This is a genomic window from Pseudarthrobacter sp. C1, assembly GCF_034720455.1.
Lineage (GTDB): Bacteria > Actinomycetota > Actinomycetes > Actinomycetales > Micrococcaceae > Arthrobacter.
The window spans coordinates 228,638-286,308 of the sequence record NZ_JAYESK010000003.1; the positions used below are offsets into that span (position 1 = coordinate 228,638).

The window sequence follows — 57,671 nt, forward strand, 5'->3', positions numbered from 1 at the left end:
TCCGGGTGAGCACGGACCGCTCCGGCTACGTTCCTCCCAGCCTCCCTGACGGCGTCGTCTACGCCACCAGCACGGAGGAGGTGGTGGCCACCATGAAACTGGCGGCGGCCCACAACGTGCCGGTTGTTCCCCGCGGGGCCGGGACGGGCCTGGCCGCAGGAGCGTCAGCCCGGGCAGGTGAAGTGGTCCTTGACATGGCCCGCATGAACCGGATCCTCCACATCGACCCGGTGGAGCAGCTGGCGGTGGTAGAACCCGGCGTCATCAACGCGGAGGTGAACGCCGCCGCCGGGGAGCACGGACTCTTCTACGCCCCGGATCCGGCCAGCACGGCCATCTGTTCAATCGGCGGCAACATCGCCACCAACGCCGGCGGCATGTGGTGCGCAAAATACGGCGTCACCCGGGAATCCGTCCTGGCGCTGCGTGTTGTACTGCCCGATGGCCGGGTGCTGCGCACGGGAAGGAACACCATCAAGGGCGTGACCGGGTACGACCTGAACGCCCTGATGATCGGTTCCGAAGGAACACTGGGCGTGGTGGTGGAGGCCACCCTGCGCCTGCGGCCGCGGCCGGTCCAGACCGCCACCGTTGCCGCCTATTTCCCGGATGTGGATGCCGCCGCCCTGGCTGCCTCTGCCATCATCGCCGCGCGCCTGCAGCCCTCGGTGCTGGAACTCATGGACGGCCCCACCCTGGAAGCTGTTGATGCGGCGCACGGCACCAGCCACCGGTCCAAGGGCGGCGCTTTCCTCCTGGCGCAGACCGACGGCTACGGCGCCTTCCTCGAACAGGATGTCCTCCTCCAGGCCATCCAGCCGTTCGCCAGCTACATCGAGAAGGCGGAGGACGCGGCAGCTGCGGAGGCGCTCGTGGCCACCCGGCGGGAAGCGATCCCGTCGCTTGAGAAGCTCGGCCGGGTCTCCATCTGCGACATCGGCGTGCCGCGGAACAGGCTGGCGGCAGTCTTCGCCGGCCTGGAAGACATTTCCCGGAAGACCGGCGTCCGGATCTTCAACGTGGCGCACGCAGCAGACGGCAACCTCCACCCGATGATCGTCGTTGAACCGGACGAATCCATCACCGATGGACCCGCCAAAAAAGCCCTCGGTGACATGTTCTACCTGGCACAGCGCCTGGGCGGCACGCTCACGGGCGAGCACGGCGTCGGCCTGCTCAAGCGCGACTGGCTCGAGGACGAGCTGGGCGGAACCTCGCTCGAACTCCAGCGCGCCATCCGCAATGTCTTCGACCCCCAGGGAATCCTCAACCCCGGCAAGGCGATCTAGCAGTCCGGCGGCCGGGGAGGAAAGGGGTGGCGGCGCCGGTTCCGTTACCCCTTTCCGCCGTCCGCGCGGCGGCGGGAACGCAGTGATGTTGGTGCCGTAGGGCAGGATGGGAGCATGGCGGAATCAGCAGCGGAATCTTCAACGAAGCGGACCTACGATGTCCTGTTGGACGACGTCGAAGCGGGCCTCCGCTCCGGGCGCTTCAAGGCAGGGGACCAGCTTCCCGGAGAACGCATCCTGGCGGAAACCTACGGCATCTCGCGTGCCTCCGTCCGCGAGGCCATGCGCCTCCTTGACGCCATGGGGATCCTCCGCAGCTCGAACAAGTCCGGCCCCAAATCCGGCGCCGTCATTGTCTCAGAGCCATCGGCGGGACTGTCCTCCACCCTCCGCCTGCACGTCGCCAGCAGCCGGCTTCCGGTGGCAGACATCGTCGAGGCCCGCATCCTCCTGGAAACCTGGGCGGCCCGGACCGCGGCCGAAAAGGACAACCCTGAGGGTATCGAACGGGCCAGGGAACTGCTCCTGGCGATGGATGCCCCGGACATCGATCCGGAAACATTCCACGCCCTGGACGCGCAGTTCCACCTGGCCCTCAGTGCCCTGGCAGGCAACGCGGTGATTGAAACCATCATGGATTCCCTCAGCGGCTCCATCCGCGGCTATATCAAGGACGCCCTTGCGGCCCTGGGCCAGTGGCCGGTGGTCCTCGCTGAGCTGAGGGCGCACCACCACGCAATCTTCAATGCCGTGGAAGCGCGGAACGCGGACCTTGCCGCGGACCTGCTCCGCCGCCACGTTGGCTGGCTCCACGAGCAGACGGCCAGGGCCCGCTCCTGAGCATGCCCGGCGCCTAGCCGGCAGCAGCGTCCGACGGCGGCAGGTCGGCTTCCGGCCCCGGCGTGCCTCCCATGGCGGCCACGAGACGTTCGCGGGCGCGGCCAAGGTGGACGTCCAGCAGCTGCGCGGCTTCGTCCCCGCGGCCGGCCTCGATCAGTTCCAGGAGCTTCTGGTGCTCGGCCTGGATCAGGGCGGTATCCAGGAGGTGCAGTGACTGCACGCGGGACATGCACAGCCGGACTTCGCCCACCAGCGACAGGTACATCCGGCTGATGCGTTGGTTGCCCACCGCGTCAATCAGGCTTGTGTGGAACCGCATGTCCGGTTCCACAACGTCAAGCGGGGCGCCGGTCTTCAACGCCGCAATATCGTTGTTCGCCTGCACCGCACCCGCCGGCACCGTCCGGCCGGACGCCAGCCGCCGGAGCACTTCGCTTTCCAGATATGCCCTGGCTAGGTAGATGTCGCGGACGGATTCCGGCCCGAGGTCCACCACCCGCGCCGTCTTGTGGGCGCCGCGGTCCAGCAGCCCCTCGGCGACGAGCTTCTCGATCGAGGCCTTGGCGGTGGGGCGGGCCACCTCGTAGGAAGACGCCACGTCCGTCTCGGTGAGCGCCACGCCCGAGCCGAGTTCGCCGGAGAAGACGCGGCTCCGCAAATCCGCGGCGATCGCATCCACGATCGAGACTGCTGCAACACGTCCGGCCACTGGCGTTCCTCCCAAAACTGTCCCCGGTTCCCTATTTTGCCAGACAAGTCAGCATCTTAACTTGACCGTCATGTGTACTTGTTAGACAATTTGAAGGCGCCACGGAGTTGTGACGCCTAACACAATCTGGAGACACATGTTTCAGCAGATCCTCGACCCCATCGCCGGGTCCCTACTGATTTCAGCCCTCTGTGCGGCTCTTCCGCTCATCCTGCTCTTCGTCCTTCTGGGCGTCTTCAAGGTCAAGGCCCCCATAGCGGCCTTGGCCAGCCTGGCGCTTTCCCTCGTGCTGGCCGTCGTCGGCTGGCGGATGCCCGCCGGCCAGGCCCTGGCAGCCACCGCTGCCGGAATGTTCTACGGCCTGTTCCCCATCCTGTGGATCCTGGTCAACGCGCTGTGGATCTACCGGCTCACCGTGGCCACGCCGTGGTTTGAAGTGCTGGGCCGGACCATCCGGTCCATTTCCAACGACCTGCGGATCCTCTCGATCCTGATCGCCTTCTGCTTCGGCGCGCTGCTTGAGTCCCTCGCGGGCTTCGGCGCCCCCGTGGCCATCTCGGCGGCAATGCTGATGGCCGCCGGCATGAAGCCGCTGAAGTCGGCCGTGGTCTCGCTGCTGGCCAACACCGCACCGGTGGCGTTCGGTGCCATGGCCGCGCCGATCATCGCCCTGAACGGCGTCACCGGCCTGCCGCTGCACGACCTGTCCTCGATGGCCGGCCGCCAGACGCCCTTCATCGCCCTGATCGTGCCCCTGCTGCTCGTCTTCATCGTGGACGGCAAGCGCGGCCTGAAGCAGACCTGGCCCGTTGCCCTGGTGGCCGGCGCCGCCTTCGGTGCCGCGCAGTTCGTCACCTCCAACTACCTCGCCGTCGAACTGACGGACGTGGTGGCCGCCGTCGTCACCGTGGCCGCCGTCCTGCTGATGCTGAAGGTCTGGCAGCCGGCAGAAAACGTTGGCATCGGAGGTTCCGTGGAGGCTGCTCCGGAAGCAGCGCATGCTGGGGCCGGCGCCCGCGCGGGTGCACGCTCCGCCGGGTCAGCAAGCGGACCAGCTGCCCCGGCCGCAGGAACCGCCGCCGCAGCCGGCGTCGGCATTCCCACTGACAACTCCCGGCCCGGGCCGCGCCAGATCTGGATGGCGATCGCCCCCTACCTGATCATCATCGCGGTCTTCTCGGTGGCCCAGATTCCCGCGGTCAAGGCATGGCTCGGCCAGGTTGGCAGCGTGACGTTTGCCTGGCCCGGCCTGGACATCACCGATTCCGCCGGCAAGCCTGTGGCGGCCACAAAGTTCAAGCTGGACCACCTCAAGGCCACCGGCACCCTGCTCCTGCTCTCCGGCATCATCACCATGGCGCTCTACAAGATCACCGCATCGCAGGGCCTGCGCATCTACCGGGACACCCTGGTGCAGCTCCGCTGGACCATCGTCACCGTGACGGCCGTCCTGGGACTGTCCTTCGTCATGAACCTGTCCGGCCAGACCACCACGCTGGGCTTCGCCCTCGCCTCGGCCGGCGGCTTCTTCGCCCTGCTCTCGCCGCTGATCGGCTGGATCGGTGTTGCCCTGACCGGCTCGGACACGTCCTCCAACTCGCTGTTCGGGCAGATGCAGGCCACCGCCGCCCAGCAGACCGGACTGTCGCCGGTGCTGATGGCAGCTTCCAACTCCTCCGCCGGCGTGATGGGCAAGATGCTGTCGCTGCAGAACCTGGCTGTCGCCTCGGCGGCGGTGGGCCTTGACGGCGCCGAGGGGACCCTCTTCCGCAAGCTCGTCGGCTGGAGCCTGGGCCTCCTGGCCCTCATCACCGTGCTGATCTTCCTGCAGTCCACCCCCGTCCTGGGCTGGATGGTTCCCTGATGGTGTCCCTGGACCTCGCCGGCCTCCGCGCGGCAGTCAACGATCCCGCCCAGGTCAAGACCCGGGCCATCGACCTCCATGCCAATGCCCATGATGCCTCGCACTTCCTGCTCATCCCGCAGGCCGTGGTGACGGCCGGCAGCGCGGCGGACGTGGGTGGGCTCCTGCGCGCGAGCGCTGAGCAGGGCGTCCCGCTGACCTTCCGCTCGGGCGGCACCAGCCTCAGCGGCCAGGCGGTCACCGACGGCGTGCTGGTGGACGTGCGGCGCAACTTCAGGGACGTTGAAGTGCTCGACGGCGGCGCGCGGGTCCGCGTGCAGCCGGGCGTCACCGTGCGGGCGCTGAACGCACGGCTGGCACCGTACGGGCGCAAGTTCGGCCCGGATCCGGCCAGCGAGGCGGCCTGCACGGTGGGCGGGGTGGTGGCCAACAACTCGTCCGGGATGAACTGCGGCACCGTGGACAACGCCTACCGGACGCTGGAGTCCCTGACGGTGGTGCTGCCCTCGGGTACGGTCATCGACACCGGGGCGCCGGACGCGGACCAGAAGCTGCGGACGCTGGAGCCGGAACTGTACGAAGGCCTGGGGCAGCTGGCCGCCCGGGTGCGCGGCAACAGCGAGTCCGTGCGCCGGATCCGGCAGCAGTTTTCCATGAAGAACACCATGGGCTACGGCCTGAACTCGCTGCTGGACCACAGCACCCCGGTGGACATCATGGCCCACCTGATCGTGGGTAGCGAAGGCACGCTGGGCTTCGTGGCGGAGGCGGTGTTCCGCACTATCCCGCGGCTGCAGCACGCTGCCACGGGGCTGCTGGTCTTCCCGGACCTGCAGGCCGCGAACGCGGCGCTGCCGGAACTGGTGGGGACCGGCGCGGCCACGGTGGAACTCATGGACGCCCTGTCCCTGAAGGTGGGCCAGGCACTGAAGGGGACTCCCGCCGTCGTACGCGACCTGGTGGTGCGGGACCACGCCGCGCTGCTGGTTGAATACTCGGCCGAAGGGCCGGACGAACTGGCCGCCCTGCGGCTGGGCGGCGAGGGCATCCTGGCGGGGCTGAACCTCTCGGCCGAGGCCCGGTTCACCGGTGACGCCGCGGCGCGGGCCGGGCTCTGGCACCTCCGCAAGGGCCTGTACGCCTCGGTGGCCGGCGCCCGCCCGCAGGGGACCACGGCCCTCCTGGAGGACATTGTGGTGCCCGTGCCGGCGCTGGGCCGGACGTGCCGGGAACTGATCGGGCTGTTCGACAAGTACAGCTACAGCAACAGCGTGATCTTCGGCCACGCGAAGGACGGCAACGTCCACTTCATGCTCACGGACGGGTTCGCCACGGCCGAGGAGCTGGACAGGTACAGCTCGTTCACGGAGGACATGGTGGACCTGGTCCTGGGCGAGGGCGGCTCCCTCAAGGCCGAGCACGGCACCGGCCGGGTGATGGCGCCCTACGTGCGGCGGCAGTACGGGGACGAACTGTACGGCGTGATGCGCAGGATCAAGCAGCTGTTCGATCCTGCCGGGATGCTGAACCCGGGCGTCCTCATGGACGACGATCCGCAGGCGCACCTGCGCCACATCAAGACGGCGCCGCCGGTGGCGGAAGAGGTGGACCGCTGCGTCTCCTGCGGCTACTGCGAGCCGGTGTGCCCCAGCAAGGACCTGACGCTGACGCCGCGGCAGCGGATCGTCACCCTGCGCGCCATCGAATCCGCGCGCCTGGCCGGGGACACGGCGCTGGTGAAGCAGCTGGAAAAGGACTACGACTACGAGTCCGTGCAGACCTGCGCGGTGGACGGCATGTGCCAGACCGCCTGTCCCGTGGACATCAACACCGGCCTGCTGGTCAAGCGGATCAGGCGTTCGGATGCCGGGCCCGTGGCGAACGGCGCCTGGAACGCCGCCGCGAAGCACTGGGAAGGCGTCACCCGCGGCGCCTCGCTGGCCCTGACCGTGGTGGACAAGCTGCCCGCTGCGGCCTTGGCCGCGCCCAACAAGGCCGCCCGGGCGGTCCTTGGGACGGACACGGTGCCGCTGCACTCGCCGGAGCTGCCGGGCGGCGGTTCCGTGCGGAAGCGTCCGACGCCGGACGGGGCGCCGGACGCCGTCTACTTCCCCGCGTGCGTGGGGACGATGTTCGGGCCGGCGGGCCAGGCCGGCCCAGGCCAGGCAGGTTCTGCCGGCGCGTCTGCGGGCCGCGGCGTCCAGTACAGCTTCGAGCAGCTGTGCGGGCGCGCGGGCATCACCCTGCTGGTGCCGGCGGGCATTGACGGGCTCTGCTGCGGCACCCCTTGGTCCTCCAAGGGCATGGTGGCCGGCCAGGCGACCATGCAGGAGAAAACCATCGCCGCGCTCCGGGAGGCCACCCGGGACGGCGAACTTGCCATCGTCTGCGATGCGTCCTCCTGCACCGAGGGCTTGCGCCAGGCCGTGGAGTCGGACGTTCCGCTGGCGGGCCAGCGGCCGCTGCGGATCGTGGACGCCGTGGACTTCGCCGCCGAGCACATCCTGCCCAAGCTGCCGGAGCACGCAAAGCTCGAGTCGCTGGCCCTGCACCCCACCTGCTCCTCCACGCGCATGGGGATCAACGGCTCCCTGGATGCGGTGGCGGCTGCGGTGGCGGAGAAGGTGGATGTTCCGGTGAACTGGGGCTGCTGCGCGTTCGCGGGGGACCGGGGCATGCTCCACCCCGAGCTCACGGCGTCCGCCACCCGGAAGCAGGGGGAGGAAGTCGCGGAAATGGGGGCGGCGGCCCATGCCTCCTGCAACCGGACCTGCGAACTGGGCATGACCCGGGCAACCGGCGAACAGTACCGGCATGTGCTGGAGCTGCTGGAAGAGGTCACCCGGTAACCCCCATCCACCCCCGCCCGGGACGCTCTCTCACTTGACGTGTGTTTTTGGCCGACCCTCTCTCACTTGACGTGTGTTTTCGGCCAACGCTCTATCAGTCGCCGTGCTGGAGGTGAAAGAGCGTTCGGGAAAAAGCCGCAGTAAGTGATCGAGCGTTTGGCGGCCTGCCGTACCTTCCTGCCCAGTTGCATTCGGGGAGACACCCTCCAAAAGCGGGACACGCCGTCGTTCGCGGCGCGTTGCACGGGGGCGGGGAGGGCGCCCGGGCAGGAACGCACGACGACGGCGCGCGGCTGCCGCGTCAGCCGGGCGGAGCGGTGACGTTTCACGCAGGGCTGCCGACTTGGTATTCTCTGAGAGGTCATGCAGCGGCCTCTCAGTGTTTCCCGGGGGTCCCGACTGTGACCGCGCCGCCGTCCGCATGGCCACGACTGCCCTCCACCCCCCGCCAATAGGCACCTCGCCATCGTGCGCAGGTACGCCGGCGCCATGGGATCCACTGTGCAGAAAACATCGTTTTCGCGCCCCTGCAGGGACCCGCGGACCGGCGGGGATATGGCCTCGGAATCCTATTGGGGGTTGGGCCATATCCTTCGCCCCGCCGTACGGGTTTGGCATTTGATTTGAATAAACCCCGGACCTATGCTTTTTCCAGGCGCCCCGATGTATCCCCCAATAACATCGGGGCGCTTCCATGTCCGCAGGAATACCGGCGTCAGCTGGCTCATTCGCCAAGCTGCAGAGTGGACTGTAACTCCCGCAACGCGTCCCAGGACCTGAGGGCTGCACTCGGGGGCTTGCTACGAAGTATGGATGAAGCCGCGTGGGCGCGTTCCTGCCCAGTTGCTGTCGGGCGAGGGCGGTCCAGAGGTGCGGCACGCCGTCGTCCTCGGCGCGCCGCACCCGTGCCAGGGTAGGTAACCGGGCAGGAACGCACGACGGCGGGTGCGCGCCGGTGCGGGGAAGTACCGGATTGGCCGGATTGATAGAGCAGGTCAGGCGCCGGTCCAGCGACGCAGCGTGCTGTTGATGAGGCCGATGAGCACTGCAGTCCACCAGCAGGTCTGGGAAACGGTCAGTGCGATCAGGAGCCGAAGACGCAGCCTCTTTGTCAGCTCGCTGAAGCGTGTGCTCGGCGGGAGCTCGAGCAGCCGGTGCATGGCCGGTGCGATGCTGAGGCCGTTCAGCATCAGCACTAGGACGGCCACGAGTTTGACCACTGTGACCGTGTTGGTCAGGTCAGGGCTGATCAGGGCGCCTGAAACCAGCAGCAGGGCGAGGCCGCCCCAAATGAGCGGCTTTGCGGCGGCCTCAAGCTTCCCCGACTCGTGCATTTCCATCTTGCCAAGCAGCCACAGCAGTCCCAGCCAGTCGACCACCAGGATGGTGCCGAACGACAGCACCAGGGCGAGGATGTGAACGGCAAGCCCGATCCGGTGGAGTTCCGGCCCGCAGTCCACGTAATGCCCCACCAGCACCGAAGCCAGCCATCCGGCCGTGCACAGCGCTCCGAGGAGGACCAGCCGCTGCCTGTGGCGGCGTGACAACGGTGCCGGCGGGCGCGCCGATCCTGTTTCCGGCGCGCCCGCCTCCGGCGTGCCCGGCCGGAGCGCCACGCCTGTCATCGCGGAACCCGGCTTCGCCGCCCGCCAAAGCGCCGCGAACGGGTGGAAAGTGACATGTGGAACCTAGCTCAGCTCGACGTCTTTGAACTCCACGGTGGTGCCCTCCACCAGGGGCGGCGTGTCGGACTCTTCGCCGTGGCGGTTGAACGCGGGGACGCCGAGGGTGGCGCGCACTGTATAGGTCCCCGCTTCCGGCACGGTGAAGTTGTTGGCGTAGTGATAGAAGGTGGAGTAGTAGAAATTCAGTTCCATCGACTGGACCACCTTGTCCTGGGCGTTTACCACCTCCAGCGTGATCGGCACGTTGGGGACGATCCTGCCGGTCGAGGCCTCGACAGGGATGATCTCGATGTGGTGGGTCTCGCCGGCTTCCGGCGCACGGAAATGCGTACCGTGCTCGTCAAACCACGGCTCGGCCGCCTCGGTGATCAGGTTGACGGTCCATTCCCCGGACTCGACGGTCTTGCCCTTTTCGGCAAGCTCATCGGCCAGTACCTGGTACTGCTCCTGAACGCCGGCGGGAACCGTGAACGCATCTTCCTTTGCGGCTTGGGTGTTGGCGGCGGCTTGGGTGCCGCAACCGGTCAGGGCGAGGAGGGCAAGGGGGGTGACCACTGCGGCCAGGGCATGACGAAGCAACGTAAGTCCTTTGGTTGGGGAGTGCGGACGCTAATAAGCCCCGCATGGGGAGGGTAGGCAAGGGCAGCGGGCCTTGCCGCGTGCGCCAAGGTTAGCCTTACCTAATTAGGAAGATTACCCGTCCCGGTGAATTATGCAAACTTTCCATGCGCTAATTCGGCTAAGTGTTACGGCGGGGTGCAGGAGCGTTGGGCGAAAGGCCGCATCAAGTGAGAGAGCGTTGCTTCCGCAGATAGCGGGCCTTGCCTCTACTCGCCCGGCAAGGCCCGCTACTCCAGCACCTTCAGCTATCCGTCACTAACCTGGGCGGACATGGGTGCCGTCAGTTGGCCACCGTGAAGGGAATCACCGTCACGCCGGAGTTGGTTGAACCCAGCGTGTTGTCGCGGCACGATGTGCGCAGGTGCAGCTTGTGCACGCCGTTGGCCAGGGTCCGGGTGTCAATGGACAGGGGAGCGGCCCCAAAAGGTTCGGGCCCGTAGGGGCCGGCGGCGTCCCGCAGCACGGTTCCGGGGCGTGCCGGCGACGCATGGAAGTCCGGGTCGATCGCAATGAATGAGCGGGTGGCCGGGAGCGAGCCGTCAGGATGGGTGGTGAGCCCCACTACTGGCGTCCAGATGCCTGAAACCGGGCCGTCGGGAAGGGGAGCGCTGCGGACCGAAGCCTCGCAGTACTCGGCGTGCGTGTACCAGCCCTTGCCGCGCAGGAAGGCGTACCTCGAGACGTTCGACGGGGACTTTCCGTTTTGGATGCCCACCTGCCAGTTGAAGCTGGCGACCATTTGCTTGCTGTCCGGCTCCGGGACAAACGCGCGGAAGCGGACTTCCTGCAGGCCGGAATGGTTGAACGAAGAGATCGGCTGCGAGAACGTCAGCCACCGCTCACAGGTGCCGGAGCACACAAAATCGCCTTTGCCGTTGCTTGCAGGCCCCGGGCAGCTGAAGTTTGCTGCAGTGGCCCGCAGGTAGCATTTTTGGACGGTTGTTTCATTGTCTGAGGTTTTGAACACCATGGAGACGTAGTTCGCCTTGCCGGGGTTGTCGTGGAGAACCACCCTCACTTTGATGGTGAGGTTGCCCGAACTGATCGTTTCGCGCTCAGGTATGCACGCCCCCAGGTGCAGGTGGCCGGAGTTGGTGGTGGTGTTGTTTGCTTGATCCGCTTCCGGCACCCACCATGCCTGGGTGTCCACGAACTGCCGCGTTTCGGCGTAGCTCGTCCCGTCGGCTGCAGGTGCGCCTATGCAGGGCCCCGGTGCGGCCTGGGCCGTACCGGGAACCAGCGCTGGCATGCCAAGGCAGGCCAGCGCAACAGCACTCATCAATACCAGGAACCGTCTCATGATCATCCGTTCTTAGAAGTCGGCATCCGACGTCCGTGCAAACACCGGTTTCATGGAGGCCCGGCGTCGAGCGATGCAGGAAAACTGTGTGCGGGCTGGGAGCAGTCGGCGGCGCCCAAACGCCGACGTGAGGAGACCTTAGGCTGTCATTAGGCCCGGTAGGGCGTGGCCAGTATATGTGCGCGGTGTAGGCCGGGCGGGACATTTCGTAGACATTACAGACCGTGGCCGCGCACCTTTTGCGGGAGGTGATGGGGTGCTGGCGTCGGGAGCCGACGCTGTTCGCTACTACCCGCGAGTAGGTTACCTTTGACAGCAACTGTTGGTGGGTAATGGGAGGGTACGTGGACGGTCATGCAGCGGCTGTTCGCCCGGCTTTTTCGGCTCGAAGGATTTTCGAGCTGGCCAGGTGCGCAATTCTTGTTCTGGAACGCAAAAGCGGTGTTATTGTCTCGGCCAATCCTTTCGCGGGGGCGTTGTTCGGGCGTAGTTCCGGAAGCCTTGAGGGAATACCCATAACGTCGTTGCTTCCGGAGTGGCACACCCGGATAACGGCTGATGTGTGCCCGGCGGCTGGTCCCGCCGGGGACGCCGGAGTATTCCATACGCGGGGACAGTGGGTAGGGGGCCACAGCTTTTCTGTGGAAGTCGGTTTTGCCGGGGCGGGGCAGGAACCCTTTGTTGTTTTGACCATCCGCGAACTGCGGGAGAACGAGGGCGGAACGGCCGACCTGCAGAACCTGGTTTCCCTTCTAAATGCGACGTTGGAGTCCACCGCTGACGGGTTGCTGGTGGTTGGGCTGGATGGCCGCATTACCGGCATCAACGCCAATTTCGCTTCCATGTGGAGGATCCCGCGTACCATTCTGGCTACCCATGACGACCAAGCAGTCATCGGCATGGTCGTTGACCAACTGCAGGAGCCGGAGGCGTTCCTGGCAAAGGTGCGTGAGCTGTACGACCGCCCGCAGGCCGAAAGTCTGGACATCCTGGAGTTCAAAGACGGCAGGGTGTTCGAGCGGTTTTCGCGTCCGCAGATGATCGCGGACCGGATCGTTGGGCGCGTCTGGAGTTTCCGGGACATCACCGCCCGGCGCCAGGCCGAAATCAAAGCCGACCGGGCCTTGGAAGATCTTGCCATCAGGGCCGATGAACTGAGGAAGCTCGCGTTCACGGATGCTTTGACGGGACTCGGCAACCGGGCACTCTTCAACGACGAACTGAGGAAGGCCACTGCGGCCGGCACCCCGGAATTATCGCTGCTGCTGCTGGACCTGGACGACTTCAAGGAAATCAATGATGTTCACGGTCACCAGTGCGGGGACGGGATGCTCATCGAGCTGGCGCGGCGCATCCGCGGCGTGGTTCGCAGGGAGGACATTGTTGCCAGGATTGGCGGTGATGAGTTTGTGGTGCTCCTCCCTGGCGGGAGTGACGCGGAAGCGGTCGCGGGAAGGCTTGTTGATTTGGCCCAGCGTCCCATCGACGTGGGCGGGGTCCAACTTGCCGTCAGCCTGAGCGTCGGAATTGCGGGATGGGGTTCAGATTGTTCCGGTCAGGATGGTGGAGAGGACCTTCTGAGGCGGGCGGACATCGCCATGTATGCTGCAAAGTCTGCAGGCAAGAACCGGTTCGTCCGCTTCGACCCCGGGATGATGAGCAAACTCGTCGAACGTGCGGCACTGCAGGACAATCTCCGGAAGGCAATTGCCGGCGACGCGATCGTGCCCTTCTACCAAATTGTGGTCGCGCGGACCGGGGAGGTCTGCCAAGTGGAGGCGCTGGCCCGCTGGCAGCATGAGGGGGGCATACGGCTGCCGTCTGACTTCATACCCCATGCAGAAGCGACCGGCCTGATCCGGGACCTGGGGACCATGATGCTGACCAAGGTTTCCGCGGACATGGCCGCCTGGCTTGGCGCTGACGCCGAGCGCAGCATCGCCGTCAACGTCTCCGGGCTGGAGCTCCGCGATGTGGACTACGCGGAATCGGTGTTGGAAATTCTGCGGACCGGCGGGATCAATCCCGGGCAAATCGTCCTTGAGGTCACGGAGAGCGTCTTCCTGGAAGAGGAGTGCGGGGCCATTGCCCAATTGGCGGAACTGCGCCGGCATGGCGTGAGGATTGCCGTTGACGATTTCGGCACCGGTTACTCATCTTTCGGACGCCTGCAGGAATTGCCCGTGGACGGGGTCAAACTCGATAAATCGTTTACGCACCGCATTGCCGGGGCGGACTACCACTCACCAATCATCATCTCGATGGTGGACATGGCCCACAACCTCGGCATGACGGTAACCGCCGAAGGAATTGAAACCCGGGAGCAGGCTGATTACCTGAACAGCATCGGCTGCGACCACCAGCAGGGGTATCTCTACGGCCGGCCCCAGCCGGCCGGCAACCTCCACGCAGCCACCCCGGACGCGTTGGAACCCTAATCACTGATCCACGCGAAGCTGCCGGCGCACCGCATGCCCGGCGCTTGACGGGGTCCGGCGCTCCCGCATATCCTGAACGAACGGTCGGTAAATAATTCCGGCCGCCCCGAAGGTCTTTGCATAGGAGCAACCATGGCAGCGCAGAACTTGCAGTCAGTGCCGGCTGAGCGAACGGCTGGAACCAGCGAAACGGCAGACGCGGCGGGCCAGGCCAACTTCGACCGCGTCATCGCCGAGGACTCGCGCATCGAGCCCCGGGACTGGATGCCTGCGGCCTACCGCAAGACCCTGCTGCGCCAGATCTCCCAGCACGCCCACTCCGAGATCATCGGCATGCAGCCGGAAGCCAACTGGATTTCCCGCGCCCCCAGCCTGAAGCGCAAGGCCATCCTCATGGCCAAGGTCCAGGACGAGGCCGGCCACGGGCTGTACCTCTACTCCGCCGCCGAGACCCTGGGCCAGAACCGGGACGAGATGACGGACGCCCTGATCGCCGGCAAGGCCCGCTACTCGAGCATCTTCAACTACCCGGCGCTGACCTGGGCGGACATGGGCGCCATCGGCTGGCTGGTGGACGGCGCCGCCATCTGCAACCAGGTCCCGCTGTGCCGCGCCTCCTACGGCCCCTACGGCCGCGCCATGGTGCGCATCTGCAAGGAAGAGTCGTTCCACCAGCGCCAGGGCTTCGAGATCCTGCTGGAACTCTCCAACGGCACTCCCGCGCAGAAGCAGATGGCCCAGGACGCCGTGAACCGCTGGTACGCCCCGGCCCTGATGATGTTCGGCCCGCCGGATGACGATTCGCCCAACTCCAAGCAGTCCATGGCCTGGAACATCAAGCGCTTCAGCAACGACGAACTCCGCAGCCGCTTCGTGGGCATGATGGTGGAGCAGGTCAGGGTCCTGGGCCTCACCCTCCCGGATGACCAGATCCGCTACAACGAGGACACGAAGAAGTGGGAGCACGGCCCTCTGGACTGGCACGAGTTCCACGAAGTGCTCGCCGGCCGCGGCCCCTGCAACTCCCAGCGGCTTGAGCGCCGCAGGCAGGCGCACGACGACGGCGCGTGGGTCCGCGAGGCAGCGGCCACCTACGCAGCCAAGCAGCTTAACAAGCAGAAGGAATACGCAGCATGAGCCCCCACGGCAACCCCGAAGCCCCCGCCAGCTCGGCAACGGAAATCAACCGCGACGCCCCGAAGGCATCCCCCGCTCCGCAGGAGCACCACGACCGCTCCGCCTGGGGCCTCTGGGAGGTCTTCGTCCGGTCCAGCCGCGGCCTGAGCCACGTCCACGCCGGCTCCCTGCACGCCCCGGATGCCGCCATGGCCCTGCGCAATGCCCGGGACCTCTACACCCGCCGCAACGAGGGCGTGTCCATCTGGGTTGTCCCCGCGGACGCCATCGCCGCCAGCGATCCGGACGCCAAGGGCTCGTTCTTCGAGTCCCCCCAGGGCAAGGACTACCGCCACGCCACGTACTACACCAAGAGCGAAGGGGTGAAGCACCTGTGAGCGGCCACGGCGACATCTCCACCGGCGTGGCCGGCGACAGCAACGCCTCCGCCACCCGCATCACCCCCGGCAACGCCCTCCGCCCGGAGGACATCGCGCTCGAGGTCCGCACGGGCCTGGCCAAGCCGTCCGAGGACACCGCCGAGTATGCGCTGCGCCTGGGCGACGACGCCCTGATCCTGGCCCAGCGCCTGGGCCACTGGATTTCCCGCGCGCCCGAGCTGGAGGAGGACATCGCCCTGGGCAACATCGCCCTGGACCAGCTGGGCCACGCCCGCTCCTTCCTCAGCTACGCCGGCGGGGCCCTCACAAAAGAGGACGGAACGCCCAAGTCCGAGGATGACCTGGCCTACTTCCGCCGCGAGCACGAGTTCCGCAGCGTCCAGCTGTTCGAGCAGCCAAACGGCGACTTCGCGGCCACCATCGCCCGCCAGTTCGTGGTGAGCTACTACCAGTTCCTGCTCTACGGCAAGCTGACCGGATCAAAGGACGCCACCCTGGCCGCCATCGCCGCGAAGGCCGTGAAGGAAGTGGACTACCACCGCGACCACGCCGCCCAGTGGATCCTGCGCCTGGCCGGCGGCACCGGGGAATCCCGCACCCGGATGATCCATGGCCTGCGCATCATGTGGCCCTACGTGGAGGAACTCTTCCGCGACGACGACCTGACGGGCCGCCTCACGGAGGCGGGCATCGCCGTCGCGCCTTCCTCGCTCAAGGAGGACTTTGACCGGCTCACCGGCGAAGTCCTCACCGAGGCCGGGCTGGAGGTCCCGGACGTTCCCGCCGCACCCGGCGGCGGCCGGCAGGGCAGGCATTCCGAGTACCTCGGCTACATCCTGGCCGAGATGCAGGTGCTGGCCCGCGAACACCCCGGAGCAAGCTGGTGACCGTCATGGACATGTACATTTCCGACTTTGAGTCGAGGACCCGGACGCCGCGGCAGAAGGCCTGGGACATCGCGGCCACCGTGGTGGACCCGGAAATCCCGGTGCTCAGCATCGAGGACCTGGGAATCCTGCGGAATGTCGAGGTGGCGCACGATGGACACGTAAAGGTCACCATCACGCCCACCTATTCGGGCTGCCCGGCCATGGACGCCATCCGCGACGACCTGAAGACCGCGTTCGCCAAGGAAGGCTACGCGGACGTCGAGGTGGACCTGGTGCTCGCCCCGGCCTGGACCACGGACTGGATGACGGAGGCCGGCAAGCAGAAGCTGCGGGAATACGGCATCGCCCCGCCCACGGGCATGAGCCACGCGGCACGGCACGCCGGGCCCATCCGCCTGAAGATGGCCGTCAAGTGCCCGCAGTGCGCCAGCCTGAACACCAAAGAGCTCACCCGCTTCGGCTCCACCTCCTGCAAGGCGCTGTACGTCTGCCAGGACTGCAAGGAACCGTTCGACTACTTCAAAGTGCTGTAAGGAAGCCCCATGCCTGTTGTCCGCCAGACCGCCGCCGAAGAGGCGCAGGCCACCGGCCGCCGTCGTCCGTCCTTCCACACGCTCGCCGTGAAGGAGGTGCGCCGGCTCACCGAGGACGCCATCGAGGTCTCCTTCCACGTGCCTGCGGAGCTCGCCGGCCAGTTCGATTACCTGCCCGGCCAGTACGTGGCGCTGCGCACCACGCTGCCGGACGAGACCGGCGAACCCAAGGAAATCCGCCGCAGCTACTCCATCTGCGCCGAGCCGCGCAGCTTCGAGGACGGCACCAGCGAGATCCGGGTGGCCATCAAGAAGGACCTGGGCGGGCTGTTCTCCACCTGGGCCAACGCCGAGCTGAAGGCCGGGGACACCCTGGACGTCATGAGCCCCATGGGCGCGTTCGTGTCCCGGCACGGCCGCGACGGCCAGGCCGTGGAGCAGAACCGGATGAACTCCATGAACAACCCGGAGGAGCTGGCCGGGGACGTCGCCTCCCAGGGGGAAGCGAACTTCGTGGCCATCGCCGCCGGTTCCGGCATCACCCCGGTGATCGCGATCGCCCGCACGCTGCTGGCCGCCAACCCGGAGTGCCGGTTCGACCTCATCTACGCCAACAAGGCCGCCATGGACGTGATGTTCCTGGAGGAGCTCGCGGACCTGAAGGACAAGTACCCGCAGCGGCTGGCCATCCACCATGTGCTGTCCCGCGAGCAGCGGATCGCCCCGCTCCTGTCCGGCCGGATCGATTCGGAGAAGCTCCGGCAGCTGCTGGGCACCGCCATCCACGCGGACGATGTGGACGAGTGGTTCCTGTGCGGGCCGTTCGAGCTGGTGCAGCTGTGCCGGGACACCCTGGCTGAGCGCGGCGTGAAGCCGGAGAACGTCCGGTTCGAGCTGTTCACCTCCGGCAAGCCGGACAAGCCGGAGGGCAACGCGGGCCGTCCCGTGCTGGTGGACGAGTCCAAGGAGACGTACAAGATCACGTTCAAGCTGGACGGACTGCAGGGCGAGGTGGCCAGCCCCACCCACGCCCGCGAGTCCATCCTCAACGCCGCGCTGCGGGTCCGCCCGGACGTGCCGTTCGCGTGCGCCGGGGGAGTGTGCGGCACGTGCCGGGCCAAGGTGGTCACCGGCAGCGTCACCATGGACGAAAACTACGCGCTGGAGCAGGATGAGCTGGACAAGGGCTATGTGCTGACCTGCCAGAGCCACCCCACCAGCAAGGAAGTCACCGTCGACTTCGACGTCTAAGTCCCCGGTCCCACCGTTGCCCGTCTGAACCATAGGAGCCCCATGATTTCCCTCTCCATCACCAACGGCGTTGCCGAGGTTGTGCTGGACGCCCCGTACAAGCTGAACTCGCTGGACGAGCAGGCGCTGGCGGAGCTGTCCCAGGCGTACGACGACGCTGCTGCCGCAGCCTCCCGCGGTGAGGTGCGGGCGCTGCTGCTGAGGGGAGAGGGCCGCGCCTTCTGCGCGGGCCGCGACATCCAGAACGTGACGCCGGAGAGCGACGACGCCGCCGCGTACCTGGGCGGGCTGGTGGAGCCTTTGCTGAAGAAGATGGCGTCCTTCCCGGCGCCCACGTTCGCCGCCGCCCACGGCGCCTGCCTGGGCGTGGGGCTGGGGCTGCTGCTGGCCACGGACGTGGTGTACGTGGCGGAGAACGCCAAGTTCGGCTCGCCGTTCGCCAAGCTGGGGGCTACTTTGGACTCGGGCGGGCACTGGTACTTCACCGAGCGGCTGGGGATGCACCGGACGCTCGACCTGATCTACACCGCGGACCTGATCTCCGGCGCCGAAGCCGTGGCGCAGGGGCTGTTCAGCCGCGCCATGCCGGCGGAGTCGTTGCTGGACAGTACCCGGGAGATCGTTGCCAAGGTGGCTTCGGGTGCCACCGGAGCTTTTGTTGCCAGCAAGGAGCTGGTGGCCCACATCCGGGACCAGCGCCTGGGCCTGTGGGAGGCCATGGCGGAGGAAAACACCGAGCAGGCACGGCTCTGCAAAACCGATGACTATGCCGAGGGGTTCCGGGCGTTCCAGGAGAAGCGCGAGCCGCAGTTTCGGGGTTAGGCGCCTGTGGAGCCCAGCCCGGTGGGGGCTTAGGTAGGGAGCGGTTCACTGCACTTGGGTAAGTACGGTTGCCCCGTTGTAAACGGGTATCGCCTACTCGTGTTACCTGCGCGGCCTGGTTGTTCAATGGAAGTGCCGGCGAGGCGAGGGCTTAGTGGCCACGGCTCCCACCGCAGCATTCGCCGGCACCACCCTCGCGGCGGTTGGATGAATGAGTCTCCTGGTGAACCGGGACGATTCAGGAACGGCGGGAACCATGCGAACCAGAATGTCCACCGGGGATGGAGTCAAACTAGCGGCCTGCCCCCACCAGTTTGTTGGCCGGTGCGATGACTGTTCCGCGTCGGCTGCGCTCAGGGAATCGGACCAGATGGTGACGGATGAAGGCGGAACCACGTTCGCGGCCGAGTCCGGCCCTTACCCGTCCGCATAGGAGCGACGCAGCCTCCTATCACCGCAGGTGAAACCGTTTTCCAAGAGAACTTTCCCTGATCTTGACCAAACCTTGAAGGTTGGTTGCACCAAATCTTTATTTGCGTTGGCGAAAGTTGTCGGAGCCGGGAAAGCCCGGCCACTGCACGCTCGCGGGCCTGAACGGCTGAGCGGCGGCTTCACACCGACACGGGAGCGCATTTGTCCGAGGTTCTGCACGCGAAGGTCACTGAGAGCGAAAAGCACGGCATCAGCCGGCGCAGGGTTGTTGCGGGCGGTAGCCTGGTCCCTGCCGGTGATCGCAACCGCCATCGCCGCACCGGCCGCGGCTGCGTCAGGCTATTCGGCCACCGCAGCGCTCGTGGGCCAGGCATCGAACATCACCCTGGTCAGTTCATCAGGCACAGGATCCGGCACCAACCAGACAGGCAAGGGCCCCACGGGTTTCCAGATCAACAACACCGGCATCGCCATGACCGGGGTCATCACCGGAACTGTCAACATCAAGCCTTCCGGAACAGTGATTGCCGGGGCGGGCATCCAGTCCATTGGTTCCGCCACGCTGACGGCCGCGGTGCCAGCGTATACAAACGCGTTTGAGTACAACGCCACATTCACCTACGCGGGCGGCGTCACCAGTGGCCAGACACTCACTTTCCCCCTCTCCTTCCAATACCAGCGCGTCACCCCGGCGCCCTCAAAGACCACCTACAGCTACACGCTGACCATCACGCTCAGGCTTCCGGACGGCACGGACCGCATCATGGCCGGCACCGTCACGGTCGCATACTGACGGTGGTGTGGAAACGCGGCGGCCTCGTGGCCCAAGTCCGCACCCACTCAGCCAGCCGGGTTGCCCTGCTGCACCTGGACGCAACCCAGCCCGTGGTCCTGGAAGGCCCGGCGGCAGCGATCTGGGAACTGATCGACGGGCAACGGACCCAGCAGTCCATCCTGGCGGAGCTTGAGGCCAACTTTGAGGACCAGGCGGGCCAGATGCAGGCGCAGGTGGAAGGCTTCCTCGCCAGCCTCGAAGCCCAGCGCCTCATTGAGGCTGTCCGCGGCGATTCCCTGTGACGGCATGAGGTCCGCGGGAACCCTGGAGAACGCACGTTTGGCGTGGCAGCACCGCCTGCTCGAGGAATTGGCGAGAGGCAGCGATCTGCTGTGCCTGGAGGTCCTGGGAACGCAGTTCACGGTCTGTTGGGGCGCTGCGGTGACGTGGCAGCAGCGGGATGCCATGCGCTGGGCATGGGCGCGGTGTGTCGACGGCGGCGGGCCCTTCCTCCCGCCGCTGCCGCCAGAGCCCACAACGGACCAGCCGTTCACGGCGTCCGTCACCTGCCAATCAAAGAAGTACGACGACGGCACGTTCCAGCTGCAGGCCGCCTCCTTAGAGGAGTTGGCCGAGCACCTCACGTCCCGGCTCACGGTGGCCGCCATCCTGGCCAACGCGGGCGGCCTTACGATGCTGCACGCCTGCGGGGTGGCGGACCCTGCCACAGGGGCCGTTGTGGCGCTGGTGGCCAAGTCGGGAACGGGCAAGACCACCGCGGCTTCCCTTCTGGCAGAGGCCTATGGGTATGTCACGGACGAGACCGTAGCCATCCGTTCGGACGGCTCGGTGGTGCCCTACCCCAAGCCGCTGTCCGTGAAGCAAAGGCCAGGCACCCCCAAGCGGCAGGTGGGACCGGACGAGCTTGGACTCCTGCCGGCCCCTGCCATGCCCTTCCTCCAGTCGATCGTGCTGTTGAACCGGGTCCCAGGCGGCCGCCCTGCGGCGCCGAAGCTCCAGAGGGTCCCGCTGGCCGATGCCGTGCTCGCCCTGATCCCGGACTCGTCCTCGCAGGCTGAGATGGTGGAGCCGCTGCAGTCGCTGTGCCGCCTGATCGACCGCGTCGGGGGAGTCTGGCAGGTGACCTACACGGAAGCCGCGGACCTGCCTGCGGCCCTGGAGCCGCTGTTCCGGATGCAGCCAGGGGACACCAGCGAGTGGGAGGCCCCTGCGGCTGAAGCCGCCCGCTTCAGGCACATCCCGGAGGGCTACATCCGCCGCGCCGCACCAAGGGACGCCGTGGCCATCGGCGGAGACCTGCTGCTGATGCTGGAGAACCAGGTTGTGCGGCTCAGCGGCATCGGGCCGGCCATCTGGGAGGCGTCCGCCAGCCCCGTAACGCCGGACCAGCTGGCCGAAGAAGTCGGCAACGTGCACGGAACCCCGGAAGGCTACCGGGACGCCGTCGCCGCAGCCACGGAGCAGCTCATCGCAAAGTCAGTCCTGGCACAGGGCCGCACACAGATTTGAGTGGAAGGAACCACCATGAGCGCAACAGCCGCTCCCGCGGACGCGCCCGCCGGCATGGACCTGACGGACTACCTCCGGGTCCTTCGGGTCTACTGGAGGGCCATTGTCGCGTTCACCCTGCTGGCCACCCTGGCGGCGTTGGGCTGGACCGTCCTCCAGCCCAAGATCTACTCCTCCGATTCCAGCGGCATCGTGGTCACGCCGGGCTCGGACAACGTAAGCCTCTCGCTGGCAGGGGACAGCCTGGCGAAGGCCAAGGTCAAGAACTATGAGTCGGTGGCAAAGTCGCGGCTCGTGGCGGACCGGGTCATCGCCTCGCTGGAGCTGCAGACCACCGCGGACGCCCTGCTCGGCAGCATCAGCGTGAAGGTCCCGCTGGACACCGCCGAGATCCGGGTGACCGCCCAGTCCACGGATCCGGCCACGGCGCAGCGCGTGGCCGATGCCTGGGTCAACGGCCTTGCCGCCCAGGTGGAGGCGATCGAAACGGCAGCCCCGGACGGTACGCAGGTGGCCTCCGCGGCAACGGCTGTGCGTGTGCTCCCGCTGGGCAAGGCGGTCCTTCCCACGAGCCCCACTTCACCCAATACGAGGCTCAACCTGGCGCTGGGCGCACTCGTCGGCCTGGCCCTCGGGGTGGCCTATGCGGTGATCCGCCGCCACCTTGACCGCCGCATCCGGAAGGCTGCCGACGTCGAACGGCTCTTCGGTGTCCCGGTGGTGGGCACCCTGCCGGTGGACCGCCGGCTGGACGGGAAAAGCACGGTCCTGGACGCCGGCACCGAGGCGCTGGTTCACGACGCCGGGGGCGCGATGGCCGAGGCCCTGCGGGAGCTGCGCACCAACCTCAGCTTCCTTGACGTGGACCAGCCGCCCCGGATCATCGTGGTCACCAGCTCCGTGCAGGCGGAAGGAAAGTCCACTGTCACGGCCAACCTGGCGGTTGCCATGGCGGCCGCCGGCGAGAACGTTGTAGTGGTCGACGGCGACCTCCGCCGGCCCACGCTGGTGGATGTTTTCAACCTGGTTCCGGGAGTGGGCGTCACCGATGTCCTCACCGGCACCGCCGAGTTGGCGGACGTCCTCCAGCCCTGGGGTGCCCTCCCGAACCTCTCAGTCCTCGGCTCGGGGCGCATCCCGCCCAACCCCAGCGAGCTGCTGGGGTCCCGGGCCATGAGGAACATGCTGAACGCCCTTGCCGAAGACGCAATTGTCCTGATCGACGCCCCGCCGCTGCTTCCGGTGACGGATGCCGCGGTCCTCTCCCGCGCGGCGGACGGCGCTATCGTGGTGGTGCGGACGGGCAGGACTACCCAGGAGCAGCTGGGACAGTCGATGGGAAACCTGGACAAGGTCAAGGGCCGGATCCTGGGCGCGGTCCTCAATTATGTGCCCACCCGAGGAACCGACGCCTACTCCTACTACGGAACGTATACGTCCGTGCCAAGCCGAGTGCCTGCCGCTGAACCACAGCGCCCTGGCGTCGGGGCGGCTACCGAATCCGGTGGGCCCCTCGAGGTCGCGCTCAGCGGCCGCAGGGCGGCCAGGGACTAGGCAGTGCCCGTGGCGGACGACGGCAGTGTCACGCAGCTCAGCATCTCCGAGGGCGTGCTCCTGGGCCACGCCCTGGTAGCGCGGCTGGCGGACGGCCTGGGCGTCAGGGCCTTCTTCATCAAGGGCCCGGCGAGTGTGGTCCAGGGACTGCGGCAGCCCAAGACGTCAGCTGACGTCGACGTCTTCGTTGATCCCGCCTGCCTGGAACAGCTGCTGCACGGCCTGCGGGAACGCGGCTGGCGGGAACGCCCTGTGGATCCGGACAGCAGAGCGTTTCCCAAGCATTCCGTTACCCTGGACCACCCTGACTGGCCGTGCTGCATCGACGTCCACTTCCGCTTCCCGGGAATGGAACATCCGGCCGCCGCCTGCTTCGAGGTGATGTGGGCGAGCACCGAAGTTCTCGAGCTTGCCGGACAGTCGGTGCGGGTCCCGTCAAAGGGGCTGGGAATCCTTATCCTGGCGCTGCACGCCCTCCGTGCGCCGCATCTGCCTGCATGTCGGCAGGAGCTCGAATTTCTGGCGGACATCGCCTCACAGCACTCCCGCGCGCTGGCCATCCTGGAGGTCGCGACGGCGACTGGCTCTTTAGCGGCCATACGCCCCTTTCTTGAGGACCTCCTGCCGGACGCCAGCGCGCCGGAATGGCCTGAGCCATCGGTGGAATGGCGCAACCGGCTGATGGCCAGGGAACCGGGAAGCGCCCGGCTCGTGGCAATCGTCCAGGCACCGTGGCGGGAGAAGCCCGGGATGCTGTGGCGCGCTATGTTCCCGCCTCCCCAAGTTCTCCTGAGCCAAAACATCTACGCTGACATGTCCCTCCGGGGCCGGCTCGTGCACCACCGAACCAGATGGGCAAGGTTCCTCCGTTCAGCTCCGCAGCTCGTGCGCGATCTCCGCGGACTTCGGTAAGCCCTTTAGGCGGAGAAATTGCCTTTGTCTACCCCTGATTTGTAAGGTTCAGCTATGACTACGGGGAAAGCTATCACCAAAGCCGTCATTCCTGCTGCCGGATTGGGGACTCGCTTCCTGCCCGCCACCAAGGCAATGCCGAAGGAAATGCTGCCGGTCGTCGACCGGCCGGCCATCCAGTATGTCGTTGAGGAAGCCGTAAAGTCCGGCCTCACCGACCTGCTGATGATCACCGGGCGCAACAAGCGCTCCCTCGAGGACCACTTCGACCGCGAGCCGGGCCTGGAGCGTGCCTTGGAGTTGAAGGGGGATAGGGACCGCTTGGACTCCGTGCAGTACGCCTCGGAGCTGGGCCCCATCCATTATGTCCGCCAAGGCGAGGCTAAGGGCTTGGGCCACGCGGTGCTGTGCGCAGCACAGCACGTGGGCAACGAGCCGTTCGCCGTGCTGTTGGGCGACGACCTCATCGACGAGGCCGAGGACCTGCTTACCACCATGATGGAGGTGCAGCAGAAGACGGGCGGCTCGGTCATCGCGCTGATCGAGGTCGATCCCTCCCAGATCAGCGCCTACGGCTGCGCGGACATCACTGCGGTGGACGGTGAAGATTACGTCCGCGTCAACAGCCTTGTTGAGAAACCTGCCGTTGGAGAGGCTCCCTCCAACCTGGCCGTGATCGGCCGGTACGTGCTGCACCCGTCCGTGTTCGGCGTCCTTGAGGAGACGGAGCCCGGCCGGGGCGGCGAGATCCAGCTGACGGATGCGCTTCAGACCCTCGCCGCTGGCGAGGGCGAGGGCTCTGGCGTGTACGGGGTGGTCTTCAAAGGCCGCCGCTTCGACACCGGCGATAAGCTGAGCTACCTCAAAGCCGTCATCACACTCGCGTCTGAGCGCGTGGAGTTCGGCGAGGACCTGAAGACCTGGATGAAGGGCTTCGTAAACTAAGCGAAGCGTTACAGATCGTTTTGGAGGTCCGCTGCCGGGAGGCGGCGGGCCTCCAGTCTTTTAAGGGTTACAGCGGCCAGCAGGGCGCCGATGACAGCCCCTGACGTATTTGTCACGAGATCCTGCAGGCTGGAAAAGCGGTTGTGAAGGAACATCAGCTGGCCCAGTTCCATGCACGCGGAAACCATTAGGCCGAAGAGACCAATTTGCCACCATGGCTTTTGGGTAAAGCCAACCGACGCGACAAGCCCGAGCGGGACGAACAGGACCACATTTGCTGCAGCCTCGACGAATTGATAATTGAACCAGGCGGGAATTCCGTGGCGGTGAAGGAAATTCAGGATGCCGGCGAGTGTGCCGGCCACAGGCTTGTCCACCGGCGTGGGCCAGAAGGCGACGAGCGCGAGGGGTACCAGCATTGCGACGAGAAGCGTTTGCCAGAGCCTGGGGTTATGGACGTGCCTCAAGACGGCCTCACATGGTCCGGAGCAGGGCCAGTGCTGCAGTACCCAAGGCTGCAACCGCGAGGAGTCCCAAAAAGACATAGCGGAGCACAAGGGAGCTGGGGAGCGGTACTGAGAGGTCGAACTCTCGTGGGGTCCGGCGCCAGTGTCTTCCCATAGCTATGAGCCGATAGTTGGGCTGTAGAAAACCAACCTTGAGGAATCCGCCAAAGAGAAGAGGTGGGGGGATTTCCGGCTTCCCGGAAATCCACCCACCTCTTCTTCGCCTTTGTCGGTTGAGCTTAGGCGGAAGCTTCGTTCTTGTTGCGGCGGACGATGATGACGCCTGCTGCACCGAGGCCCAGAGCGCCCACGCCGGCTGCACCCCAAAGGAGCAGGCTAGCGTCGGCACCGGTGTTGGCCAGGCCAGAACCGGTGTTTGCCAGCGGCGCACCGCCGGTGTTTGCGAGGGAAGCAACCACTGTGACATTGACGGGACCAACGGTGATGCCGGAGGTGTCGCCAGTGGCGGTTAGAAGGTAAGTCCCCGGCTCGTTGATGGCCACAGGTACGGCGAATGCACCGTTGGCGTCCGCAGTTGCCTTCAGCGTCTGCGCTTCGGTTACAACGCTGATTCGAGCCGCGACCGAACGGCCGCCGGCAATGTTTGCGCCTGAAGCGGCAGGCGGGTTCCCCGGCGTTACCCGAATGGTGAGGGACTCACCCCGAAGGAAGCCCTGGCCGCGGAAGATGAATGTTTCGCCCGGGCCCACGACGCCATCGGAGACGGCGGCCTGCGGCGGAAGGGGCGGGTAGGTGGCGGCCATGGCCGGCGCTGAACCGATCAGCGCGATTGAACCTGCCAGCGCGAGTGCTGCGAGTATTTTTTTCATTGATGTCCCCCCGGAGACGTTATATTGATGTAATCCGTTTTGAGGAGGCTTCCTCCCTGCAAGAGACCATTGCAGAATCACGGACGTATATCCCAAAAGCACGCTACCATCCCGTGAAGCTTAGGGGCAACGTCTGTCAAGTTCCTTTACAAACAGATTTAGCCTCCGCACGAAGCTCTAACTGTCGGCAGAAGAACTTCTTTGACGTTCTGGACAGTTGGCGTAACGACGACTGCAGGCTCCGCGTGTTGTACGACTTTCACAAAACTCATCTCAATTTCCGTTGTGTGGCCTGGATCTAGTCGTGTGGCTACAATTCCAACCGGACGGTCGTAGTGCAGATGCGATCCAAAGCTGACCTTCGCATTGTCTTCAACAGCGGCATCCAAATGCGACAAGGCCGGGCCGTAAACCGTCACGTTGGTTTGAACGGTGCCAGGGGGAGTGCCGAACCGTCCATCGCCAGTTACGGCCACTGGCAGGGTGCCGGCGGCGTTTTGGGGCGCTGTATTCGTCATAGTGATTTTGACCTTGTATTCGGCGTAGTCACTATCGGTGCAGACCGATTCCAACCGGACAGTCTTTCTGACGTAGTAATCCATTTTGGCGCCCGTTCCGTCATTGAAGTAGACGCCGAACGCAGCGCCACCAACCGTGGGACCGGAAACAGCACCTCCCACGGAAGTCCGTTCCAACACATCCTGTTCTTCTTTATGGTTACTCCAGACAAGGAGGCGGTGCTCGTCGACGCTGGTGGTCAAAGCACCAAGAAGTTGGTCAGTCGGGATCTTCCCAGACGCTAGCAGGCTGAAAATCTCCTTCGAGACGGCGGCGAAATAGGCATCTTGCATCTCGTTTGTCTCCGCACCGGAGTAGACATCTGAAAGGAGGGCCTTCACAACGTTGCCGTCAGTCAAAACTTGGGGAAGACGACGGTCCAGCTCGGGACCAAGGCTCGGTATTGCAACCGGACCGGACGCTTTCAATATGTGTGACAGCACCACCGGGTCCAGCGCAATTACGCCATCTATCGGGGTTCCATGCCGGATCTCCCACATAGCCTTTGCGGCCTTGGCCGCCGTCGGAAAATCGGGGGTCAGGTTGACATCGCTGATGTAGCTGCCCAAGCGTTTGCTGTAGATCGCGGTCTGGGCAGGATCGACGTCCACTGCCGGCGAAAATTTTCCAAGAGCTGCCCCACTCGACTGAGCATCCAAACTCACGGTTCCGTTCTCCAGCCGCAGCACAGCCAGAGCCCCCGGGAGCCCTCCGGTGGCCCGGACTTCCGCGTTGTTCTGAATCAGCACCAAATAGTTTCTTGTGCCATCTGTCCCCACCATCTTGGGCAGGATTGCTGAGGTGTCAGCAGCAATGTTGAGGGACCTTCTAAGATCATTCAGAGAGCTTTTGGCGGCAGTGAGGGGCTGTGCCACCTCGGGGAAGAGACCCGCACCTTCGATAGTCGACAACCGCAAGTAGGTCAGATCGACGGTGTTAGCCGCCGCAACAATGCTCGGAGAGGCTGTTGCCAGCGCTTCAAGGTCAAACTTCCCGTGGACAGGTTTCAGGGCCTTCCAGTCAAGACTGTTGTAGACAGACAGCAGCGGTTGGGCGGCGCCCGCTACCACGTCGTCGGCGGCCAGCACCAGCTCTGAAACAACGGAAAAGTTTTTCCCGACTCCCGGAACCGAACCCGCTGCTTTCCATACCGGATCTGTGGCCGCATTACGAGCTTTCTCGATGTGGGCCTGCATTTTGGTCAATGTTGCACGAGCGGCCGCGTCGTTATGGGCCAGGAGTTCATTTTTGAACTCAGGGACAACATTAGTGAGAGAGGTCAGTTCGCCTCTTATTTCCGTGGCTCGGTAAAAAAGCCAACCTCCGATAGCGGCCGTGACGAGTATAAGACCGCCGAATATTCCCGCCGCACGGAGCACAAAGAGGCGTGCACGTCTCTTGCGAATCCCCCGTACTCGCCGAGTTTTCGAAGATGCGGATTTGGACGGTTTATGCGTCTGTTCCGATAGGATGTCTCGGTCGTCAGCGGGCACTACGCGCCCTGTCCCCGGCCGCCGGTGAACCGAGTCGCTTCACGTGCGCTTCCATGCAGAATCTCATCGGTGAAGACTTCGTCGGATTCCTCAGCACGGCCGCGATTTATGCTTACGGACGGGTTTGTTGTGGGCTTGTCCGAGGTGCTGTAGCTGTAAGAGCTATAGGCATAGGCGTCCGGTCCCTTGACTGGCAGACGGTTCAGGACCACACCCAGCAGGTCGGCCTGTACCATTTCAAGCGCAGCCAACGATTTCTCCAGATCGCCTGTCCGAACCTTTTGAGTGCCGACAACTACCACCACGCCGCCAACTTGCTGTGCCAGAACCGCGGCGTCAGTGACAGGGAGAAGCGGAGGGGCATCGATGATCACAGCGTCAAAGACGCTTTCCAGCCGGATGATCAGTTGCTTCATTTTCTCGGAGCCGAGCAGTTCGCTGGGGTTTGGCGGTATCTGTCCGGACGCCAGAACGTACAGTTGGCCGTCGCCCCAGGGTTGCAGCAGGTCGTTGACATCGGCTTTGCCAATGAGAGCCGTCGTTAGTCCCGCATTTCGGTCAAGCCCGAGGTAATCGGCGATCATCGGTCGTCGCAGGTCCGCATCCACTAGAGCAACGGACTGTCCTGCCTGGGCCATTGCAATCGCGAGGTTCGTGGCGGTAGTGCTTTTTCCCTCGCCCGGAACCGAAGAAGTAACTAGAACCGTCTTGGATTCATGACTGACATGGGCAAACTGCAGGTTGGTTCTGAGTTGCCGGAAGGATTCGGCACGCGGACTTTGGTGGGCCGCTTGGGTCAACAGCGGCTTCTTCGTGGCGTCAGTGTCGAAACTTATGCCACCGAGGACGGCAGAATTCGTTACTCGGCGGAGATCTGCCTCGCCACGGATTCGCGTATCAAGAACTGCCCGCAGCACGGCAACGCCAATTCCTGTAGCCAACCCGACGAGAAGGCCCAGGATCAGGTTCATTCGAACGTTTGGCGAATAGGGCGAGACCGGGGCCGTGGCAGGGGTCACTATCGACAGCTTGACTGGCGAAGTGCCTCCCTTAGAGGGCTTCTCCAATTCCTCGACCGCCGCAATCAAGCTCCGGCTCACCGATTGCGCTATCGCTGCCGCTTGGACAGGAGATTCATTTTGAACTGAAATGCTGATGAGAACAGTATTGGTGTCCGACGCCGCAACAATCGTTTGCGCCAAGGACTGGGGGGTTGTTTTCAGATCCAGGCTGTCGATAACTGGTTGCAGTACTGTCGGCGTGGCCACTGTCTTCACATACGACTGGACCCTGGCCTGGCTAAAAACGTTGCCCTGCTGAAGCTCGGAAACGGAGCCGGAATTCTGCAGGGCAACGAACAGTTTGGTCTCGGACCTATAGCTCGGCTTCATGAGCAAGGACACCGCACCTGCCCCCAAGATGCCGATGAGCGAACATGCGACGACTAGAATCCAGTTTCGCCGGATGATGCGCAAGTAATCCTTAAGCTCCAAAACCGAGGCCCCTTCCGGGTCAAGTTCGAGGGGAAATTTCCCTCATCGTACCCGCTTCCACAACGCGAAACCCGCCGTCAAGCAAATCTCCCGAGGAGCGGACCATCCGCGCCGGAGTACTTTCTTATCGTCGTCGTCATGGCTCGTAACGCAAGATGAAAACTTGTTAGACGAAGTGGTTGCGGTCTGTACCCACTGAGGAAGGTGCTTTAATGAACGGGGATCGGCGGGTTCGGCGAGAGGCTCCAAGTCATGTCATCCGGGAGGATGACATGACGAATCACCGGGCGCAGAGTTTAATTTCGGGGGAAACAAGTCAAATGGGATTATCACGCCCACTGCGGGATCGCATCAGGGATGCTGGGCGAGCCGCCCGGTGGGCATCTCGGGTGGTTCAATACTCGATCGATGCAGAAGTCTGGATACTCGCCGTCACGTTCGCTGTTTTGTTCCGGTTCGATTTTGTGTCCGAGCGCGTGAACTGGCTCTCTGTTGGCATCCTCGCTGTGCTCGCCATTGTCCTCCAGGCTGGAATAGGTTGGGTTCTCGCCCTCTATCGGGGACGGCACCAACATGGTGCGTTTGATGAAGCCCAAACGCTTATGTTCACGGTGGTGACTGTTGCTTCGGTATTATTCGCGGTGAATCTCTTCTTCCTCAATGCACCCGGATTGCCGCGGAGTACTGCCTTGGTGGCGTTGCCCGTTGCCTTCGTGTTGATGGGTGGAAGCCGGTATCTTCGGAGGCTCCTCTCCGAGCGCAGGGTCCGTCCGTTGGACTCTGCCGAGCATGTACTCATTTACGGAGCTGGCCAGACTGGGGCATACCTCATTAAAAGAATGCTGGGCGATCCGGCTTCGCGGTACAGGCCGGTCGGACTTATCGACGACGATCCAGACAAACGTAACCTGAGGTTGTCAAACGTCCCAGTTCAGGGCACTGGGGCAGAGTTGGAGGCATTGGCGCAAAAGACCGGAGCTACAGCGCTGGTCCTGTGCGTAGCCCGGGCGGATGCAGAGTTTATCCGGAGAATTTCAGACGCAGCCGATAAGGCAGGCCTGCGTTTGATGGTAATGCCACTTCTTTCAGAAATATTGGAGGACGGCATGCGACTGGCGGACCTCAGGGAGGTTGCCATCGAGGACCTTATCGGTCGCCGCCCCGTGAACACTGAATTCGAGTCAATCGCCACGTTCGTTACAGGCCGCCGGGTGTTGGTAACGGGAGCCGGCGGATCCATTGGCTCAGAGCTTTGCCGCCAGCTAGTAAAGTTTTCGCCAGCTGAAATTATTATGCTAGACCGCGATGAGACGGGTCTACAGGGGGCCCAGATATCTATATCAGGGCATGGCCTGTTGGACTCCAGAGAGGTCGTCTTGGCCGACATCCGGGACGCCGCTACGGTGATGGATTTGTTCTTGGCGAGAATGCCAGAGGTTGTGTTTCACGCCGCTGCACTCAAACACCTCCCAATGTTGGAACAATATCCGAGTGAAGCTTGGCAGACGAATGTGCTGGGCACGATAAATGTTCTAGAGGCAGCACGGGCTGCGGGTGTAGAGACCTTCGTTAATATCTCTACGGATAAGGCTGCTAATCCGACCAGCATTCTTGGATTCTCCAAACGATTAGGTGAGAGGATAACTGCCTGGTTCGCGCAAGAGACCGGAATGAGTTATCTGTCTGTTCGCTTCGGCAACGTGATTGGGAGTAGGGGTTCCATGCTGCCCACCTTCACAGCTCAGATTGACAGTGGCGGTCCCGTCACTCTGACACATCCAGATGTGACGCGTTATTTCATGACTATTCCTGAGGCATGCGAGCTTGTCGTGCAAGCGGGTGCTATCGGTCGCCCGGGAGAAGTGTTGATCTTGGATATGGGTCATCCGGTTAGGATCCTTGACATAGCGGAACGGATGATCGCACGTTCAGGGCGGAAGATCGACATCGTAGTTACAGGACTACGCCCGGGTGAAAAGTTGCATGAGGAGCTCGTAGGTGCGGGAGAGCACGACGACCGACCTATCCATCCCATGATCAGCCATACAGGAGTTCCACCCTTGGCTCCTGCCGCTTTGGGCGGTCAGGGATGGGATGAAGCAGTCGTGCAAATAGCGACTGAAACTGATGGCGTAGCCACAGAGGCGGTCCAGCATGAGTGATCGAATTTACATGTCATCACCGGATGTTGGCGAGCTCGAAGAGAAGTTCGTTCTTGATGCTTTGCGGTCGGGGTGGGTGGCGCCCTTAGGGCCGGACGTGGATTCATTCGAAGCGGAAGTGGCCGCGCGGGTCGGTGTCAGCCATGCGGTCGCCCTAAGTTCTGGGACTGCTGCCTTACATTTGGCGCTGCTGAGCCACGGCATCGGCGACGGCGATCTTGTCCTGACTTCTACCATGACCTTCGCCGCCACAGCCAACGCCATTCGCTACACAGGCGCACAGCCATTCTTTGTTGACTCCGATGCGACGGGGAATATCAGCATCAATTTGTTGGAACAGGCGGCCGAACAACTGGCGTTAGCTGGCCGGCCAGCTAAGGCTATTGTCCCTGTCGACCTGTTGGGCAAGATCTGCGATTTCCAGGGTATCGAACGCGTCGCTCAAAGATTTGGCCTCTTAGTTATAGCCGATGCAGCTGAGTCCTTAGGTGCAAGTCGCGGAGGGCAGCCAGCTGGCTCTTTTGGCGATGCGGCCATTGTGTCTTTCAACGGCAATAAGATCATGACCACGTCCGGGGGAGGCATGCTCCTAACCGACAGCTCCGATACAGCGAGACGTGCGCGTTATCTTGCAACGCAGGCGCGGCAACCGGTGGCACACTACGAACACGTCGATATCGGGTTCAATTACCGCATGAGCAATTTGCTGGCTGCACTCGGACGCGCTCAGCTCCTCCGATTGGATGAGATGATCGCAAAGCGCAAACGGCACCGTGCCACGTACAGGGAGTTTTTCCAATACATCCCTGGCGTCGAGGTGTTCGGTGGTGACGATGATCAAGAGGACAATTGCTGGCTGACCTCGATCGTCATCGATCCAGCGAACGCCCAGTTTACGTCCTCCCAACTAGCAGAATTCCTACTCCAGGCTGATATCGAGGCACGGCCTCTTTGGAAGCCGATGCATCTGCAGCCTGTGTTTGCTCAGGCCGAGAGTATCGTTGATGGAACCTCAGAGCGCTTCTTCCTCAACGGACTCACGCTTCCTTCAGGGTCAGCACTTGAAGAAAGCCAGGTTGAGCGGATATTCAATGGGCTTTCGTCGTTCCTCGAGGAGGCCAGGTAGGCTTGCGAACTAACACCTTCGACTCCTTGAAGCGAGCAACCGATATAGCCGTCGCGGGCTCTGGGCTTGTTGTCCTCAGCCCTCTTCTCGCTGGAATAGCCGTAGCCGTAGCGGCAAAAATGGGGCGACCAATACTGTTTGTCCAAGAACGGCCTGGGCGTCACGGTCGGATATTTAAGTTGATGAAGTTCCGAACTATGGCCGATCCCGATCCGGGCAAGGACCTCGTGAGTGATGAACAGAGGCTGACGAATTTCGGTCGCTTACTCCGGTCCACGAGCCTGGACGAACTTCCCACCCTAATCAATGTTCTCAAGGGGGATATGAGTCTCGTAGGGCCCCGTCCCCTTCTCATTCGCTATCTGGGTCGTTATTCCCCTGTTCAAGCTCGACGGCACGAAGTTCGCCCTGGCATTACGGGATTGGCGCAGATTCATGGACGCAACGCCCTTAGTTGGGAAGAGAAGTTTACCTTCGACGTCGAATATGTGGATAACCGAAGTCCGTTACTGGACTGCAGGATTCTTTGGCGGACATTAGTTGTTGTATTTCGTAAAGACGGTATTTCTGCTGCACAGCATGTCACTATGCCCGAGTTCAGAGGATTAACAGATGACCCTGAGGTCACGAAGTGAAGCTCGGTTTGATAACTCAATGGTTTGCGCCTGAAGAATTTTTGCTTCCAAACAGCGTATCTGAAGAATCGGTTAAGGCGGGTTTCGACGTTAGGGTGCTGACTGGATTCCCCAGCTATCCGGCGGGGGTGATCTACGACGGATATCATCAGGCCGTCGGTTTTCGTGAGGTCATAATGGGCGCCGACGTCTATCGTGTAAAGTCGTTTCTTAGCCATGATGCGAATGCATTGAAGCGAATTCTGACATTTGGTTCCTTTGCACTTTCAAGCACGCTACGAGCCGACGTAATGGCTGATGTTGACGTGATCTACGTTTATGCCACGCCTATGACGGCTGCGATAGCAGGTTGGTGGCTCTCGAAACGCTACGGCATTCCTTATGTCCTCCACATCCAAGATCTTTGGCCCGAGTCGGTAACTAGTTCTGGGATGTTGACTAAGGGTGTAGTGACATCTGTGGCGGGTTCGGTGATTTCAGCCCTCCTCAAACCCCTATACTCTTCGGCGGCCCATATAATAGTTATTTCTCCGAGCATGAAAAGTGCATTAGTTAGCCGCGGCGTTCAAGCATCGAAGATCACCACCGTCTTTAATTGGGAGCTTCATTCTATTGAAGGCCCGTCTAGGGGACGTCGGTCGATGGGGAAGTCCGGTATTCGATTTGTTTACGCCGGGAACCTCGGTGTAATGCAGGATGTGGAAACTATTCTGCGCGCTGCGGAGCTTTTAGTCGACAAGCCGGAGATCGAATTTCACATTTACGGCTCCGGCGTCCAGGAATCGTCCTTGCATCTACTGGCTGCAAATGCAGGACTCTCAAACGTCACCTTCCATGGACGAGTGACTAAGAGAGAGATGTCTGACGTCTATGCAACCGCTGACTTCCTTCTCGTGACGTTGAAGGACGACCCCCTGTTCCGAATGACCATTCCATCCAAATTCCAAGCGGCCATGGCACACGGTATTCCGGTAGTCAGCACTGTCCAGGGCGACCTCGAAAGAATCTGTACAGACGCGGGTGTTGGCTGGACAGCCGCACCTGAAGATCCTAGTTCCCTTGCCGAAGCTTTGATGAAGGCAGCAGCCTCTGCTCCATCCCATCGGAGCGCAATGACCGAAAGGTGTCGCGCGCTATATAAAGACAAATTTTCGCTAGATAAAGGCGTTGCAGCGGTCCGAAGTATTTTGACAGACGTAACGGTTACAAAGGGGAAGGGTATCTGTTGAGTGCAGCATATGCAGGCAAGAAGATAGTTATCACGGGTGGGACTGGTTCGTTCGGCCACACCGTCGCCAGGAAATTGTTGTCGACCGGCGTGGAGCAGGTGCGCATCCTTAGCAGGGACGAAGCCAAGCAAGATGCCATGAGACATGAACTTCCGAACCCTCGTCTCAAGTTCTACGTTGGGGATGTTCGCGACTTCGACAGCGTAGACCGTGCGATGAAGAATGTCGATTACGTCTTTCACGCGGCTGCGCTGAAGCAAGTACCTTCCTGCGAGTTCTTTCCGATGGAAGCTGTCCGAACAAACATAATTGGCAGCGAAAATGTGATCCGTGCTGCCGAGAAGAACTCAGTACAATCCGTAGTTTGCTTAAGCACTGATAAGGCTGTTTATCCTGTAAATGCTATGGGCATGAGTAAGGCGATGATGGAGAAAATCGCTCAATCTCATGGATTAAACAATCCTCAAGCGGACACTATTGTTTCATGCGTTCGCTATGGCAATGTTATGTATTCGCGTGGATCAGTTATTCCCCTGTTTATACGGCAGTTGAAGTCCGGCGGGCCGCTTACGATAACGAATCCCGCGATGACCCGTTTTTTGATGTCTCTGGCTGATTCTGTAAGCTTGGTGGAGTTTGCCTTTGAGCACGCACGCCAAGGTGACCTATTCGTGAAGAAGGCTGCGGCATCAACCATTGCCGATCTGGCGCAGGCGGTTGCTAACTTATTCGAGTCGAATTCCGAGGTCCAAGTTATCGGGACTAGACATGCTGAGAAACTGTCAGAGGCTCTAGCGACCCGTGAGGAGCTCACTCGAGCGCAGGATATGGGTGACTACTTCAAAGTACCTGCTGACAATCGCGATCTCAATTACAGTGTGTATTTTGATTCCGGCGACGTAAATCAAGCTAACTTTGGGGACTACGACTCCCATACTGTTGAACAGATGAGTATTCCGGAAATCGAGGATCTCCTACTTACGTTGCCCGAAATCCGCAGTGAACTTGCCTCCGCTGGCAAGACAAAACGGCTAAGTGAGGCGCGTTGAAGGTCAGTCTCACTGGAAGCGGAGGCTTCTTAGGATTCCATGTGCGGGCACTTGTTCACAGCTTGGGAGGCGACGTAGCGACGGTTAGCCTTGGAAATTCCTTTAGGAGCGATCAGGCGGTTGCGGCCACATCAGGCCAAGAAAGATTCATCCATCTAGCAGGAGTCAACCGCGGATCCGACTTGGACGTCCAATCGGGCAACATAACTATGGCTCAACAAGCGGCGGCCACGTTAAGGTGGGCTTCGGCGCCGCCAGCCCACGTGGTTTTTGCCAATTCATCCCAGGCGGGGAATGGTTCGGTTTACGGAACTGCCAAAGCTGAGGCCAGCGGAATACTTCGAAATGCCGCTGAGGAAGTGGGTGCTACTTTTACTGACATTACCCTACCCAACCTTTTTGGTGAGCATGGGAAGCCCTTTTATAACTCTGTCGTGGCAACTTTTTGCCATCTTCTGCAAAGCCGCGGAAGGCCTGAGATAAAAGAGGACCGGGAACTCAACCTTCTCCACGCGCAGGCCGCGGCCGACCTATTACTGGGCAGGCTTCCCCTTGACCAATTAAATGGACATACGACCAGGATCTCTGTTTCGGAGTTGTTGGCCCGTCTGCAGGAACTCTCGGTGATCTATGGTTCCGGCGACGTGCCCCCTCTCGCCACTGATTTCGAATTAGATCTTTTCAATACATATCGCTCTTTCCGAATCGGCGATGAGCTTCCATTCACGTTGCAGCGGCGTGCCGATGCGCGTGGAAGTTTCTTCGAAGTTTGCAAGTCACACGGCGGGAGCGGTCAAACTTCTTTTTCCACTACTGCCCCAGGCGTCACTCGTGGTGACCATTATCACCGTCGCAAGGTAGAACGATTCGTTGTTCTATCTGGCGAGGCGGAAATTGCCATGCGCCGGCTATTTTCCAATCAGGTTCTTCGCTTTAAGGTTTCTGGTGATTCTCCTGTGGCTATTGACATGCCCACCTTCTGGACTCACAACATCCTAAATACGGGCGATAGAGAGCTTTACACCCTGTTTTGGACAAACGACATTTTTGACGCGTCAAATCCGGATACGACGGCGGAGAAGGTTTAGGGCCAATGACAACCAAGCTCAAGATTGCCACAGTTGTGGGCACGCGGCCAGAAATTATTCGGTTGGCGGCGACCATCAAACGCCTCGACAAGTATACCGAACACGTTGTGATTCACACGGGACAGAACTACGACTACGAGCTTAATGAGATCTTTTTCGAGGACTTGGGGTTACGCAAACCTGACTACTTCCTCGCTGCAGACGTTTCATCGCTGGGGGCCGTATTGGGGTCCATCCTGACTAAGGTGGAAGCAGTACTGCTAGAAACACGGCCGGATGCCATGGTGGTACTGGGCGACACTAACAGCTGCATTTCTGCCGTTATGGCACGCCGCCTCAAGATTCCTGTCTTTCATATGGAAGCTGGCAACAGGTGCTTCGATGAGAACGTTCCTGAGGAAGTGAACCGCCGCTTGGTCGACCACGTTGCGGACTACAACTTGGTCTACACCGAGCATGCTCGGCGGAACCTCCTAGCTGAAGGCATTCACCCTTCGAGGATTCTACTTACAGGTTCGCCGATGCGCGAGGTCTTGGCCGGAAACGCTGAGGCCATCAGCTCTAGTAACATTTTGGCGCGGCAAGGACTCTTAAATAAGCAATACATAATGGTGAGTCTTCACCGCGAGGAGAACGTTGATTGCCCCGAGCGTTTACGCACTGTTTTCGAAGCCTTAAACGCAGTGGGTGCGAGGTATCAGATGCCGGTCTTGCTTTCCACGCATCCCAGAACGAGAAAGAGACTGGAACAACAGCCCATTGAAGTACAGGGTGGAGTCATGATGCATGCGCCTTTTGGCTTCAACGACTATGTGAAGCTACAGCGTGAAGCCTTGATTGTGCTGTCCGACAGCGGCACCATCAGCGAAGAATCTTCCCTGTTGGGTTTTTCTGCGGTGACCTTGCGGGACTTCATCGAGCGACCCGAATCGATTGATACTGGCGGCATCATTACCGCGGGTCTGAACAAGGACAGCATCCTTGATGCCGTGGCCATCACACTGCAGCAGAATGCTGAGGAGGGTTTTGTCTCCGCCCCGGCGGATTATGTTATTTCAGATACGTCTCGGAGGGTTGTCAACTTCATACGCTCCACTGTGCACAGCCACAGGCAGAGAACGGGCCTCCGGCAGGTTTGAGATCCCAAGATTCCAAAGGCCGCTTTCACTTAGTTGTTCAGCTTTAAATTAAATGTATCCAACAAGACGCTAGGAAGAAGTTGTGAAGAAAGCACTGGTTACAGGAACTACTGGCCAAGACGGAAGCTACCTGATTGAGCTGCTCCTGGCCAAGGGCTACGAAGTTCATGGAACGAAGCGCCGGTCGTCTTCGTTCAACACTTCGCGCCTGGAAAATCTAAGTAGAGAACGTGGATCTAAACCAGATAATCTCTTCCTCCACTATGCTGACCTTGCCGATGCTGGGTCATTGACCAACCTTGTCCGGGATGTGCAACCGGACGAAATATACAACCTCGGTGCTCAGAGCCACGTAGCCGTATCATTCGAGGTCCCTGAGTACACGGCTGACGTGACCGGCGTGGCAACGATCCGCCTGTTGGAAGCGATCCGGGCAAGCGGATTGGGAACGCGTTTCTATCAGGCTTCTTCGTCGGAGATGTTTGGTTCTACCCCCCCACCGCAGAATGAAGAGACGCCATTCCATCCCCGTAGCCCTTACGGGGCAGCAAAAGTTTACAGCTACTGGGCAGCGGTAAACTACCGTGAAGCTTATGGCATTCATGCATCAAACGGGATTCTGTTTAATCATGAGAGTCACCGCCGTGGCGAAACCTTTGTCACACGGAAAATTACCAGGGCCGTTGCACGCATCGTGGAGGGCCTACAGACCGAGTTAGTCCTGGGTAACTTGGACGCCGTTCGCGACTGGGGGTATGCCCCTGAATATGTTGAAGCGATGTGGCTCATGCTGCAGCACGAGACAGCCGATGATTACGTGATTGCAACAGGTGAAGCGCACTCAGTGCGCGAATTTGTTGAAGCCGCGTTTGCGCGGGTCAATCTCGATTGGGAGAAATATGTGCGAACTGATGCTCGATATGAGCGTCCAAGCGAGGTAGATGCACTCATCGGAGACGCGTCCAAGGCCGCGCGCGTCCTGGGTTGGAAACCCAAGACAACCTTTACAGAACTTGTGAACCTTATGGTTGACGAAGATTTGCAAAGTGTTCGCGATGAAAGGTCAGGAAAGCTTGTCCGCATCGATATCTAAGTCAGATGGAAAGGTCAGCCCTGACGATCAGTCCGCGGAGAGTCTATGCTTGGACGTGGATCTAACGGGTATCGCGCCGGCAAGCGGCGGCGGCGTTGAAAGCGTAGCGATTGGCGTCGTTCAAGGTCTTCTCGAGTTGGGGTTGAGTCCTCGATGCCTAGTGTCCGAAGGCACAGTCGGGAGTTGGGTGAAACAATTTCCCGAGACCGGCCCGGAATTCTTAGAAGTTGCCTCGATACTGCGTGCTGGAAGCCACTGGCAGAAGGCTATACGAAGAGTGCTTCCGTCACGTTGGAAATCCGCAGGCGTGGTCGGACTAGTTCGCCAGCTAAGAGCGCGTTCTATCGCACGCGTCACGCGATCAGGCGCCACCTGGTTTCCATTTCACCGTGCTAGCGCGCGTGCTGACAGCGCAGTCGTCACAGTACATGACCTGCGCGTGTTCGAGAGTGGCTTGGAATCGAAGATGGACCAGACGATCATTAGGCAAAATATATCGAGTGCCAAGGCCGTTGTTTGTAGTTGGGCCCATCCATACGAACACCTGATCAGGTTGTTCCCCGATGCCCAAGAAAAGGTCTTCAAGATTGCCCTGCCCGTCCTCAACCCTGGTCCCGCAGTGATGCCGCATGAGCTATCTCCAGGAGCTATTCGGCTCTTCCTCCCTGCCTCGGTCACGCCCCACAAGAATCACGAACTTGTCCTGAGAGCAATGGCAGAGCGTGAATGCCTCCATCTGACGTGTACAGGGATCGAAGTGGAACCATTCGCTAGTGAGCTAAAAAAGCTTGGAAAGGACCTTGGAGTTGCCGAGCGCGTAAGTTGGCTTGGTTATGTGGACACCGCGAGTCTTGAGGCCGAATACCAGAAGGCGGACATTCTTGTTATGCCCAGCCGCTGGGAGGCGGCAAGTGGCCCAGTTTTCGAGGCAATAGTTCGTGAACTTCCGTTTGTCGCAAGCTCCATATCGCCTATTAGGTCACAACTGGTCGACCTCGGGCTCCGGGCTCCCACTTTTGACTGCGACAGCGTCTCGGAGTTCCTTGCAGCTCTAGACGAAGTCATTGCAAATTACTCTAAGTATCGGGAAGAGCTAGCTGGACCTGCTTCTGCGCTTCGGGCTCGCACCTGGAGAAACACCGCTGAGGAGTATCGTCAGGTTTTTAACTGGGTGAGCGGGTATGGAGACAAGCCCGAGTATTTACAGAAAAAGGTTTCCAAGTGATCCCTATGTCCCGGCCAAGTATCAGTGAGTTAGAGCGCAAATATTTGCTCGATGCCTTCGACAGCGGATGGATATCTTCTCTGGGCGATTATGTCGTTCGTGCGGAGGATAAGCTCAAAACAATTGGCGGCGTCACACACGCGGCCGTGGTGAGCAACGGAACGACTGCCCTCCATCTTGCCCTTCTCGCGCTCGACATCGGACCGGGGGACGAGGTCATTATTCCATCGAGTACGTACGTTGCCACGCTGAACGCGGTTCTTTATGTCGGTGCGCTGCCTGTGATCGTCGATGTAGACCCTGTAACCTGGTGCATATCTCCGGACGCCGTTCACGAGGCATTGACCACTAAAACCCGGGCAGTGATCGCCGTTGACTTATACGGTCATCCGGCCGACTACGGTTCTTTGAGGGAGATCTGTGGGCCGGCAGGCGTCGTTCTCGTAGCAGACGCGGCGGAATCTATCGGAGGGAGCCTCCAAGGCGTGCCGGTGGGAGCCTTAGCAGATGTATCCACCTTTTCTTTTTTCGGTAACAAAGTTGTGACGAGCGGAGAAGGCGGAGCTGTCGTTACACAAGACGCTGAGGTTGACCGCCGTATCCGAAAACTACGAAATCAGGGAAACCATGAAGACCGTCGGTACTTCCACGACATCCTTGGGTACAACTACCGAATGACGAATCTAGCAGCGGCCATTCTATGCGCCCAGTTAGAGCGGCTGCCTGAACTTTTGAGTTCACGGCAAGGTGTTGTGGAACAGTATGACCGACTGTTCGAGCTCAATCCCACACTGGTACCCCAGGGAAGGGCATCCGGCGCGGCTGCAAGTCCGTGGATGTACTCGCTAGAGCTCAAGGGCGAACTTGCCGGCAGGCGAGATGACATCATGTCGCAAATGAGGGCTGAAGGCGTGGAAACACGCCCGGTCTTCAACACGGTAGAGTCGATGCCGTATCTGAAAAGTTTCAGATCGTCTCCGACTCCTGTCGCCGGTACTTTGGCAAAATCGGGAGTAAGTCTTCCAACTTTTCCCGGCATGACGCCTAGCGAAGTGGAACACGTTGTGACAAGTCTGTTTAGAGCTTGCGGCCTGACCAAATGAGATCTGCCGGAGGCAGGCCAGTTCCGAGTACGCGAAGATCTTCACGACACTGCCAGCTGATGGCTTGTTTGAGCATGCCGCTAGTTACCATCGAATGAGAAGCCTGAAAGGAAGCCGACGCGCTTTTGCAGCGGTTTTTGTCGACGGGCTTTTCGCTGTCTCGAGTTTGATTCTTTCTGTTTCAATTGCTAGGTCAAGCACGGTCAGTGAATTCGGATCGTTCGGCTTTGCCATGACGGTATACCTTTTGACCAACGGGGTTGTCCGCGCAATGGTCACTGAAACAACTCTTTCGTCCATGCCGAGTCGTGCTGCCCTTCAACACGGATTTCGACGGGCAATATGGATTTCTGTGGCCGCTTCATGCATGGTTTTGGGGGCGGGTGCTGTCTTCTCGATGCCCTTTATGGTAGTTCTGGGATTCTGCCTGCCGGGGATTGCGGCGCTCGACTTCATACGACTTACAAATGCACTTATGCACAATCCTCGAATTGCGGTAGTTCTGGGTTTGGCTTGGGCCAGCGCGGTTCTCGCTCTAGGGCTAACGGTCCTGATTATTCCTGTTACGGCCATTTCTGCTTTCTCATTTTGGGCCGCAACTGGTGCCCTAATGGGAATCGTGGCGGCGGTTCACGCTAGATTTTCCTGGAGTCCGGCGTGGCGATCCCACAGGCAGGCAACTCGGAACGCGATTTGGTTCGGGGCTGACTATATGGCGGGCAGTGGTGGAGCGTTGCTAACTACCACTCTTCTTGGTGGCATCTTTGGACCCACAATACTGGCTGCTTTGAGAGGAGCTGGTACCATTCTCGGACCTGCGAATCTGCTCTCAACTACAACTCGTTCTTTGAGTCTGCCCTATCTGACCAGGGCACGTCTGGTGGGACCAAGGCATGAGTTCCATAGCGGTGTCTTTGCAGCGGCTGCCACAATGGCATGCGTTGCGCCGTTGTTAGTGGTAGTGGTTTTTATTCCGCCGCAAATAGGAACAGCGCTGCTAGGCCAGACTTGGATTGTGGCGGCCCAGGTTTTGCTTCCTCTTTCCTTGGAGTCTCTATTGGCACTGGGCGGCAGCGTGGCAGCAGCGGGACATAGATCGAGGCAGGCAGGGGCGCGTTCCTTCTTTCTGCGCTTGTCCACGGCAGTTGCAAGGCCAATAGTTGTTATTTACTTTGCAGCTTCCTATGGGCTTCAAGGTGCTGCATGGTCGATGGCTGGACTGTCTCTGGTGAATTTCGTGATCTGGTGGGGGAGCTATTACATCGTGTGCCGTACTGCGTCGAGATCAAGTGCCGCATCCAATAACGGCAGCTTTGGTTCGAAACTACGCCTCTGAATGGGTGAGATTTCTCGAGCAACCGGACCATCATTGTGGCCACTTGTTACCGAAAACCGACGGCCTGCAAATCGCGTCCTTTCCGTGTTCTGGCGTGTTTAGACGGTTCAGGCTTCTTCTCGATTTACTGGTTCAACGACTGGAGCTTGACCGTTCGATGACGTAGCATCCTTGACGAGTTCGACTATTTGCTGCCCGAGTCGAGCATTTGCCGGCGGTGTCGGATCTTAGTGTGATTTACTGCCCAGGGGCGATCGTGATTTTTCTTGTATCCACTCTCGGGCCCAAAAACTCCAACAAACACCGGTCTTTTATCTAGGGACAGCCGCCGCGAAATGCGGACGTCCCAGTTTATCCCCTGTGTTATCAGATACCTGCTCTAGTCACCCTCGTTTGTGGGCGGACGACCAGCAAGTTGTACAAGGTCGTTAAGTGGCTCTTCACGGTTCGTGGGGAATTTGATCCCTGGAGTGAGCGTCATGCCGCCGTCCGGACGGCACTTCTCGAGAGAATAACCGACTTGTAGTTGGCGGCGTTGCGGTATCCCCGAGCCGTTCGCTTGATGTTCTTTATTGCCGTGTTGTTAGCTTCGGCCTTCCCAGTCGTGGCGCCGGTAATGATCAGCACTTCGATTTCTTTCCACCACCTGCACACGGTGCGGTAGAGCCTGTTCGTCTCCTGCCGTGCGGCTGCCTTGACCAGTTCCTCAAGTACGTTCTTGGCCGCCGCCGCGTCTTCGAGCGAGCCGGTCCGGAGCAGTGCCCGGAGTTGTTCCTTGACTTTCCAGGCGGCCTGGAGGGTTCCGGTCGGGTCATCGACGGCGAAGACCTCTTCCAGCCGCCGGGAGGCCCGGCAGGGGAGGGTGTCGCCGCCGCGCAGGAGCAGCATGCGGTGGGGCCTAGGCCTTATCGGTGGCCCGGCCGCGGCGGCCCTTGACCTGTTGGGAGAGGTTCTGCCGGGTCTCGGTCATGGCCTGGTTGGCAAGTGAAATCAGGTGGAAATGATTGACGGCGACGGCGGTGCGGGGAAGCCACATCCGCAGCGCTTTGCGGAACGCCGCGGAGGGGTCGATGGCGACGACCTGCACGGCCAAGCGCCACTCCAGGGGCCGGGCGAACAGCCAGTCTCCGACGCCCTTGTGGTCCCGCCCGTCGACACCAAGGACCTGTCCGGTGTCCAGGTCAACGATGGTTGTCATCCACGGCTCGAACCGGGTCCACGCCTTCGTTCCCGGGTCCTGGAAATAGCGCATGGACCGGAATCGGTGTTCATCGATGCCCAGCATCCGAGGGCTGAGCTTATCCACGTCAGGCAGTTTCAGTAAGCAGGCCTCGGTCACCGCGGCGCGGACCATCCACCAAGACACGGCGAAGCCGGCAGCGGTTTCAGACCGCCCGTCCGGAGCGGATGACCGCGTCTGCAAGCTGGTCCCGAAGCCGGCCCGTCGAGCGGGCGCGGCGCGGGACTTGGGGCGTGGATTCAAAGAACGACAGCCGGTCGCACCTTGGCTCTTCGCAGTACCAGCGGTACTTGGACCAAAGCACTTACACCGTGCCAGCGACCGGAATATCGCGGAGCCGCTGGAGACGGCGTTCCTTTCGCCGGGAGGCGATGACACCACAGCTCGGGCACCCCGGCGGGTGGTCGGTTTCGATAATGACCCGCCGCTGGCCGGCAGCGATGGCAGTGGAAATGACGCCGTAGTCCGGAAGGTTAAAAAGGATGGTGGCAGCATCGGCTGCGACCCCGGTAGGCTCGATCACGGCTCGTGGTCCTGTTCCAGGTTGAATGCTTAGACACACTCATCCCAGCAGGGCCACGGGCCCTCTTGTCTTCAACGACACGAACACAATTCCCCATCAACCACGAAGAGCCTGCAAGGGCGTCGACATCGGGCAGCGTCAGCGCCGCGGAATCCAGAGCCCGCTGGACCAGCCACCACGAGAGACCGAACGAAAGCGCGGCCTCGGCGGCGGCGGCCCTTCCGGAACCGATCACGGCGGCCACCAAGGCGTCGCGGAGCCGGCGGGTGGACCGTGCCCGGCGCGGGACCTGGGTTGTTTCCTGGGTGAATGTCTGGCGCGGGCACAGGTACTCATCGCAGAAGAATCTCCGCTTGGCCCAGACCACTTCGGCCTGCCTGGCGACAGGGATGTCGCGCAGACGTTGTGGGCGGCGGGAATGAACGCGGGTGCTGATCACGCCGCAGGAAGACCAGCCTGCCTCGGCGGTGGCCACGACGCGGATCCGTCGCTGTCCGAAGGCAAGGACCTCGGTGCCGGTGACGCGGTAGTCGGGCAGGTTGAAAATGGAGGTGGCAGCATCGGGCGCGGGGAAGTAGGCTCGATCAAGGCTCGTAGCTCCTGACTCTTGATGAATGCGTAGAGAACATCCATCACAGCAGGGCTACGAGCCCTTCAGCTTTCAAGACACGGAACCTGTTTCACCACGAACCACGGAGAGCCCGTTAAGTTTCAAGGTCGTTGACGCACGAGCAACCGTCCACGGAAGCGGGGGCCACGTGGAGTGATTTTAAAATTTCGCATTCTGGAGCTCCAGAACCATTTCGAAGATATGACGATCAGGGGAACGTTGTCGCCAATCATCAAACGCTTGACCGGCTCGCACTCGTGCAGTCACCCGTTCCGATGGCGTCATGGCCGCGTAGGACTCGACTGCCTGGGTCCATTCTTGGGAGGAATCGGTTCGGACCACCAGTCCCCCTCCGGACTCCAGAACTGAAGTCCAAGGGGTGACGTCCGCGCAGACGACAGGGCACGAGACGGATAGCGCTTCCGCGATCACATGACCAAAGTTTTCGCCTTTCGTGGGGAAAAGCATCACATCGTACTGGGCAAGTCTTTGTCGAACGTTAAGATTTTCAATTGCTCCGTGAAATGTCACGGTGATGTGATTTGGTAATCTTTCAGCTGCATGACGGCACTTTGCGGCATACTCACTATCTTCTTCCGGGCCGTATATATTGAACTCGAACGGGGTCGCAACGCTTGCAAATGATTGGATTAAGTCGAGCAGTCCCTTTACGACGCTGATCCGCCCAATAAAGACCGCCCGAAGCCTCCCGTCACGTGAACTTTGTATCGGCGCTGGAAGTGACTGCACGGGAAGGGCCGTGTCATTTTCTCTAACCAAGACCGTCGCTTCTGTCCCGAGTGCACGGTAAATATCGTTGGCCTCGCGAACGCTAGATGCATGCCATATTACGCGCCGATGAAGTCGAAGCCGCCTGTAAACGAAGATGAATATCCTCTTACGAGCTGGTTTTATGCCGAGTGCACCTGGGCCAAACTCCCCACGAGGTGCCACCACCGCTCCGGCTTTTCCGAAAAAGCCCAATGCATGCAAAATCTGCGGTAGAATTGAAAACCGGATGTTGAAGAAGCTGCTTAGATATAGAACGTCCGGGCGTTTTGCCTTGCCAGCTTTCAACGCCCTAGCCAAGGGCGCCAACTTTTTCGTGGAGAAATAAAGAGTGCTGATGCCTTCGTGTGTCGTCCAGACACCGGACGGGACAGGAAGCGGATATTTTTGGCCCAGATCCGTGTCGCTAGTTATTACTGCGCAGTCGAAAGATGCCGGTGCCCCTTGAGCGATAGCTGAAACTGTCCTGATCGGCCCTCCGCCAAGGTATGCGGGGGGGTAAAAGGGCGCAAGGATGAGTACGCGGTGCACAGCAGCGGCCGTCATTTCTGGGGAATTAGAGGGACTCGACGTTTTCGCCGGACAAACGGTTCCTTGTGTCGAGTACGTCGACGCCTGCGCCAGTGACGTTCGAAAGGTCTAGCCGATCATGATCGGTGATGAGGATGGCAAGGTCTATATCCCGGAGTCCCTTTTCGTCAAGTTCGACTTTCTGGACGCCAACAGGCCACCTATGGGGTTCTACGTGAGGGTCCACCGCAACTAAATCGGCCCCAAGCTGTTCTAATAGTTCGATTAGTCTCAGCGAAGGTGACTCGCGAATGTCCCCGGTGTTCTTTTTATATGCGAGACCAATAAGCAGTATTCGTGAGCCTCGGACGGATTTTGACTTCTTGTTAAGATTTGCTATGGCGCGCTGTACAACGTAATCGGGCATATGATCGTTTAGATCGTTGGCCAGTTCTACGAAGCGAAAGTTTTGCCCAAGTTTCCTTTTGACCTGCCAAGATAAATAGCTTGGATCAACGGGGAGGCAGTGACCGCCCACACCAGGGCCCGGAGTGAACTTCATGAAGCCGAAGGGTTTGGTGCTGGCCGCTTCAATTGACTCCCAGACGTTGACGCCGAGCTCGTTTGCGAATATAGCGAGTTCGTTGACTAGTGCGATATTCACATGTCGAAAAGTATTCTCCAACAACTTGGTCAACTCAGCCTCTTTGGGAGTGCTAACGGGAACGGTTGTGTTGACCAGTTGGTCGTAAAAGCCTTGCACATTTTTAAGCGACGCAGGTCCAACTCCCGAAACAACCTTCGGCGTCTCCACAAAACCCCAAACTTTGTTGCCAGGATCAATTCGTTCCGGTGAGTATCCTGCAAAGAAGTCTTCTTCGACCTTCAAGCCGGACGCTTCTTCCAGAATTGGGACAAGCATTTCTTCCGTCGTCCCCGGATAGGTCGTGGACTCAAGGATCACAGTTGCGTCAAGGCGCAAGTGTTTTGCAAGTGATCGAGTCGACTGTTCGATAAAAGAAAGATCCGGGAGGCTCTCTCGGAGTGGCGTCGGAACGGTGATGACAGCGATGTCGAAATCTACGGCCAACCCATAGTCGGTTCCCGCCACAAAGCGCCCGCTCTCAAGGGCGTTCGTAAGCTCTTCGCTTGAGATGTCGTCCACATACGAAACCCCCCGCGTTAGGCTTGCGATTCGATTTACATCTGTGTCTATACCCACTACGGTGAAACCGGCTTCAACTGCTCTCATAGCGACCGGCAGGCCAACGTATCCTTGGCCTATTACCACCACTTTTTGCGTTTTTCTCATGCGAATCTGGCCCACTCCTCGTTTCCAGGTGCGGTTAGCCCCCGGGCTTCATGTTAGCAACGCTCGCCATCTGTTGTGGCATTCTTACCTTGTGCGAGGTTTAGGAAGTTCCCAGTGCAGTACGCCTAATGAAAGTGGCGGTGACGTCGTCATCGTCGGGGCAGGTGGCTTCGGACGTGAGACTATCGAAGCCGTGAGGGCAGAGGCATCGTCGATGAGCCACTCCCGCAGGCTGATCGGGGTGGTCGACTCAGACCCCGGCCGGTTCAACTTGGCAAGACTGGCATCACTGGGCGTTCCATATCTGGGAACAGATCTTGAATGGTTAGGTTCGAATCCCTCCGCGGAGTTTGTAATCGGTATTGGGGATCCGCGGATCAAAGCACGAGTTCATCGGCGATTTATTGCGGCAGGTTTGCATCCGGCTACTGTTGTACATCCGAGTGCAACCGTAGGAAGCAATTGCGTGCTGGCCCCTGGCACTATTATTTGCGCAGGGGTTCAGGTGTCGAGTTTCGTGACATTGGGACTGCATTCGCACCTAAATCCGAATGCAACCGTGGGTCATGATGCTGTAATTGGTGATTATGTATCAGTAAATCCCGGCGCCATCATATCCGGCCGCGTGACATGTCATTCTGAAGTTTTGGTTGGAGCTGGCGCAACCGTCCTTCAAAATTTGACGATAGGCAGTGGTGCCACTATTGGAGCCATGGCTTGTGTTACCCGAGATGTTCCATCGAAGGCGGTTGCGGTAGGAGTGCCTGCTAGATGGCGGGGCTGAGCTAGCGCGTTCTGCGGTATGTTCAAAATTTGGTTGTCCGCTTATCCGGCACGGCGTGCGATCAGCCTTCGCTTTGCGCCACCGATGGGTGGCCTGCCAAATTCCGGAGGCTGCTCAAGGGACCCAATTGCTGTGGGAGCACAACCGGATTTATTGGGGGCGCTATCCCTGGGCGAATCAGAGGTTGCCGTCGCTTGCGACGGCGCCTGAGGTGGTGGCCATGTACTCGTACATTGCGGTGCCGTCGGCGCCGGTCTGGCCAACCGTCGTCGGGCCGGGCTCCGTGGCCCCGGTTGTTCCATCGGTGATGTAGCGGATTACGCGACCATCTGCGAGTCTCACCCACGAACCGAGCCTGGCTGTCGAAGACGCCATCCAGGCGCCGCCTGATAGCGCGCCATTCGCTGTCTGTGTCCAGCCGCGGGCTGCACCGACCGACGGCGCGGCAGCAGCCCAACGCATGCCGCGACGGAAGATGCCCTTGGCTGGCGCCGCTGCGCTGAGCCAATTACTCCCATCGCCCCACGCGTTCGAGTGACTGAGGGGGACTTCCCCGACGGGGATAGCGTTGAAGGCCGCGTCGGTGCCGAGCGAGCGAACCGACGGGATGTTCCAACCCGCAGCCTGACCGGCCAGGGTGCCGTCGCCAAGGTCCACGGGGCGAGCTGGCACGCCCTTCGCCTTGACCAGCACTGAACGGATCGATCCTGCGCCAATGCCTCGGACGAGCACTTCCGGGACTGCCGGGTTGACGCTGCCCACATGCTCGGATTCGGTGATGATCGAGCCGACTTCGCAGGTTTCGTCCACCCATAGTCCGATGGCTGGCGTGTTGTCGCCCGCCGCCTTCTTGACGTCGATGCGTCCGACGTTGACCCGTTTGCAGCGTTCGGTTCCTGAGAATAGGACGGATCGGTCTGCGGCGAGTCCGCGGACCCGGGTTCCGGACACGATGTCTCCGACGAAGTCGCTGACGTTTTGTGCGCTCAGGACTCCCGCGCAGTCGTCGGAGATGAGAGTGCCGAAGGTGATGCCGTCTGCGAACTTGAACAAGTACGCGTGGCCGCCGTAGTTGCGCTCAGTAAGCCACCGTCCCATCTGTCCGCGACCGGATCGTTGTCCGGCTGACGCGGAGCAGTAGATCGCGTGGGTCTGGTTAGCGCCGCCAGAGTCATCGATGTCGTCGTGGCAGTACGCGTTACCCCAATCGAATGCCTCTTGCTTGACGTAGAGGAGCCCGAAGTCATACCCATTTGCGTGCAGGTATCCGATGCGGTTTCCGACGCCCGTCCGGTCGTTCATCCCGATGCCGTCCCATGAGGCGAAGAATATGGGTGTGGGCATCCCTTCGGTGCGGAGATACTCGACGTAGTTCCGGTCTCCGTTACTCCACACGCCGCTGCCAGAGCAGTACGCGGCGGACCCTCGGACTACGCCTCCAGTGAGATGCGTGCCCCGCGTGCCGACGTACTTCACTAGGCCTATGCGGAAGGTGTGGTCGTCGGCGCCGTTGTTGGATCGTAGTGCGAGGAATGCCGGGGTGCCCCAGGTGGCCACGTGGAACTCGCATGACATCGCGTCGATGGTAAGCCCGTTGGACTTCAGGATGAGGCCGCCTGCAGGGATGGTCACGGGGCTCATGGTCGAGGGGAAGTAGACCCGCGACCCGGCTGGTGCAGCGTCGAGAGCTGCCTGCGGGGAGGGGTATCGTGCAGCGTTGATTGTGATCTCATTCACCGAAACAAACGCGCTGGAAAGATCAGGAATCTGAGCCTTTGGGATCTTCGAGTCGCTGCCAAGCGTGGCAACACCTGATGCTACGCCCTTCTCCGCGATGGGCACATAAGTATCGGCAGGCGGGTTCTTATCGCCAGGGGCGGCTTGAGCGGACGACGCGCCAGTTGCCGAAGCCGCATAGGTCCCGCTGATGGCTGCAGCTATGGCTCCGAGCCGGAGGACTCCACGGCGCCTCAGTGCCTTTTCGGCTTCACCGCTCATGACAGCACCGGACTGCAGATGTGGCGGGTTCTATAAGACAACAATGCTTGAGCCTTCCATCGAACTCTTCGTTGTCTCTAAAAGCTATTTCTTTTGCCGATGCGTCAACCACAGTGGCCTGTACTCCACTTATTTGTGATGCACCTCAGATGTTGGCGGGTAGGTACTCAGTCATGGTGCTGGAGCTACGGGGGGCGGCGAGTACTGGCGTTGAGAGCAGCGCTAGGCCCACCCAGCCGGATGCTGTCCCTTCCCAAGGGCTGGTTAGCAGGATGGGGGTGAATGCGATGATGATCGTAATCATTCGGAACCGCTGGGTGGGCGCGTCAAGATCTTGGATCCGGTCATTCACGGCGCTGACCGCGAAGGCCAGGAACAGTGCCAACCCGATGATTCCAAGGGTTACGCCGATTCCGAGGATTGTGTTGTGGGTGGCTAAGTTCTCCGCATTCTGGGCGCGGTCGGCACCCAGTCCGGCGCCTGTCAGGAGCGATTCCTGCCAGACCGCTCGTGCGCTCTCCCACAGGGGGAGGCGCCCGGACAGGCCCGCGATGGACCTGTCCCCGATGTCTATCCGTTCCAGCATAGGATCGACCCATCCAAAGCTGACGCCAACGATCGCGAGCACGCAGAGGCCGGTGATGACTTTCGCGGGCCGTCCGAACCTGGCAATGATCAGCCATACCCCGAGCAGGGCCGTGGATACCTGCACGCCCCTTGTCTGCGTGGACATGCTGCCGATGACCAGTATGACGACGGCAGCAATCGCGAGCAGGCGCATCCGCCGCGATTGGAGCTGGTTGCTTTGCAACGCTAGCAGTAGAAGGACGATTGCCGTGACGGCGGTGTAGGCCACGTAGTTGATGTTGAGCGTTCCGACTTGCGTGATACGACCGAGGCTGTCACGGTAGATTTCGCCATACCCCGCGATTAGCTGGAACGATGTAAGCGCCAGCCCGTAGAGGCAGCCGATAACGTACCCACCCACCGCCAGTGCTTCGTTCTGTCCCCAGCGGCATGCGGCCCGGACCCCGATGAACATGATGGCGAGCGAGCTGTAGATGATCATCTGCGCGACGAACACGTCCGGGTGCTGCGTCCAGACGCTCGAAAGCAGAGCCCACAGCATGAACAGCACCAACGCCCATTCGGTGAGCCCGATCCTGAAGCGGAGGGGCCTGCCAAGGAGGAACGCGGCTACCGCGATAAAGGGGCCGTAGCGGAGAGCTGCGTTCGGTTCCCACGCTGCGAGGAACGCAATCAGTGCTGCGGCCGATCCGGCGATGGGGGGTAGCGGGGAACGCCCTGTGTGGGCTGTCGCAAGGCGTATCGCCGGGGCGCTTATCATGAGGACAGGCTACCAACGTAGAACCGTGATCATGACTTTCTTGGGGGGTTGCGACGGCCCTCTGTCAATGGCCACTACGTTCTGCCCACGGGCGGCCAGTCGATGTGCCCGCTGGTGGCCAGTAAAAATGCCCGGTGCTTGAGTTCTAGCGATCGTTGCAACGCCCCCGAATAATCGGGAGTCGCAACACCCATGGAATCACCATCGAAAAGTAGTCCTTCCTTAAAGAAAAAATCTCCTCTACCGGAAGAACCGGCGTCGACGGCCGGGGCGCCGGGGAAGCGTTCCCAGCAGTCCCACACCCGGGCGCAAAGACAGGATTTCCTTTCCGCCGTTGAGCGGTTGGGAAGTGTTGCCGCCGCCGCCAAGGAACTCGGCATTAACCGGAGCACGTGCCAGAAGTGGGCGAACGCTGCCGGGATCAGGCCGCAGCGCCAGTACAGCCAAGCGGACAAGGACCACTTCTATGCCGTTCTGGACAGGACGGGCACCATCACCGCGGCGGCCCAGGAGCTGGAATTGAACATCAGCACGGCTCATAAATGGGCTGGCAAGATCAATCCTGCCAGGAGAAAACCACGGGTCATAGGAACTGTGAGGGCTGCTCCTGCGCGGCGCCACCCGTCGGCGGTGATTGAGGAGTTCCTGGGCCTGCTGCGTGAAATCGGCAACGTCAGCGCTGCGGCCCGGCAACTGGGCCTGAACCCCTCCACCTGCTTCAACTGGGCCAGGGCCGCCGGTCTGGTCTCAGTCGGTACGCGAGGCCCATCGGCGAAGCAGATGCATTACCTGCGCCTGCGCCAGGAAGGAGCCGGCCGGAGGGATGCTACCCTCGCCGTCGGCGCCAGCAAACCGAGCTCCTACAACTGGGACCGGCAACAGGCTGCAAAGGACACGTCCGCGGCCCAAGGCCAGGCCGGGGATCTGCCGTATAAACAGGAAGTGAGAACTACATTCGCGGAACCTTCGGCCCCTGCAGCGGCACCAGAGCTGACGGCAGCGGCGGTACCGGAGCTGCCAGCCTCAGTGACGGCGCCAGTACCCGCCGCGGTGGCGTTGGAAGCCCTGGAACAGCCCGTCAGCGCCCGCTACCTGTCCCTGCCCGAGCGGGAGAGGATCGCGGACCTGCGCTCCCACGGAACCTCCATGCAGGCGATCGGCAGGGCACTGGGCCGGTCCGTGGGCACCATCAGCCGGGAGATCAAACGCAACAGCCACCCCATCCTCGGCTACCGGCCCTACGGTGCTCACCGTGCCGCCACGGCCGCCCGGGCACGGCCGAAGGACAGTAAGCTGGCAGAACCCGGGGAACTGAACGACTATGTGAAGATCAAGCTCCTCCCCCGCTGGTCCTCGGAACAGATTTCGAAGCTGCTGATCAAGGAATTTCCCGATGATGAGCAGATGCGCGTGAGCACCGAAACGATCTACCAGGCCCTGTACTTCCAGGCCCGCGGCGGGCTCAAACGCGAGGTCAAAGAGGCCCTGCGCAGCGGCCGGACCCGCCGCAAGCAGCACAGGAATCCCGAGGAACGCACCAGTCGTTTCCGGGACCCGATGATCAACATTTCCGAACGTCCCGCCGAGGTCGAAGACCGCGCCGTCCCGGGCCATTGGGAGGGGGATTTAGTGACCGGAGCCTACAACCAGTCGGCGATCGCGACGCTGGTTGAACGCATCACCCGCTATGTGATGTTGGTGCACCTGCCGGTGGACCATACGGCCGAATCGGTCCGCGACGGGCTGATCAAGACCATGTCCACTCTGCGGGCACACCTGCGGGGATCCCTGACTTGGGATCAGGGCGCCGAAATGGCCAAACACAGGGCTTTCAGCATCGCCACCGACATGGACGTCTACTTCTGCGACCCCGCCAGTCCCTGGCAACGGGGATCCAACGAGAACACGAACGGTCTGCTGCGCCAATATTTCCCCAAAGGTACTGACCTGAACGCCTACGGGCCAGAGGACCTCGAGCACGTCGCCCAGGAACTCAACGCACGACCGCGCAAGACACTGGACTGGGACACCCCAGCCGAGCGTCTACGTGATTTACTGATAGCCAGCTAAGCACGGGTGTTGCAACGACTCCTGGAATTCAAGCAGCGGGCATTTTCGTGGCCGCCTATGGGCAGTTTTTCATGGCCGCGAACAGCCCTCGACTTGGGCGCCGAGATGGCTGCCAATCCGCTACTCGCAATCCTCCTGGGTCTGGTTCTAATTTCGGTGGTCGGTAGCTGCATCTTCTACGGGATCGCGTGGTTTCGTAAGCCGAGCTACTTCAAGTCCGAAGCGTTCCAGCGCCGCCGTGACGAACCGGCGACGCTGAAAACACCTCTCGACGTGTGGAACCACCACTAGATCTGCACCACTTCGAACTCTTTGAACCTGTTGAGTCCCCCGGATGCGGAGCAGAACAGGCCGTGCTGGGTGGAGGTCCCATACCTGGTGTCGTCGCCGGCAGCGAGGGTGTGGGAAACGGAGAAGACGTTGTCCACGTACCCGTCGATCTTGGTTCCGTAGTCCTGCACCCTGAGCGAGTACCAGCGGCCCGCCTGGTAGGTCACGGCGGGGCCTGATGCGAGGGTGGTTAGCACGCCCGCCTCCCACTTGGCAATCACGACGCCGGTCAGGGAGAGGTACGCGGCGAGGTAGTCGCTGGAGGCTACGCGGCGCAGCATGAACCCGTCGTAGGGTTCGAGTTTCACCGATGCCCGCGGATCGACGTTCGCCAGGCCCGCGTCCAGGTAGGCGTTGGATCGGGTGGTGCCGGCCGTCTCGTAGGCTTCACCCGTGGCGGTGTTCACTGTCCACGTTCCGATGGGCGCGGTCCATGACTGCCCCGTGAGCACCGGGCCGAAGCTCGTCCTGGACAGCGGCCCGAGGCTGAACCTGTCCAGAACCTTTGTCCGGGATAGGGAGTCAGGTTTGCGGGGAGCCGCAGCGTGGGTGCGGCGGCGGGGTCGATCATGGTCTTAGCGAACGCGTCCGTTGCGTGCAGTGTCACATCCGTCGCGTCATAGTTGACCATGGCGTTAGTGGCTGTTGACCGGACTTCCAGCCCGATCCGGACGTTGGATGCCTTGTACTGTCCGATGCGGTGCCCATCACCGGCCCACAGGCCGAGTCCGCGCCATGATGCCGTGCCGACGTTGCGGATGTTCAGCCGGATGATTTCGGTGTTTGTCCCTGCAATGCTCACATCGTGCGCGGTTGTGCCGGTGGTGGTGTGATTCACTTCCACGTCCAGGTCCCTGATGCGGGTCCGGTTGCCGCTGAGGGTGCGGAAGGGGATGCCGTCCGCGGCCATTTGAATCTTGACAGCGCCGAACGTGACCCATGTGGGTCGCGGGTAGACGTAGGAGCCCTTGACGAGCTGGTAGCTGAGCCGGTCGGTTCCTTGGAATACGAGGCCGAACTCGACGTTGGAGCAGAGGATCGTGCCGATTTCCGTGTCGTGGACGCGGGTGGCTGCGACAGCGCCCGCGGTTTTGTCCCAGTTGGTGACCCGGACGACGGATGAGAAGCCGCGCCCGCGGATCTAGGGGATGCGGAGCCTGTCGGCGCCCGTGTATGCGTTAATGACGGTCCAGCGGGAGGCGGTGATCGACATTTCCCACGCGGCCGTCATGCCGGTGGTGTTGAGAGTTGACGTCGCGCCCTGGGCGTCGACGCCGTCGATGGTCACGTCCGGCACTGTGATGTTGAGCAGGGCCATGCCGTTGGTGCCCTGCCGGATCGGGGCGCCCGTGGCGTCCAGCGTCGTCCCCGCGACGGTGATGTTCAGTTCGCCGTTGACCAGATAGGTGCCGTTCTTAGCCGGGAGCTTCCATGCCCCGCCCAGGTCAAACGCGGCCTGGATAGCTGCCCTGTTGTCCGTCACGTTGTCAGCCACCACACCCGGAACCAGACGGACATAAGTGGCAGAAAGGGGCACTCGCTCATAGTCAAGCAGTCGCAGCTGGTCCTAGCCAGCCATACCCGCACGGCGCTTCGCGGCAACCACGCTGCCCGCGCCGAAAACAAGGGCACCCAGGCCAGCCGCTCCCCAGATGAGAACGCCGGAGCTCAGGCCGGTGTTGGCGAGGGCGGCGCCAACTTTGGCGGCCGGCCCGTCCGCAACAACGACGGCGGCGGCGGCTTCGGAGTGAACAACAACCTGTGAGGTGACCACGTGGCCGGACTGGAGGCCGGTGGCTTCCAGGGTGTACAGGCCGTTCTCATCCAGGTCGAAGGGGTGGGAGAAGTTCCCGGCGGCGTCCGCCGTGGTGGTCGCGCTGGCAACCTTTTCCAGGGGCAGGATCATGCCTGCAGGGGAAGCGGCGGAAGGGCCGCCTGCAGTCCCGGAGGCGGAAGGCACCGCATCTTCCCGGGAAACGTCTATTGCGATGGGTTCGCCTGGGTTGAAGCCGGTTCCGCTGAAGATGAAGGACTCGCCGGGAGCGACAGTACCGTCGCTGACGGTTCCGGTCACCGGCGCGGACGGGTAGTCCGTGTCATGGTTTGCCTGTGCCCCTCCTGCGCCAAGAAATGCGAGTGAGCCGGCGAGGGCCAGGGCGGAAACGGTCTTCTTCATGTCTGATTCCCCAAAATCATGTGTGTATTGAATTTGCAGCCGCAGTGGTTCCGGGTGCCCGGCGCACTGTCTGAATAGATCCCCCAACGCAATTTACGCGTGCGCAGATAACCGCAAAGCTTCGTTGGGATTAGTAACAATCTTAACAGGGCGATGCGAGGGAAACCGCAGGAACAACCCAGTTTTCCGGCAGGCTACCCAAAGGATTCACCGGGATCGCAGGACCGCTAAGGGGCCGGGCATGATTCCGCCCTTACGGGAGGCCGGACCACATCCTCCACGGGCTGGATGGTCGGTGTGACATTGAGATCAAGGTCACTTTGCGCGGCCACCCGGGAAAAATCGATCTCCACGGTTTCAGTCTCGCCCGGCCCGATTTCAGCGGTTAGAACCGCAACCGGCCTCTGGTCCTGCCGGAAGGAGGACACCTGCGCAGCGTCGCCGCCCAACCTGGCTTTCTCCAAGAGGGATCTGCCAGGGCCGTACGCAACGACGTTGGTCCGTACGCGCCCGGCATCCACCCCAAAAACGCCCTGGCCGGTGACATATTTCGGCAGCGACCCGGCGGCGTCCGCGGGGGCAGCATTCGTCAAGGTCACACGCAGCGTCACGGCCGATCCGCCGTCGGGCATGCATGCCTGTACCAACTGCGCTGTCCGCCGCACGTAGTAGTCCATCTTTGCGCCGGTGCTGTCGTTGAAATACAGGCCAAAGGAGTCCCGTTCCTGCGCGGACCCGGCAATCATGCCGGATACCGCGGTTGTGCTGATGGCCCGCTGCTCGTCAGGCCGCGCGGACCAGACGTACAGCCGGTTCTGTTCCGAGCTCCGGACCAGTTCCTCGACCAGCCTCTTGCCGTCGCCCTGACCATCGGCAACGGCGGTGAACACCTCACTGGCCATGAGGGCGAAGTAGTCGTCCTGCAATCCGGGGTCCGGCAAGGCGGCGTAGGAATCGGACAAGAGCGTTTTCACCGCGTTCTCTGCCGTCAGAGTGGCCGGAAGCACTGTGGGCTTTACCAGCGCCAGCATCGCGGGGTCCTTCAAGGCAACAGGGCCCGTGGCGCGCAGTACATTTGCCAGCACCACGGGGTCCAGGGCAATGACCCCGTCAATTTTGACGCCCGGGTTTCTCTTCTCCCACATGCTCCTGGCAGTGGA

Annotated in this window: 52 protein-coding genes (2 of these 52 running past the window's edge); 31 read left to right on the forward strand and 21 right to left on the reverse strand. The window is 61.6% G+C overall.

The annotated features are described in order from the left end of the window. Positions 1–1,289 carry the 3' portion of an FAD-binding oxidoreductase gene (locus tag U7114_RS06210; protein WP_323056799.1) on the forward strand. Its footprint begins 82 nt before the window's first position, so 1,289 of the gene's 1,371 nt are visible here — the last part of the coding sequence; its start codon lies off the left edge, out of view; the stop codon is at positions 1,287–1,289. 114 nt (positions 1,290–1,403) lie between these two features. Then, positions 1,404–2,129, forward strand: a complete 726-nt coding sequence (locus U7114_RS06215; protein ID WP_323056800.1) for a FadR/GntR family transcriptional regulator — start codon at positions 1,404–1,406, stop codon at positions 2,127–2,129. A gap of 13 nt (positions 2,130–2,142) precedes the next feature. Here the strand turns inward: U7114_RS06215 and U7114_RS06220 are convergent, their stop codons facing one another. Further along, the gene (locus U7114_RS06220; protein WP_323056801.1) at positions 2,143–2,838 is read right to left on the reverse strand and encodes a GntR family transcriptional regulator; all 696 of its coding nucleotides are present in this window, start codon (positions 2,836–2,838) and stop codon (positions 2,143–2,145) included. A 136-nt stretch (positions 2,839–2,974) separates the two neighbouring features. Here U7114_RS06220 and U7114_RS06225 point away from each other — a divergent pair, with 136 nt between their 5' ends. Then, positions 2,975–4,702 carry an L-lactate permease gene (locus tag U7114_RS06225; protein ID WP_323056802.1) on the forward strand — a complete coding sequence of 576 codons (1,728 nt, stop codon included), beginning with the start codon at positions 2,975–2,977 and terminating at the stop codon, positions 4,700–4,702. Then, a complete protein-coding gene (locus tag U7114_RS06230) occupies positions 4,702–7,551 on the forward strand; it encodes an FAD-binding and (Fe-S)-binding domain-containing protein (RefSeq protein ID WP_323056803.1) in 2,850 nt (949 codons plus the stop codon). Before U7114_RS06225 ends, U7114_RS06230 begins: the two co-directional genes overlap by 1 nt. 995 nt (positions 7,552–8,546) lie before the next feature. Here U7114_RS06230 and U7114_RS06235 read toward each other — a convergent pair. From U7114_RS06235 to U7114_RS06245, 3 genes are all read right to left on the reverse strand, one after another. Beyond that, positions 8,547–9,176: a hypothetical protein gene (locus U7114_RS06235; protein WP_323056804.1), complete on the reverse strand. Its 630-nt coding sequence runs from the start codon at positions 9,174–9,176 to the stop codon at positions 8,547–8,549. Positions 9,177–9,239: 63 nt separating this feature from the next. Next, positions 9,240–9,815, reverse strand: coding sequence for an iron transporter (locus U7114_RS06240; RefSeq protein WP_323056805.1), 576 nt, complete (start codon positions 9,813–9,815; stop codon positions 9,240–9,242). Between the two features lie 322 nt (positions 9,816–10,137). Beyond that, on the reverse strand, positions 10,138–11,157 hold the full coding sequence (locus U7114_RS06245) for a hypothetical protein (RefSeq protein ID WP_323056806.1): 1,020 nt from the start codon (positions 11,155–11,157) through the stop codon (positions 10,138–10,140). A 686-nt stretch (positions 11,158–11,843) separates the two neighbouring features. Between U7114_RS06245 and U7114_RS06250 the strand changes: the two genes are divergently transcribed. The 13 genes from U7114_RS06250 (at position 11,844) to galU (ending at position 24,756) form a co-directional block, all read left to right on the forward strand. Next, on the forward strand, positions 11,844–13,595 hold the full coding sequence (locus U7114_RS06250) for a putative bifunctional diguanylate cyclase/phosphodiesterase (protein ID WP_323056807.1): 1,752 nt from the start codon (positions 11,844–11,846) through the stop codon (positions 13,593–13,595). Between the two features lie 132 nt (positions 13,596–13,727). Then, positions 13,728–14,732, forward strand: a complete 1,005-nt coding sequence (paaA, locus tag U7114_RS06255; RefSeq protein ID WP_323056808.1) for a 1,2-phenylacetyl-CoA epoxidase subunit PaaA — start codon at positions 13,728–13,730, stop codon at positions 14,730–14,732. After that, the gene (gene paaB, locus U7114_RS06260; protein ID WP_323056809.1) at positions 14,729–15,109 is read left to right on the forward strand and encodes a 1,2-phenylacetyl-CoA epoxidase subunit PaaB; all 381 of its coding nucleotides are present in this window, start codon (positions 14,729–14,731) and stop codon (positions 15,107–15,109) included. The genes paaA and paaB overlap by 4 nt, the downstream gene beginning before the upstream one ends. Further along, positions 15,106–15,999 (forward strand): 1,2-phenylacetyl-CoA epoxidase subunit PaaC, encoded by an 894-nt coding sequence (gene paaC / locus U7114_RS06265; protein ID WP_323056810.1) that lies wholly within the window; start codon positions 15,106–15,108, stop codon positions 15,997–15,999. Before paaB ends, paaC begins: the two co-directional genes overlap by 4 nt. Positions 16,000–16,010: 11 nt before the next feature. Next, complete coding sequence (paaD, locus tag U7114_RS06270) at positions 16,011–16,535, forward strand: 1,2-phenylacetyl-CoA epoxidase subunit PaaD (RefSeq protein WP_323057004.1); 525 nt, start codon at positions 16,011–16,013, stop codon at positions 16,533–16,535. A gap of 9 nt (positions 16,536–16,544) precedes the next feature. Then, positions 16,545–17,786, forward strand: a complete 1,242-nt coding sequence (gene paaE / locus U7114_RS06275) for a 1,2-phenylacetyl-CoA epoxidase subunit PaaE (RefSeq protein ID WP_157241412.1) — start codon at positions 16,545–16,547, stop codon at positions 17,784–17,786. 42 nt (positions 17,787–17,828) lie between these two features. Continuing rightward, a complete protein-coding gene (locus U7114_RS06280) occupies positions 17,829–18,608 on the forward strand; it encodes an enoyl-CoA hydratase/isomerase family protein (RefSeq protein WP_323056811.1) in 780 nt (259 codons plus the stop codon). 727 nt (positions 18,609–19,335) lie between these two features. Next, positions 19,336–19,833 (forward strand): hypothetical protein, encoded by a 498-nt coding sequence (locus U7114_RS06285; RefSeq protein WP_323056812.1) that lies wholly within the window; start codon positions 19,336–19,338, stop codon positions 19,831–19,833. A gap of 2 nt (positions 19,834–19,835) precedes the next feature. Then, positions 19,836–20,117: a PqqD family protein gene (locus tag U7114_RS06290; protein ID WP_323056813.1), complete on the forward strand. Its 282-nt coding sequence runs from the start codon at positions 19,836–19,838 to the stop codon at positions 20,115–20,117. Between the two features lie 4 nt (positions 20,118–20,121). Next, complete coding sequence (locus tag U7114_RS06295) at positions 20,122–21,345, forward strand: hypothetical protein (RefSeq protein ID WP_323056814.1); 1,224 nt, start codon at positions 20,122–20,124, stop codon at positions 21,343–21,345. 15 nt (positions 21,346–21,360) lie between these two features. Further along, complete coding sequence (locus U7114_RS06300; RefSeq protein WP_323056815.1) at positions 21,361–22,899, forward strand: polysaccharide biosynthesis tyrosine autokinase; 1,539 nt, start codon at positions 21,361–21,363, stop codon at positions 22,897–22,899. Positions 22,900–22,902: 3 nt separating this feature from the next. After that, a complete protein-coding gene (locus U7114_RS06305; protein ID WP_323056816.1) occupies positions 22,903–23,811 on the forward strand; it encodes a nucleotidyltransferase family protein in 909 nt (302 codons plus the stop codon). Positions 23,812–23,865: 54 nt separating this feature from the next. Next, a complete protein-coding gene (galU, locus tag U7114_RS06310; protein ID WP_323056817.1) occupies positions 23,866–24,756 on the forward strand; it encodes a UTP--glucose-1-phosphate uridylyltransferase GalU in 891 nt (296 codons plus the stop codon). 8 nt (positions 24,757–24,764) lie between these two features. Here galU and U7114_RS06315 read toward each other — a convergent pair whose 3' ends face one another. The 4 genes from U7114_RS06315 to U7114_RS06330 form a co-directional block, all read right to left on the reverse strand. Next, positions 24,765–25,175: a VanZ family protein gene (locus tag U7114_RS06315; RefSeq protein ID WP_323056818.1), complete on the reverse strand. Its 411-nt coding sequence runs from the start codon at positions 25,173–25,175 to the stop codon at positions 24,765–24,767. Between the two features lie 326 nt (positions 25,176–25,501). Beyond that, a complete protein-coding gene (locus U7114_RS06320; protein ID WP_323056819.1) occupies positions 25,502–26,092 on the reverse strand; it encodes an LPXTG cell wall anchor domain-containing protein in 591 nt (196 codons plus the stop codon). A 158-nt stretch (positions 26,093–26,250) separates the two neighbouring features. Next, the gene (locus U7114_RS06325; RefSeq protein WP_323056820.1) at positions 26,251–27,846 is read right to left on the reverse strand and encodes a DUF4012 domain-containing protein; all 1,596 of its coding nucleotides are present in this window, start codon (positions 27,844–27,846) and stop codon (positions 26,251–26,253) included. Between the two features lie 296 nt (positions 27,847–28,142). Continuing rightward, positions 28,143–29,618: a polysaccharide biosynthesis tyrosine autokinase gene (locus U7114_RS06330; protein ID WP_416235546.1), complete on the reverse strand. Its 1,476-nt coding sequence runs from the start codon at positions 29,616–29,618 to the stop codon at positions 28,143–28,145. A 407-nt stretch (positions 29,619–30,025) separates the two neighbouring features. On the opposite strand from U7114_RS06330, the gene U7114_RS06335 reads away from it, so the two are divergent. The 11 genes from U7114_RS06335 to U7114_RS06385 all read left to right on the forward strand — a co-directional run bounded on the left by U7114_RS06335 (position 30,026) and on the right by U7114_RS06385 (position 42,821). Then, the gene (locus U7114_RS06335) at positions 30,026–31,798 is read left to right on the forward strand and encodes a nucleoside-diphosphate sugar epimerase/dehydratase (RefSeq protein ID WP_323056822.1); all 1,773 of its coding nucleotides are present in this window, start codon (positions 30,026–30,028) and stop codon (positions 31,796–31,798) included. Next, positions 31,791–32,924: a DegT/DnrJ/EryC1/StrS family aminotransferase gene (locus tag U7114_RS06340; protein WP_323056823.1), complete on the forward strand. Its 1,134-nt coding sequence runs from the start codon at positions 31,791–31,793 to the stop codon at positions 32,922–32,924. Before U7114_RS06335 ends, U7114_RS06340 begins: the two co-directional genes overlap by 8 nt. 26 nt (positions 32,925–32,950) lie before the next feature. After that, a complete protein-coding gene (locus tag U7114_RS06345; RefSeq protein ID WP_323057005.1) occupies positions 32,951–33,559 on the forward strand; it encodes a sugar transferase in 609 nt (202 codons plus the stop codon). Continuing rightward, positions 33,556–34,788, forward strand: a complete 1,233-nt coding sequence (locus U7114_RS06350) for a glycosyltransferase family 4 protein (RefSeq protein ID WP_323056824.1) — start codon at positions 33,556–33,558, stop codon at positions 34,786–34,788. The genes U7114_RS06345 and U7114_RS06350 overlap by 4 nt, the downstream gene beginning before the upstream one ends. Then, on the forward strand, positions 34,785–35,837 hold the full coding sequence (locus tag U7114_RS06355; RefSeq protein WP_323056825.1) for an SDR family NAD(P)-dependent oxidoreductase: 1,053 nt from the start codon (positions 34,785–34,787) through the stop codon (positions 35,835–35,837). Before U7114_RS06350 ends, U7114_RS06355 begins: the two co-directional genes overlap by 4 nt. Positions 35,838–36,046: 209 nt before the next feature. Beyond that, the gene (locus U7114_RS06360) at positions 36,047–36,925 is read left to right on the forward strand and encodes a capsular biosynthesis protein (RefSeq protein WP_323056826.1); all 879 of its coding nucleotides are present in this window, start codon (positions 36,047–36,049) and stop codon (positions 36,923–36,925) included. A gap of 5 nt (positions 36,926–36,930) precedes the next feature. Continuing rightward, on the forward strand, positions 36,931–38,064 hold the full coding sequence (wecB, locus tag U7114_RS06365; RefSeq protein ID WP_323056827.1) for a non-hydrolyzing UDP-N-acetylglucosamine 2-epimerase: 1,134 nt from the start codon (positions 36,931–36,933) through the stop codon (positions 38,062–38,064). A gap of 82 nt (positions 38,065–38,146) precedes the next feature. Further along, positions 38,147–39,157 carry a GDP-mannose 4,6-dehydratase gene (gene gmd, locus U7114_RS06370; protein WP_323056828.1) on the forward strand — a complete coding sequence of 337 codons (1,011 nt, stop codon included), beginning with the start codon at positions 38,147–38,149 and terminating at the stop codon, positions 39,155–39,157. A gap of 466 nt (positions 39,158–39,623) precedes the next feature. Beyond that, positions 39,624–40,382, forward strand: a complete 759-nt coding sequence (locus U7114_RS06375) for a glycosyltransferase family 4 protein (protein WP_323056829.1) — start codon at positions 39,624–39,626, stop codon at positions 40,380–40,382. 5 nt (positions 40,383–40,387) lie between these two features. Next, positions 40,388–41,485 carry a DegT/DnrJ/EryC1/StrS family aminotransferase gene (locus tag U7114_RS06380; protein ID WP_323057006.1) on the forward strand — a complete coding sequence of 366 codons (1,098 nt, stop codon included), beginning with the start codon at positions 40,388–40,390 and terminating at the stop codon, positions 41,483–41,485. A 94-nt stretch (positions 41,486–41,579) separates the two neighbouring features. Then, positions 41,580–42,821: a hypothetical protein gene (locus tag U7114_RS06385; RefSeq protein WP_323056830.1), complete on the forward strand. Its 1,242-nt coding sequence runs from the start codon at positions 41,580–41,582 to the stop codon at positions 42,819–42,821. A 477-nt stretch (positions 42,822–43,298) separates the two neighbouring features. On the opposite strand, the gene U7114_RS06390 is transcribed toward U7114_RS06385, so the two are convergent. The 6 genes from U7114_RS06390 to U7114_RS06410 form a co-directional block, all read right to left on the reverse strand. Beyond that, a complete protein-coding gene (locus U7114_RS06390) occupies positions 43,299–43,709 on the reverse strand; it encodes a transposase (protein ID WP_323056831.1) in 411 nt (136 codons plus the stop codon). A 10-nt stretch (positions 43,710–43,719) separates the two neighbouring features. Continuing rightward, a complete protein-coding gene (locus U7114_RS06395; protein ID WP_323056832.1) occupies positions 43,720–44,127 on the reverse strand; it encodes a transposase in 408 nt (135 codons plus the stop codon). 238 nt (positions 44,128–44,365) lie between these two features. Then, a complete protein-coding gene (locus tag U7114_RS06400; protein WP_323056833.1) occupies positions 44,366–44,584 on the reverse strand; it encodes a hypothetical protein in 219 nt (72 codons plus the stop codon). Continuing rightward, the gene (locus U7114_RS19380) at positions 44,535–45,059 is read right to left on the reverse strand and encodes a transposase family protein (RefSeq protein ID WP_416235547.1); all 525 of its coding nucleotides are present in this window, start codon (positions 45,057–45,059) and stop codon (positions 44,535–44,537) included. Before U7114_RS19380 ends, U7114_RS06400 begins: the two co-directional genes overlap by 50 nt. A gap of 294 nt (positions 45,060–45,353) precedes the next feature. Beyond that, entirely contained in the window at positions 45,354–46,271 is a 918-nt protein-coding gene (locus U7114_RS06405) for a glycosyltransferase family 4 protein (RefSeq protein WP_323056834.1), read from the reverse strand. A 268-nt stretch (positions 46,272–46,539) separates the two neighbouring features. After that, positions 46,540–47,805, reverse strand: a complete 1,266-nt coding sequence (locus U7114_RS06410; protein ID WP_323056835.1) for a nucleotide sugar dehydrogenase — start codon at positions 47,803–47,805, stop codon at positions 46,540–46,542. On the opposite strand from U7114_RS06410, the gene U7114_RS06415 reads away from it, so the two are divergent. Continuing rightward, on the forward strand, positions 47,804–48,589 hold the full coding sequence (locus U7114_RS06415; protein ID WP_323056836.1) for an acetyltransferase: 786 nt from the start codon (positions 47,804–47,806) through the stop codon (positions 48,587–48,589). The genes U7114_RS06410 and U7114_RS06415 overlap by 2 nt on opposite strands. 177 nt (positions 48,590–48,766) lie before the next feature. On the opposite strand, the gene U7114_RS06420 is transcribed toward U7114_RS06415, so the two are convergent. Next, a complete protein-coding gene (locus tag U7114_RS06420; protein WP_323056837.1) occupies positions 48,767–50,587 on the reverse strand; it encodes a hypothetical protein in 1,821 nt (606 codons plus the stop codon). Positions 50,588–50,732: 145 nt separating this feature from the next. Further along, positions 50,733–51,935 (reverse strand): O-antigen ligase family protein, encoded by a 1,203-nt coding sequence (locus tag U7114_RS06425; protein WP_323056838.1) that lies wholly within the window; start codon positions 51,933–51,935, stop codon positions 50,733–50,735. Positions 51,936–52,949: 1,014 nt separating this feature from the next. On the opposite strand from U7114_RS06425, the gene U7114_RS06430 reads away from it, so the two are divergent. Further along, a complete protein-coding gene (locus U7114_RS06430; protein ID WP_323057007.1) occupies positions 52,950–54,005 on the forward strand; it encodes an IS30 family transposase in 1,056 nt (351 codons plus the stop codon). A 105-nt stretch (positions 54,006–54,110) separates the two neighbouring features. Then, the gene (locus U7114_RS06435; protein WP_323056839.1) at positions 54,111–54,296 is read left to right on the forward strand and encodes a hypothetical protein; all 186 of its coding nucleotides are present in this window, start codon (positions 54,111–54,113) and stop codon (positions 54,294–54,296) included. On the opposite strand, the gene U7114_RS06440 is transcribed toward U7114_RS06435, so the two are convergent. The 5 genes from U7114_RS06440 to U7114_RS06460 all read right to left on the reverse strand — a co-directional run. Beyond that, positions 54,293–54,742, reverse strand: coding sequence for a hypothetical protein (locus U7114_RS06440; RefSeq protein WP_323056840.1), 450 nt, complete (start codon positions 54,740–54,742; stop codon positions 54,293–54,295). The two genes, U7114_RS06435 and U7114_RS06440, sit on opposite strands and share 4 nt — an antisense overlap. Next, on the reverse strand, positions 54,739–55,245 hold the full coding sequence (locus U7114_RS06445; RefSeq protein ID WP_323056841.1) for a hypothetical protein: 507 nt from the start codon (positions 55,243–55,245) through the stop codon (positions 54,739–54,741). Before U7114_RS06445 ends, U7114_RS06440 begins: the two co-directional genes overlap by 4 nt. Before the next feature lie 231 nt (positions 55,246–55,476). Further along, positions 55,477–55,872, reverse strand: coding sequence for a hypothetical protein (locus U7114_RS06450; protein ID WP_323056842.1), 396 nt, complete (start codon positions 55,870–55,872; stop codon positions 55,477–55,479). Positions 55,873–55,902: 30 nt separating this feature from the next. Continuing rightward, positions 55,903–56,511, reverse strand: coding sequence for a peptidase (locus tag U7114_RS06455; RefSeq protein ID WP_323056843.1), 609 nt, complete (start codon positions 56,509–56,511; stop codon positions 55,903–55,905). A 227-nt stretch (positions 56,512–56,738) separates the two neighbouring features. After that, positions 56,739–57,671: the final stretch of a DUF4012 domain-containing protein gene (locus tag U7114_RS06460; RefSeq protein ID WP_323056844.1), read on the reverse strand. The gene runs 966 nt beyond the window's last position; only the last 933 of its 1,899 coding nucleotides appear in the window; the start codon falls outside the window, past its right edge — the gene reads right to left on this strand; its stop codon occupies positions 56,739–56,741.

What these genes read in the sequence shown, in the direction of transcription:
- U7114_RS06215 (WP_323056800.1), top strand. Translation starts at nt 1,404, where the DNA reads ATGGCGGAATCAGCAGCGGAATCTTCAACGAAGCGGACCTACGATGTC.
- U7114_RS06225 (WP_323056802.1), top strand. Translation starts at nt 2,975, where the DNA reads ATGTTTCAGCAGATCCTCGACCCCATCGCCGGGTCCCTACTGATTTCA.
- U7114_RS06230 (WP_323056803.1), top strand. Translation starts at nt 4,702, where the DNA reads ATGGTGTCCCTGGACCTCGCCGGCCTCCGCGCGGCAGTCAACGATCCC.
- U7114_RS06235 (WP_323056804.1), bottom strand. Translation starts at nt 9,176, where the DNA reads ATGACAGGCGTGGCGCTCCGGCCGGGCACGCCGGAGGCGGGCGCGCCG.
- U7114_RS06245 (WP_323056806.1), bottom strand. Translation starts at nt 11,157, where the DNA reads ATGAGACGGTTCCTGGTATTGATGAGTGCTGTTGCGCTGGCCTGCCTT.
- paaA (WP_323056808.1), top strand. Translation starts at nt 13,728, where the DNA reads ATGGCAGCGCAGAACTTGCAGTCAGTGCCGGCTGAGCGAACGGCTGGA.
- paaB (WP_323056809.1), top strand. Translation starts at nt 14,729, where the DNA reads ATGAGCCCCCACGGCAACCCCGAAGCCCCCGCCAGCTCGGCAACGGAA.
- paaD (WP_323057004.1), top strand. Translation starts at nt 16,011, where the DNA reads ATGTACATTTCCGACTTTGAGTCGAGGACCCGGACGCCGCGGCAGAAG.
- paaE (WP_157241412.1), top strand. Translation starts at nt 16,545, where the DNA reads ATGCCTGTTGTCCGCCAGACCGCCGCCGAAGAGGCGCAGGCCACCGGC.
- U7114_RS06280 (WP_323056811.1), top strand. Translation starts at nt 17,829, where the DNA reads ATGATTTCCCTCTCCATCACCAACGGCGTTGCCGAGGTTGTGCTGGAC.
- U7114_RS06295 (WP_323056814.1), top strand. Translation starts at nt 20,122, where the DNA reads ATGAGGTCCGCGGGAACCCTGGAGAACGCACGTTTGGCGTGGCAGCAC.
- U7114_RS06300 (WP_323056815.1), top strand. Translation starts at nt 21,361, where the DNA reads ATGAGCGCAACAGCCGCTCCCGCGGACGCGCCCGCCGGCATGGACCTG.
- galU (WP_323056817.1), top strand. Translation starts at nt 23,866, where the DNA reads ATGACTACGGGGAAAGCTATCACCAAAGCCGTCATTCCTGCTGCCGGA.
- U7114_RS06315 (WP_323056818.1), bottom strand. Translation starts at nt 25,175, where the DNA reads ATGCTGGTACCCCTCGCGCTCGTCGCCTTCTGGCCCACGCCGGTGGAC.
- U7114_RS06320 (WP_323056819.1), bottom strand. Translation starts at nt 26,092, where the DNA reads ATGAAAAAAATACTCGCAGCACTCGCGCTGGCAGGTTCAATCGCGCTG.
- U7114_RS06325 (WP_323056820.1), bottom strand. Translation starts at nt 27,846, where the DNA reads ATGCAGGCCCACATCGAGAAAGCTCGTAATGCGGCCACAGATCCGGTA.
- U7114_RS06340 (WP_323056823.1), top strand. Translation starts at nt 31,791, where the DNA reads ATGAGTGATCGAATTTACATGTCATCACCGGATGTTGGCGAGCTCGAA.
- U7114_RS06360 (WP_323056826.1), top strand. Translation starts at nt 36,047, where the DNA reads ATGGCTCAACAAGCGGCGGCCACGTTAAGGTGGGCTTCGGCGCCGCCA.
- wecB (WP_323056827.1), top strand. Translation starts at nt 36,931, where the DNA reads ATGACAACCAAGCTCAAGATTGCCACAGTTGTGGGCACGCGGCCAGAA.
- U7114_RS06375 (WP_323056829.1), top strand. Translation starts at nt 39,624, where the DNA reads ATGGACCAGACGATCATTAGGCAAAATATATCGAGTGCCAAGGCCGTT.
- U7114_RS06380 (WP_323057006.1), top strand. Translation starts at nt 40,388, where the DNA reads ATGTCCCGGCCAAGTATCAGTGAGTTAGAGCGCAAATATTTGCTCGAT.
- U7114_RS06385 (WP_323056830.1), top strand. Translation starts at nt 41,580, where the DNA reads ATGAGAAGCCTGAAAGGAAGCCGACGCGCTTTTGCAGCGGTTTTTGTC.
- U7114_RS06390 (WP_323056831.1), bottom strand. Translation starts at nt 43,709, where the DNA reads ATGCTGCTCCTGCGCGGCGGCGACACCCTCCCCTGCCGGGCCTCCCGG.
- U7114_RS06415 (WP_323056836.1), top strand. Translation starts at nt 47,804, where the DNA reads ATGCGAATCTGGCCCACTCCTCGTTTCCAGGTGCGGTTAGCCCCCGGG.
- U7114_RS06410 (WP_323056835.1), bottom strand. Translation starts at nt 47,805, where the DNA reads ATGAGAAAAACGCAAAAAGTGGTGGTAATAGGCCAAGGATACGTTGGC.
- U7114_RS06420 (WP_323056837.1), bottom strand. Translation starts at nt 50,587, where the DNA reads ATGAGCGGTGAAGCCGAAAAGGCACTGAGGCGCCGTGGAGTCCTCCGG.
- U7114_RS06425 (WP_323056838.1), bottom strand. Translation starts at nt 51,935, where the DNA reads ATGATAAGCGCCCCGGCGATACGCCTTGCGACAGCCCACACAGGGCGT.
- U7114_RS06435 (WP_323056839.1), top strand. Translation starts at nt 54,111, where the DNA reads ATGGCTGCCAATCCGCTACTCGCAATCCTCCTGGGTCTGGTTCTAATT.
- U7114_RS06445 (WP_323056841.1), bottom strand. Translation starts at nt 55,245, where the DNA reads ATGGCCGCGGACGGCATCCCCTTCCGCACCCTCAGCGGCAACCGGACC.
- U7114_RS06455 (WP_323056843.1), bottom strand. Translation starts at nt 56,511, where the DNA reads ATGAAGAAGACCGTTTCCGCCCTGGCCCTCGCCGGCTCACTCGCATTT.